This window comes from Yoonia sp. 67-2 (genome assembly GCF_035117555.1).
Classification (GTDB): Bacteria; Pseudomonadota; Alphaproteobacteria; order Rhodobacterales; family Rhodobacteraceae; genus Yoonia.
Map to the genome: position 1 here is coordinate 1 of NZ_JAYKPK010000012.1, position 56723 is coordinate 56723.

General features: G+C 58.9%; 55 protein-coding genes and 3 pseudogenes (1 of these 58 running past the window's edge). 26 read left to right on the top strand and 32 right to left on the bottom strand.

Features of this window, described 5'->3' with window-relative positions; all coding sequences use genetic code 11:
• Positions 1-809 (bottom strand): aldo/keto reductase (locus VOY09_RS16405; RefSeq protein ID WP_323811295.1); only part of this gene is annotated, 809 nt, incomplete at its 3' end.
• Positions 810-1209: 400 nt separating this feature from the next.
• Positions 1210-2727, bottom strand: coding sequence for an ABC-F family ATP-binding cassette domain-containing protein (locus VOY09_RS16410; RefSeq protein WP_322895547.1), 1518 nt, complete (start codon positions 2725-2727; stop codon positions 1210-1212).
• A gap of 357 nt (positions 2728-3084) precedes the next feature.
• Between VOY09_RS16410 and VOY09_RS16415 the strand changes: the two genes are divergently transcribed.
• The gene (locus VOY09_RS16415; protein WP_322895546.1) at positions 3085-3441 is read left to right on the top strand and encodes a hypothetical protein; all 357 of its coding nucleotides are present in this window, start codon (positions 3085-3087) and stop codon (positions 3439-3441) included.
• 25 nt (positions 3442-3466) lie between these two features.
• Here the strand turns inward: VOY09_RS16415 and VOY09_RS16420 are convergent, their stop codons facing one another.
• Positions 3467-3916 carry a cell wall hydrolase gene (locus VOY09_RS16420; protein WP_322895545.1) on the bottom strand — a complete coding sequence of 150 codons (450 nt, stop codon included), beginning with the start codon at positions 3914-3916 and terminating at the stop codon, positions 3467-3469.
• A 466-nt stretch (positions 3917-4382) separates the two neighbouring features.
• Between VOY09_RS16420 and repA the strand changes: the two genes are divergently transcribed.
• The 6 genes from repA (at position 4383) to VOY09_RS16450 (ending at position 9622) form a co-directional block, all read left to right on the top strand.
• Complete coding sequence (gene repA, locus VOY09_RS16425; RefSeq protein WP_322895544.1) at positions 4383-5582, top strand: plasmid partitioning protein RepA; 1200 nt, start codon at positions 4383-4385, stop codon at positions 5580-5582.
• The gene (gene repB / locus VOY09_RS16430; protein ID WP_322895543.1) at positions 5582-6535 is read left to right on the top strand and encodes a plasmid partitioning protein RepB; all 954 of its coding nucleotides are present in this window, start codon (positions 5582-5584) and stop codon (positions 6533-6535) included. The genes repA and repB overlap by 1 nt, the downstream gene beginning before the upstream one ends.
• A gap of 230 nt (positions 6536-6765) precedes the next feature.
• On the top strand, positions 6766-7833 hold the full coding sequence (repC, locus tag VOY09_RS16435) for a plasmid replication protein RepC (protein WP_322895542.1): 1068 nt from the start codon (positions 6766-6768) through the stop codon (positions 7831-7833).
• Between the two features lie 115 nt (positions 7834-7948).
• Positions 7949-8866 (top strand): ParB/RepB/Spo0J family partition protein, encoded by a 918-nt coding sequence (locus VOY09_RS16440; RefSeq protein ID WP_322895541.1) that lies wholly within the window; start codon positions 7949-7951, stop codon positions 8864-8866.
• Positions 8867-8975: 109 nt separating this feature from the next.
• Positions 8976-9218 carry a type II toxin-antitoxin system Phd/YefM family antitoxin gene (locus tag VOY09_RS16445; RefSeq protein ID WP_322895540.1) on the top strand — a complete coding sequence of 81 codons (243 nt, stop codon included), beginning with the start codon at positions 8976-8978 and terminating at the stop codon, positions 9216-9218.
• The gene (locus VOY09_RS16450) at positions 9215-9622 is read left to right on the top strand and encodes a type II toxin-antitoxin system VapC family toxin (protein ID WP_322895539.1); all 408 of its coding nucleotides are present in this window, start codon (positions 9215-9217) and stop codon (positions 9620-9622) included. Before VOY09_RS16445 ends, VOY09_RS16450 begins: the two co-directional genes overlap by 4 nt.
• Before the next feature lie 45 nt (positions 9623-9667).
• Here VOY09_RS16450 and VOY09_RS16455 read toward each other — a convergent pair.
• Positions 9668-9787, bottom strand: a pseudogene (locus VOY09_RS16455) (recombinase family protein); the annotation flags it as partial.
• Positions 9788-9879: 92 nt separating this feature from the next.
• Here VOY09_RS16455 and VOY09_RS16460 point away from each other — a divergent pair.
• Entirely contained in the window at positions 9880-10953 is a 1074-nt protein-coding gene (locus tag VOY09_RS16460) for a Fic family protein (protein WP_322895538.1), read from the top strand.
• A gap of 81 nt (positions 10954-11034) precedes the next feature.
• Here the strand turns inward: VOY09_RS16460 and VOY09_RS16465 are convergent, their stop codons facing one another.
• A complete protein-coding gene (locus VOY09_RS16465) occupies positions 11035-12033 on the bottom strand; it encodes a tyrosine-type recombinase/integrase (RefSeq protein WP_322895624.1) in 999 nt (332 codons plus the stop codon).
• 65 nt (positions 12034-12098) lie between these two features.
• Between VOY09_RS16465 and VOY09_RS16470 the strand changes: the two genes are divergently transcribed.
• The 4 genes from VOY09_RS16470 (at position 12099) to scpB (ending at position 14269) form a co-directional block, all read left to right on the top strand.
• Positions 12099-12320 carry a type II toxin-antitoxin system CcdA family antitoxin gene (locus VOY09_RS16470; protein ID WP_322895537.1) on the top strand — a complete coding sequence of 74 codons (222 nt, stop codon included), beginning with the start codon at positions 12099-12101 and terminating at the stop codon, positions 12318-12320.
• 12 nt (positions 12321-12332) lie between these two features.
• A complete protein-coding gene (locus tag VOY09_RS16475) occupies positions 12333-12626 on the top strand; it encodes a CcdB family protein (protein ID WP_322895536.1) in 294 nt (97 codons plus the stop codon).
• 162 nt (positions 12627-12788) lie between these two features.
• On the top strand, positions 12789-13673 hold the full coding sequence (locus VOY09_RS16480) for a DUF1403 family protein (protein WP_322895535.1): 885 nt from the start codon (positions 12789-12791) through the stop codon (positions 13671-13673).
• 62 nt (positions 13674-13735) lie between these two features.
• Positions 13736-14269: an SMC-Scp complex subunit ScpB gene (gene scpB / locus VOY09_RS16485; RefSeq protein ID WP_322895622.1), complete on the top strand. Its 534-nt coding sequence runs from the start codon at positions 13736-13738 to the stop codon at positions 14267-14269.
• A 42-nt stretch (positions 14270-14311) separates the two neighbouring features.
• On the opposite strand, the gene VOY09_RS16490 is transcribed toward scpB, so the two are convergent.
• The 12 genes from VOY09_RS16490 to VOY09_RS16545 form a co-directional block, all read right to left on the bottom strand.
• The gene (locus VOY09_RS16490; RefSeq protein WP_322895534.1) at positions 14312-15175 is read right to left on the bottom strand and encodes a ribokinase; all 864 of its coding nucleotides are present in this window, start codon (positions 15173-15175) and stop codon (positions 14312-14314) included.
• 19 nt (positions 15176-15194) lie between these two features.
• Positions 15195-16055, bottom strand: a complete 861-nt coding sequence (locus tag VOY09_RS16495) for a MurR/RpiR family transcriptional regulator (RefSeq protein WP_322895533.1) — start codon at positions 16053-16055, stop codon at positions 15195-15197.
• A gap of 27 nt (positions 16056-16082) precedes the next feature.
• On the bottom strand, positions 16083-17048 hold the full coding sequence (locus VOY09_RS16500; RefSeq protein WP_322895532.1) for an ABC transporter permease: 966 nt from the start codon (positions 17046-17048) through the stop codon (positions 16083-16085).
• On the bottom strand, positions 17045-18583 hold the full coding sequence (locus VOY09_RS16505) for a sugar ABC transporter ATP-binding protein (RefSeq protein WP_322895531.1): 1539 nt from the start codon (positions 18581-18583) through the stop codon (positions 17045-17047). The genes VOY09_RS16500 and VOY09_RS16505 overlap by 4 nt, the downstream gene beginning before the upstream one ends.
• Positions 18584-18696: 113 nt before the next feature.
• Entirely contained in the window at positions 18697-19743 is a 1047-nt protein-coding gene (locus VOY09_RS16510) for a substrate-binding domain-containing protein (RefSeq protein ID WP_322895530.1), read from the bottom strand.
• A 43-nt stretch (positions 19744-19786) separates the two neighbouring features.
• Positions 19787-20764 (bottom strand): sugar phosphate isomerase/epimerase family protein, encoded by a 978-nt coding sequence (locus VOY09_RS16515; protein WP_322895529.1) that lies wholly within the window; start codon positions 20762-20764, stop codon positions 19787-19789.
• Positions 20765-21079: 315 nt separating this feature from the next.
• Positions 21080-22921 carry a dipeptide ABC transporter ATP-binding protein gene (locus tag VOY09_RS16520; RefSeq protein ID WP_416236770.1) on the bottom strand — a complete coding sequence of 614 codons (1842 nt, stop codon included), beginning with the start codon at positions 22919-22921 and terminating at the stop codon, positions 21080-21082.
• Positions 22921-23793: a metallophosphoesterase family protein gene (locus tag VOY09_RS16525; protein WP_322895527.1), complete on the bottom strand. Its 873-nt coding sequence runs from the start codon at positions 23791-23793 to the stop codon at positions 22921-22923. Before VOY09_RS16525 ends, VOY09_RS16520 begins: the two co-directional genes overlap by 1 nt.
• A 55-nt stretch (positions 23794-23848) precedes the next feature.
• A complete protein-coding gene (locus VOY09_RS16530) occupies positions 23849-25402 on the bottom strand; it encodes an ABC transporter substrate-binding protein (RefSeq protein ID WP_322895526.1) in 1554 nt (517 codons plus the stop codon).
• Positions 25403-25434: 32 nt separating this feature from the next.
• Positions 25435-26319 carry an ABC transporter permease gene (locus VOY09_RS16535; RefSeq protein ID WP_322895525.1) on the bottom strand — a complete coding sequence of 295 codons (885 nt, stop codon included), beginning with the start codon at positions 26317-26319 and terminating at the stop codon, positions 25435-25437.
• A 3-nt stretch (positions 26320-26322) separates the two neighbouring features.
• On the bottom strand, positions 26323-27246 hold the full coding sequence (locus VOY09_RS16540; RefSeq protein ID WP_322895524.1) for an ABC transporter permease: 924 nt from the start codon (positions 27244-27246) through the stop codon (positions 26323-26325).
• Positions 27243-28010 (bottom strand): HAD-IIA family hydrolase, encoded by a 768-nt coding sequence (locus tag VOY09_RS16545; RefSeq protein WP_322895523.1) that lies wholly within the window; start codon positions 28008-28010, stop codon positions 27243-27245. Before VOY09_RS16545 ends, VOY09_RS16540 begins: the two co-directional genes overlap by 4 nt.
• Positions 28011-28156: 146 nt before the next feature.
• Between VOY09_RS16545 and VOY09_RS16550 the strand changes: the two genes are divergently transcribed.
• From VOY09_RS16550 to VOY09_RS16560, 3 genes are all read left to right on the top strand, one after another.
• On the top strand, positions 28157-29086 hold the full coding sequence (locus tag VOY09_RS16550; protein ID WP_322895522.1) for a LysR family transcriptional regulator: 930 nt from the start codon (positions 28157-28159) through the stop codon (positions 29084-29086).
• A 110-nt stretch (positions 29087-29196) separates the two neighbouring features.
• On the top strand, positions 29197-29445 hold the full coding sequence (locus tag VOY09_RS16555) for a type II toxin-antitoxin system ParD family antitoxin (RefSeq protein WP_322895521.1): 249 nt from the start codon (positions 29197-29199) through the stop codon (positions 29443-29445).
• On the top strand, positions 29442-29663 hold the full coding sequence (locus tag VOY09_RS16560) for a type II toxin-antitoxin system RelE/ParE family toxin (protein WP_322895520.1): 222 nt from the start codon (positions 29442-29444) through the stop codon (positions 29661-29663). Before VOY09_RS16555 ends, VOY09_RS16560 begins: the two co-directional genes overlap by 4 nt.
• 280 nt (positions 29664-29943) lie before the next feature.
• Here the strand turns inward: VOY09_RS16560 and VOY09_RS16565 are convergent, their stop codons facing one another.
• The gene (locus VOY09_RS16565; protein ID WP_322895519.1) at positions 29944-30834 is read right to left on the bottom strand and encodes an alpha/beta hydrolase; all 891 of its coding nucleotides are present in this window, start codon (positions 30832-30834) and stop codon (positions 29944-29946) included.
• 155 nt (positions 30835-30989) lie between these two features.
• The gene (locus VOY09_RS16570) at positions 30990-31655 is read right to left on the bottom strand and encodes a TetR/AcrR family transcriptional regulator (protein ID WP_322895518.1); all 666 of its coding nucleotides are present in this window, start codon (positions 31653-31655) and stop codon (positions 30990-30992) included.
• 104 nt (positions 31656-31759) lie between these two features.
• On the opposite strand from VOY09_RS16570, the gene VOY09_RS16575 reads away from it, so the two are divergent.
• Together VOY09_RS16575 and VOY09_RS18290 are read left to right on the top strand one after the other, a co-directional pair.
• Positions 31760-32653: an NmrA family NAD(P)-binding protein gene (locus VOY09_RS16575; protein WP_322895517.1), complete on the top strand. Its 894-nt coding sequence runs from the start codon at positions 31760-31762 to the stop codon at positions 32651-32653.
• A gap of 23 nt (positions 32654-32676) precedes the next feature.
• Positions 32677-33321 carry an epoxide hydrolase N-terminal domain-containing protein gene (locus tag VOY09_RS18290; RefSeq protein ID WP_416376273.1) on the top strand — a complete coding sequence of 215 codons (645 nt, stop codon included), beginning with the start codon at positions 32677-32679 and terminating at the stop codon, positions 33319-33321.
• On the opposite strand, the pseudogene VOY09_RS16585 reads toward VOY09_RS18290, so the two are convergent.
• The 3 genes and pseudogenes from VOY09_RS16585 to VOY09_RS16595 all read right to left on the bottom strand — a co-directional run.
• Positions 33311-33571: pseudogene (locus VOY09_RS16585) on the bottom strand (IS630 transposase-related protein); the annotation flags it as partial. The gene VOY09_RS18290 and the pseudogene VOY09_RS16585 overlap by 11 nt on opposite strands.
• Before the next feature lie 516 nt (positions 33572-34087).
• Positions 34088-35659 carry a rhodanese-like domain-containing protein gene (locus VOY09_RS16590; RefSeq protein ID WP_322895514.1) on the bottom strand — a complete coding sequence of 524 codons (1572 nt, stop codon included), beginning with the start codon at positions 35657-35659 and terminating at the stop codon, positions 34088-34090.
• On the bottom strand, positions 35656-36582 hold the full coding sequence (locus VOY09_RS16595; protein ID WP_322895513.1) for an alpha/beta hydrolase: 927 nt from the start codon (positions 36580-36582) through the stop codon (positions 35656-35658). Before VOY09_RS16595 ends, VOY09_RS16590 begins: the two co-directional genes overlap by 4 nt.
• 190 nt (positions 36583-36772) lie before the next feature.
• Here VOY09_RS16595 and VOY09_RS16600 point away from each other — a divergent pair, with 190 nt between their 5' ends.
• Both VOY09_RS16600 and VOY09_RS16605 read left to right on the top strand, forming a co-directional pair.
• Entirely contained in the window at positions 36773-37729 is a 957-nt protein-coding gene (locus VOY09_RS16600) for a D-2-hydroxyacid dehydrogenase family protein (protein ID WP_322895512.1), read from the top strand.
• A gap of 59 nt (positions 37730-37788) precedes the next feature.
• A complete protein-coding gene (locus tag VOY09_RS16605) occupies positions 37789-38862 on the top strand; it encodes a tartrate dehydrogenase (protein ID WP_322895511.1) in 1074 nt (357 codons plus the stop codon).
• 45 nt (positions 38863-38907) lie between these two features.
• On the opposite strand, the gene VOY09_RS16610 is transcribed toward VOY09_RS16605, so the two are convergent.
• The 7 genes from VOY09_RS16610 to VOY09_RS16640 form a co-directional block, all read right to left on the bottom strand.
• Positions 38908-39096: a hypothetical protein gene (locus tag VOY09_RS16610; protein WP_322895510.1), complete on the bottom strand. Its 189-nt coding sequence runs from the start codon at positions 39094-39096 to the stop codon at positions 38908-38910.
• Between the two features lie 99 nt (positions 39097-39195).
• Entirely contained in the window at positions 39196-39888 is a 693-nt protein-coding gene (locus tag VOY09_RS16615; protein ID WP_322895509.1) for an FCD domain-containing protein, read from the bottom strand.
• Between the two features lie 83 nt (positions 39889-39971).
• The gene (locus VOY09_RS16620; RefSeq protein ID WP_322895508.1) at positions 39972-41045 is read right to left on the bottom strand and encodes an isocitrate/isopropylmalate dehydrogenase family protein; all 1074 of its coding nucleotides are present in this window, start codon (positions 41043-41045) and stop codon (positions 39972-39974) included.
• A complete protein-coding gene (locus VOY09_RS16625; protein WP_322895507.1) occupies positions 41042-42424 on the bottom strand; it encodes an MmgE/PrpD family protein in 1383 nt (460 codons plus the stop codon). The genes VOY09_RS16620 and VOY09_RS16625 overlap by 4 nt, the downstream gene beginning before the upstream one ends.
• 24 nt (positions 42425-42448) lie before the next feature.
• Positions 42449-43240, bottom strand: a complete 792-nt coding sequence (locus VOY09_RS16630; protein ID WP_322895506.1) for an SDR family NAD(P)-dependent oxidoreductase — start codon at positions 43238-43240, stop codon at positions 42449-42451.
• On the bottom strand, positions 43230-44258 hold the full coding sequence (locus VOY09_RS16635) for an AbrB family transcriptional regulator (RefSeq protein ID WP_322895505.1): 1029 nt from the start codon (positions 44256-44258) through the stop codon (positions 43230-43232). Before VOY09_RS16635 ends, VOY09_RS16630 begins: the two co-directional genes overlap by 11 nt.
• Positions 44259-44309: 51 nt before the next feature.
• Positions 44310-45740 (bottom strand): MmgE/PrpD family protein, encoded by a 1431-nt coding sequence (locus tag VOY09_RS16640; protein ID WP_322895504.1) that lies wholly within the window; start codon positions 45738-45740, stop codon positions 44310-44312.
• A 395-nt stretch (positions 45741-46135) separates the two neighbouring features.
• On the opposite strand from VOY09_RS16640, the gene VOY09_RS16645 reads away from it, so the two are divergent.
• From VOY09_RS16645 to VOY09_RS16675, 7 genes and pseudogenes are all read left to right on the top strand, one after another.
• Positions 46136-47137, top strand: coding sequence for a tripartite tricarboxylate transporter substrate-binding protein (locus VOY09_RS16645; protein ID WP_322895503.1), 1002 nt, complete (start codon positions 46136-46138; stop codon positions 47135-47137).
• Between the two features lie 63 nt (positions 47138-47200).
• Positions 47201-47668, top strand: a complete 468-nt coding sequence (locus VOY09_RS16650; RefSeq protein ID WP_322895502.1) for a tripartite tricarboxylate transporter TctB family protein — start codon at positions 47201-47203, stop codon at positions 47666-47668.
• Between the two features lie 6 nt (positions 47669-47674).
• Positions 47675-49192 carry a tripartite tricarboxylate transporter permease gene (locus VOY09_RS16655; protein WP_322895501.1) on the top strand — a complete coding sequence of 506 codons (1518 nt, stop codon included), beginning with the start codon at positions 47675-47677 and terminating at the stop codon, positions 49190-49192.
• Positions 49193-49235: 43 nt separating this feature from the next.
• Complete coding sequence (locus tag VOY09_RS16660; RefSeq protein ID WP_322895500.1) at positions 49236-50276, top strand: PdxA family dehydrogenase; 1041 nt, start codon at positions 49236-49238, stop codon at positions 50274-50276.
• Positions 50273-51340: a tartrate dehydrogenase gene (locus VOY09_RS16665; RefSeq protein WP_322895499.1), complete on the top strand. Its 1068-nt coding sequence runs from the start codon at positions 50273-50275 to the stop codon at positions 51338-51340. The genes VOY09_RS16660 and VOY09_RS16665 overlap by 4 nt, the downstream gene beginning before the upstream one ends.
• A gap of 119 nt (positions 51341-51459) precedes the next feature.
• Positions 51460-52512 carry an AbrB family transcriptional regulator gene (locus tag VOY09_RS16670; protein ID WP_322895498.1) on the top strand — a complete coding sequence of 351 codons (1053 nt, stop codon included), beginning with the start codon at positions 51460-51462 and terminating at the stop codon, positions 52510-52512.
• A gap of 414 nt (positions 52513-52926) precedes the next feature.
• Positions 52927-53286, top strand: a pseudogene (locus VOY09_RS16675) (hypothetical protein); the annotation flags it as partial.
• Here VOY09_RS16675 and VOY09_RS16680 read toward each other — a convergent pair.
• The 3 genes in view from VOY09_RS16680 to VOY09_RS16690 are tightly spaced (at most 15 nt apart) and all read right to left on the bottom strand, a layout consistent with a single transcriptional unit that may run on beyond the window.
• The gene (locus VOY09_RS16680; RefSeq protein ID WP_322895497.1) at positions 53234-54109 is read right to left on the bottom strand and encodes a 2-oxo acid dehydrogenase subunit E2; all 876 of its coding nucleotides are present in this window, start codon (positions 54107-54109) and stop codon (positions 53234-53236) included. The pseudogene VOY09_RS16675 and the gene VOY09_RS16680 sit on opposite strands and share 53 nt — an antisense overlap.
• An 11-nt stretch (positions 54110-54120) precedes the next feature.
• Positions 54121-55545: an NAD-dependent succinate-semialdehyde dehydrogenase gene (locus VOY09_RS16685; protein ID WP_322895496.1), complete on the bottom strand. Its 1425-nt coding sequence runs from the start codon at positions 55543-55545 to the stop codon at positions 54121-54123.
• Positions 55546-55560: 15 nt separating this feature from the next.
• A protein-coding gene (locus VOY09_RS16690; RefSeq protein WP_322895495.1) for a biotin/lipoyl-containing protein crosses the window boundary here: on the bottom strand, positions 55561-56723 show its 3' portion. It continues 103 nt past the right edge of the window; the window shows 1163 of its 1266 coding nt (coding positions 104-1266); the start codon falls outside the window, past its right edge; the stop codon is at positions 55561-55563.

Consider the following 56723-nt stretch of genomic DNA (forward strand, 5'->3'; position numbering starts at 1 on the left):
ATCTGCGCCATGGTCGCGCCGCCCGGCACCAGCGGACGGATCTCGTCAACAGCATCCAAAGCGACATCATAAGGAACGCCGGCAAAGGTCTCGCCCTTGTCGAAGGCGCTGCCGTCGCGGTTGAAGCTACGGTGATCGTCCTGCGCGAATGCGGTCTCGCGGGTCATCTTGCCGGTCAGCATCCCGCTGGCTAGGGGAACGCGCACGATGACGGCCACGCCGCGGCGCCGGGCTTCGTTCAGAAAGAGTTCGGCCGGACGCTGGCGGAACATATTGTAGATGATCTGGACAGAGGCAACGTTCGGAAATTCAATCGCCTTCAGCCCTTCTTCGACCTTCTCGACAGAGACGCCATAGCGGGCAATCTTTCCCTCATCGACAAGCGCATCCAAAGCGCGGAACACCTCAGGCCGGTAATAGACCGCTGTCGGCGGACAATGAAGCTGCAGAAGATCGAGCGTATCCATGCCCAGATGGTCGCGGCTGCGATCCACGAAGGCCGTCAGATTGTCCTTGGTATATCCTTGCGCCTCGTGCGGGTTCAACCGCCGTCCGGCCTTGGTCGCGACGAAGGGGCGCGGGCCGGACCGGGTGGCCAGCACGTCGCGGATCAGCCGCTCGGACCGCCCGTCGCCGTAAACATCGGCAGTGTCGAGAAAGGTCACCCCAGCGTCGAGAGTCGCGTTCAGCGTTGCCTTGGCGTCCGCGTCCGTCACTTCGCCCCAGGTGCCACCGATGGCCCAGGCCCCGAACCCGATGGCGGTCGTGTGAATGCCGCTCGATCCGAAGGCACGTATTGTCAATGACATAGCTCTCATCCCTGCTTTGGTATGCGACAGACCTTAGGCTGTTGGGGCGGCTCTTCCAAGTCCCCATTGTGGCGGTCGCGTCTCGCTCTTTCCTGAAACTCAAAGCCCACCTGCGACGGATCGAAGCCAGAACATGCGAGGCTCTGTTAGAAGCGCTTGGCAACATCTTTGACCCACAGCAATGCTGGAATACCTCACGGCGGCCGGGTATGTCACAGTTTAAGGCGGGGCCCTTCAAACACAATTCTGAGAGAGGTCATAAGACAAAGGTATCAGGTTTTGAGATTTCCTAGATCCCACCTGATCCAGTTTTCAATCAACCGTCAGCAAACCCGGCACAAGTCGTAGCGCCCGGTTCTGACCTGACGCTGCTTTGCAGTCCTTTACTGTTCCAACGCAGCTATTGCGCGCCCGCTTCTCGGTTCAAGAAAGGCTCAGGGCTTTCCACCTCCTCCAATCTCTTGCCATTGATCCACCAGAACCTATTGCCGACATTCCGCAGAAAGCTGCGATCATGGCTGACGAGAAGGCATGATGCATCCCGCGCAATCAGCTCGTCCTCAAGTGCCTCTTGGCCTTCGATATCAAGGTGGTTTGTCGGCTCATCAAGCAGGTAAAAGTTGGGGTTCTTGAGCCGAAGAACCAGCATCGCCAAACGTGCTTTCTGTCCACCGGACAAGGCGCCAATCTTGGTATCTTGCATCTGGATCGCCATACCCGCCCCAGCCAAGGCGGCGCGCGCGCGTTGATCGCCGATGTCGAATTGCCCCGTCACTGCTGTCATCGGCGTATCATTGTCAGAGAGTTGGCTGAGATGCTGGTCAGAATAAGCCGGAATAACCGTGGGCGCACATTTCACCGCACCACCGGACCCATCCAGCGCATCTTGTATCACCTTGACCAGCCGGGTTTTTCCGGTGCCGTTGGACCCAAGCAACACGATACGGTCACCCGGCAAGATCCATTTTTGTCCCGTCTTGTAGAGCAACTGGCCATCCGGCGTTGCAACGGAGACATCATCCAGCGTTATCAACGCCTTGGCATGGGTGCCGCTGTTTGCCAGCCTGATGTCACCTGCACTGCGGTCCTGATAGGCAGGCTTTGCGGCCTCCTCAATCCGTGCAGCCTTGTCCTTCAGTTGCTTGGTCTTTGTGATCAGCAGATCAGACCCCGAATTGATCCCGATATTCTTCAGCTTCGCAGCCTGTTTACGCAATTGCTGCGCTTTGTTCAGATCATTCGCATAACGCCGCTCGTCGGCAGCGTCTGCTTCATGAAGCGCGTCGCGGGCGGCCGTAAAGGGAAGCTGAAACACCCGTGACGTTTCGACCCGCAGAAACAGCGTCCGGTTGGTCGTGGCATCCAGAAACGCCCTGTCATGCGAGGTCATCACGACCGGCACATCGCGCGGCAAACCAGCAAGCCAGTCTTGCAGCAATCCGATACGCCTCAGGTCCAGATGGTTGGTCGGTTCATCCAACAGCAGAATATCGGGTTCGACAATCCATGCCGCGGCAAGCATCGCCGTCCGTTGCCATCCACCGCTCAGTGCATTCAATGGTTTATGCTGCATGTCATAAGGCACGCTCAGATCGTCCAACACGACATCCACCCGCCAGCTTTCATATTCTGCCTGTTCGCCGGGAAGGGCCGCCAACACCCATTCGTATAACGTTCGGGACAGGGCCTCGTCCGGTATATTCTGGTCCACAAATCCGATGCGCAAACCACGCGCGCGGACAATATCTCCGGTGGTCTGGTCAGACTTGTCAGCCAGGCATTTCAAGAGTGTCGTTTTGCCGCGTCCGTTTGCGGCGACCAGCCCGATGCGATCACCTTTGGAGATCGTCAGGCTCAGGTCTTTGAAAAGAATATCGCCAAGGGTCACGCCCAAAGCATTGATGTTCAGAATTGTCATTGGAAACTCGATCAAAAAAGGTCGCCGCAAAGCGGCATCTGGGCAGACCGAGTGAGATGTCGTGTCTCGGGTCAGCCCTGCAAACGCATTTACAGGGCGAAACGGGGACCATGCTGAAGTCGGCGGATGATACGCATGCTCAGCTTGTGCCCTCCCGTTGTGAAATTGTGATCGATAGGACCAGCTTAAGAAACATGGCCGGAAGTCGCAAGAGGCGCGCAGCACCAGCTCTTGAAGGTGATCGCTGGTACCCTTTAGCATCCGGATCAGCGACGCACAGTTTTTGCTTGCGAAATGCAGCCGATACCCCTTCCGTCAATGACGGCCTGATGGTTGCAAGTTTGTGAGACCGGGACTGTGCTGTTTTCGTTCATTACCGGCGGCATCACCAACCAAGTTTCTGCTGTCACTGCCATGTCGGGCTCCCCTTCCCGCCTTTCCCTCACCGGAGACTATGCGATGGCGATGATCGAAAAGCGTTCAAAAAAGAACCTTGTTGCGCTGACCGTGGTCGCGACTTTCGCGATCGTCTTTGCGGTGTTCTTCTTCTATCGGACGGTAAAGATGATGACGATCCCGGTCGGCATCACCCAAGTGAATGACGCTTTCGGTCTGGCCTATGCCCGGCTCATGGCGGTGGCGATGCTGGCCTATCTGATTTTCCAACGCCGCGTGACCGAAGCGGTGATGATCTCATCCGGGGTCAAGGGGTAACACCCCCATTCGCCAGCCACAGACCTCACCGCCCTGTGATCCCTTCGGTCGGCGGCACGGGCCGGGGGGACGTGACAAGCGCGGGCCTGCGCCTTTCGTAAAAGGCATTGCCGCCTGTCGTCAGGACATAATGCATATTGTTGTAATTCGCCCGATAGGTCGCCGCATGGAAAAATTGCGCATTGCCAACATAGGGATGCCGCTCGCCGCGATAGACCGCCTGCGCGGCGGCCATGGCAAGCGGCGCTGACCTGTCATCCATCTTTCTGGTCATGACACCGGGCGCGAATTGATTCTTCTGGCTGACCACGCCGCAGATCGTATCGGGATAGGCATCGGATTCCACCCGGTTCATCACCACACTGCCAACGGCGATCATCCCGTCCCGGCTTGACCTGATGGATTCGAAATACATCGCCCGCGCCAGACATTCGACTTCGCTCGGGGACCGCGAAAACAGACCGCAGGCCGTCATGCCAAGAAGACAGCAAAAGATCAAAGCGATCTTTGCACCGCCACATCCGTGGCGCGACCCGGCGGGCCTGCAAGAGTTTCGATTGACCGATATCATCGACCCCAATGTTTCCACCAAAACCCCCGGCAGGCAAGCGGCATCGCGTCCTCTTTGTCCTCATCGACCGCGCTCACCAGACCGGCAACGATTCGCCACAACAGGCACCCACAACCCTTTGGGGTAAAGCCACGCGCAGATACCAAGCATTGAGTGCGCTTTGAAGATAGCTGTAAATATCTTTTAACTTCATTAACTTACACCCTATTCCTGAACTTCTGCATCACCTCACCCCACACCCGGCCCGTCAAAAAACTGTTGCCTGACGGCAAGTTGCGTGCAAAAGATTTCATTGACGCAGAAACGCAATATTCGCGTGATCCTGCGACGAAACAAAATTGACCCAGCAAGAGGTCGTAAGGGCAGCATGATGACAGACAAGCAAACCCCGCAGGCAGAGTCCATCGCGGCGACGATTGCGGCCCATGCGACCCGCCTGTCCGAGGCGTTGAATGTGCATATGCGCAACAGCTTTCAGCCCGACAGCCGCAAGGTCCTGCGCAAATTTCAACCCGCCGAAGTGTCCGAATTGACAGGCATCAGCCTGTCCAATCTGCGGACCCGCCATCTCGAAGGTGACTTCCCAGAGGTTGAAACCGACCCACGCGGTCGCAGGCTTTATTCCGCCGAAGAAATTGACCAGATCCGCCATGTCATGGCCCGCACCGGGCGCAATGGGGCCGCCTACCTGCCCGGCAGGCGGGATGGTGATACCTTGCAGGTCATCTCCATCGTCAATTTCAAAGGTGGCTCCAGCAAGACCACCACCGCGATCCATCTGGCGCAGCGCTATGCCCTGCGCGGCTACCGCGTGCTGGCCGTGGATATGGACCCGCAGGCCAGCCTGACCACGATGTTCGGCTATCGCCCGGAAATCGAATTTTCTGAGACCGGCACGATCTATGATGCGCTGAAATATCAGGACCCGGTCCCGCTCAGCGACGTCGTGCGCAAAACCTATTTCCACAATCTCGACCTCGCGCCAGCTGGCCTGCTGCTCTCGGAATATGAAACCGAAACGGCCTATGCGCTGCAACACAAACTCGACCCGCCGTTTACCCAGCGGCTGGCCATCGCGCTGGATGAAATCGAGGCTGATTATGACATCGTCATCATCGATTGCCCGCCACAACTGGGCTTCACCACGATGACAGCCCTGCTCGCTTCGACCGGATTGCTGATCACCGTCGTCCCCAGCATGCTTGACGTGGCCTCAATGGCGCAATTCCTTGAAATGGCAGGAGAAACTGTCCAGACACTCGAAGAGGCGACAGGCCCGATCGACTGGTCCTTCCTGAAATTCCTGATCGCGCGCTACGAACCGACCGATGTGCCGCAATCCCAGATGGCGGGGTTTCTGCGCTCGATCCTGCTTGATCAGGTGCTGACCATCCCGATGCTGAAATCCACCGCCATTTCCGACGCAGGCATGACGCAGCAGACGATCTATGAACTCGACCCCGGTCAGGTGGTCAAGAAAACCCGCGACCGGATTCTGGAAAGCGTCAATGGCGTTGCCGATGAGTTTGAAAAAACCATTCAGGCCGCATGGGGCAGAAAGGCTGAATGATGGCACGCCGTAACCTGTTCCAGCCCCCTGCCCCGCCAGATGCCACCGCCCCGGCGGAACCGCGCAGCCGGTTTCCCAATACGGGTGCGATGTCGGGCATGAAATCCACGCTCAAGGACCTGTCCAGCAATGCCGTGCGCGACATCCCCGTCGATCAGATCATCGAGGGCGGGCCGCAAGACCGGCTCGCCTTCAGCGACGTCGATGTTGCAAGCCTCGCGCAAAGCATCCGCCAGCACGGCCAGCAAGTGCCGATCATGGTGCGCCCTGCCCCCGATCAGCCCGGCCTGTTCCAGATCATCTATGGCCGCCGCCGTCTGCGCGCCTTGCGCGTCCTCGGCCTGCCCGCCAAGGCCCTCGTCCGGTCACTGTCGGATTCAGAGGCTGTTCTGGCGCAAGGTCAGGAAAACGCCGAACGGCTCGACCCCAGTTTCATCGAAAAGGCGCTCTTTGCCGCCGAACTCGCCAATACCGGCTACGATCAGCCGGTGATCCTCGACGCGCTGGCCATCGACAAACCCATGCTGTCGCGCATGACCAAGGTCGCCCGCGCGATCCCCGAACCTGTGATCCAATCCATCGGCTCCGCCCATGGCATCGGTCGGCGCCGCTGGGAAGACCTCGCCGATCTGGTCCGCGATGACGGGATCGACCTGACCGCCTTGGCCGAAGCACTCAACCTGGACGAGATCGCGCAATCTGACGACCGTTTCGCCCGCCTCAGCGCTGCCGCCACGCAGCACCGGAAGGGCGCGCCAACGCAGCGGCCCCCTGCCCTGTCAGTGCTGGCCGATGACGGCACACCCTTAGCCGAGGTCACCGATACCGCCCGCGCCCTGACGCTGAAACTGTCCAAGACCCAGACACCCGAATTTGCCCGGTGGATGCATGAAAATGCGGAAACCACGCTCAAGCGCCTCTATGCGGCGTGGCAAACAGGCGACAAGACCTGATTGAGCAATCGACGCAGTTAACACTAACACAGGAGCACGAAAGCAACCCAAAAAGAAAGAGCCCCCCAAGGTCACCCAAGGAAGGCCCGATCTGTTCTTTGCACCTACAGGTTTACCAGCTTTTCCCCATCAGTCAACAACAACCGATTCGGTTGATGATGTTCTGCGGCCTTTTTCACCGGAAATTGTGAATATCGGGGGTCTTCCCGCCCGGTTGTCGTGAGAAAAACATGGCTTTCATCCCCGCCGCCGCCTCGTTCAGAGAGCGGACCGATCCAGTATTGTCCGCGGACAATACGATTCCCGACCGCCACATCGTCATCGATCTGCTGCGCCGTGCCGCGTCACTGATCGGGCTGACCCCGCCGGTGATCGCAACGCTTGACGCCATGATCTCCTGCCTGCCGCCCAAGCGAAAACACCACACGGTCTTTGCCTCGAACGCGACACTGACCTTCCGGCGCAACGGCATCACCGACCGCACGATCCGGCGGCATGTGGTGATCCTGCAGGATTCTGGCCTGCTCACCCGCCACGACAGCCCCAACCGCAAACGCTTCACCAAGTCCAACAGCCACGCCGGCACGATCCTGCGTTTCGGCTTTGATCTGTCCCCGCTTTATGACGCCCTGCCCCGGATCGCCGCGCTGGCCGCTGAAGCCACCGCCACACAGGACCAGATCGCCTATCTGCGCACCAAGATCCGCGCCACCGCCAATGACCTGCTCACCAGCAACCCACATCATCCGGATGCCACCCAGGCGCTCCGCCTGCTGCGCCGCAAACTGACGCTGGACGATTGCGAAACGCTCCTCAAAAGCCTCACAACCACCCCCTTGCCCGCCGAACAAACAGATGTCGAAACACCACAAATGTCCGCCGCAGACAGCCAGAATGTCCGCCACCATCAGAACTCAAATAAAGAACTTATTGATAAAGAACCGCAGCCGCAAAAAAAACAAACCGCCCTGTCAGTGACCGAACTGCTGGCTGCCTGCCCAGAGGCAAGCCAATATGCTTTGAATAAGGTAGAGTCTTTCGCAGACGTCATCACCCATGCCCGCACCCTCGCCCCAATGATCGGCATCGATAACCACACCTATCAGGCCGCACAGGATCATATCGGGCCTTTGGGCGCAGCCACAACAATCTGGGCCATGATGCAATTCCATGAACGGATCAAACAGGCCGGTGCCTATTTCCGTTCCATCACCATCGGCAGCAAAAGCAGCGGCTTTGATCCTGTACAACTGATCCGACAGCTCGCCGCCCAACAGCATTGTCCGCGGACAATTTGACCAGCCAGAATATTGTCCGCGGACAATCCGCCCAGGCAACGCACGGTGCCATAACCATTTTGAAAGCGATCTACAGGTAAACTGCAAAAAAGCACTTTCACAAAAGGCTCCTTGCATGTCCACTTTCATCCGCCTCACCGGCCCCGCTGCCACAACGCCAAAAGCCACCGAAACACCCGGCCTCACCATCCACATGATCCCGCTGGACTCCATCACCATGCAGGCGCTGATCCGCGACCGGAACACCGGACCCGATTACGAACTCTCAGAACTGGTCACCTCGATCAAAGAGGTCGGCCTGTCCAACCCGATCCAGGTCGTCGAACGCAGTGATGGCCGCTATGATCTCGTGCAGGGCTACCGCCGCCTGTCAGCCTACCGCACGCTTCTTGCCGAAGAAGGCGAGGCTTGGGCAACGATCCCCGCCGGATTCCTTCCCCGCGGGGAAGGTCGCGCCAAAATCTACCGCCGCATGGTCGATGAAAACATCATCCGCAAAGACCTGTCTTTCGCGGAAATGGCCAAGACCGCGCAGATCTATGCCGCCGACCCCACAACCAGCACGACAGATGTCGATTCCGCCGTCGCCGTCTTGTTTCAATCCGGAGGCTATCAACGGCGCAGCTATATCCGCAAATTCGCCCGGCTGATGACCCTTATTGGTCCGATCCTGTCATTCCCGCATGAAGTGCCGCGCAGCCTTGGCCTGGCCCTCTACAAGGAAATCAAAAAGGATGAGACTTTGGTCCGCCGCCTGCGCGCCCATCTGAAAGACTACAACAATCGCAGCGTTATCGAGGAATTGACGATCCTGCGATCCTTTGCCGATGGCACAGGCCCGGACCCCGAAGGCCTGAAACCCGCGCATAACAAGCCTCTCAAGCACAGCCAGCGCACCACCTTCAGCCTCGGCCAGATCCGCTGCATCGCAGGGCAGGGCGGTCTGACAGTCAAAATGAACCTTGATTTCACCGCCATCGACCGCGCCAAGCTCACCCAAGGCATCAAAAGTCTGCTGGCCGCACTTGACTGAAACCTTCCCCGCGGGGAAGGTTTTGGCAAGATCATCCCACCGATCTTGACGCACCCCGTTCCAGCGCTTATCTATCTAGCCAGATAGCTAGCCAATCAGGACCCGTGCAATGTGGACGCTTCAGGACGCCAAGAACAAATTCAGCGCCGTCGTCGATGCGGCCCTTGCCGGCACCCCGCAAGAGGTCACGCGCCGTGGTAAACCCGCCGTGATCGTCCTGTCCGCCGACGATTATCACCGCCTCCTCGCCGGGGCGGTAAAGGCACGTGAAAGCTTTGCCGAGCACCTGCTGGCCTTTCCCGGCGATGACCTGCCCCGCGCCCAGGCCAAACCGCGCGACGTCAGCTTTTGATCTATATCCTCGACACCAATGTCATTTCCGCTGTGCGCCGCCCCGACCGCGCCCCGCAGGTCGCCGCATGGCTGCGCGGCAAAGCGGAACAGGACCTTTTCCTCAGCACGATCACCCTTGGCGAAATCGCACGCGGTATCCGGCAGCAGGAAACCCGCGACCCGGCCTTCGCGCGTGACCTGCAAAACTGGCTCGACCGCACGATGCTTTTGTTCTCGGATCGCCTGCTGCCCTTCCGGGCAGAGGAGGCACGGATCTGGGGGCGTCTGTCTGCCGATATCGGCCATCCCGGCGCGGATCTGATGATCGCCGCGACGGCGCTGCACCACGGCGCTGTGGTGGTCACAGGGAACGTCAATGATTTCACGCCAACGGGTGCCATGATCGAAAACCCCTTCGCATAAATCCATCCAGCAGGGCAGGGGGCGAGGCAGCAGTCGCAATTGATCAGCAGGGTCTTTGACGCGCAGTCCACGGTTGCCGCCCGCGCGGCCGTTTGTGCGTCCCCCGATCAGGGGGCGCTCGAACTCCGCCGCAGCCCCCAGCATTTGCAACATGAACTTGCCTTGCATTCTCGATCTGGTTCAGATGAGGCGAAAAGCCTCCATATTCCCATCATAAAAAGATATAATATGAGGAGAATATCTGATCTATTCCCCTCATGGATATTTGGCAAACACCGGCGTGGCCCAACTTTCGACATGATGCGGCAGCAACCGAAGGCCCGCTCGCGGATTTTTCTGCGCGTCTTGGCTCCATCAAAGGGTTGCAAATGGCTCTGACCGCGGACGAGCGGCGCGAAACATTTCTGCGCGCAGTGACAAACGAAGCTGTCGCCAGCTTCGCAATCGAGGGGGCGGCCCTTCGTTCCGAGGATATCGAAGCATCCGTCGTGGCGTCTCTGGCCCATCGGGGTGCTGAACCGCGACGACGCACTGACGCGATTGCAACCCTGATGCTGGAAGCAAGAGAAGGGCAGGGGGCTTTATCCGAGGATCGTCTGTTTCACTGGCACCGACTTTTGTTTCACGGTGTCGACTTGGAAGATAAAGGGCGGTGGCGCAGCTTCCCGATCATGATCGTGCGTGGTGCGCGTGTCGGCAAGGAAGATGTTCTTTACGCGGCGCCGCCGCAGGACCGTGTGGCTGACATGATGCAAGAGTTTTTGACCAACCTGCAATCTGACACTCGCCCGCTGCCGGTTCGTGCAGCTTTGGCCCACCTTTGGTTCGAGTCGATTCATCCATTCAGTGATGGAAATGGACGGATTGGCCGCGCACTTGTCGAATACATCTTTGCGCAAGATGCTGCCTTACCGTTCTCTTTGTCGCGGCAGATCGAAGCTGATAAACAAGGCTATTACCGCGCACTTCAGGCCGGGCGAAAGGTGGCTGGCGATCATATTGATGCCACACTATTCGTCTTGTGGTTCCTTGAGCGCCTGACGGCTGGGATTATTGAGGCCGAGGCCGAGGCCCGCTTCCTGGTCATGCGTAACGCGTATTTTATGCGCTTTCCCAAACTCCCACAGCGGGGCGAGAAGGTCTTGCGCCGCCTGTTTGCACAAGGACATCGGCGTATATCCGAGGGCATCAGCGCGGGCCCGTATTCAAAGATAGCGGGCGTATCACTTGCGACAGCCACACGTGACTTAGCTGAATTGGAGGCGCTTGGCGCAGTTTTCAGAGGAACTGAAGGCGGAAGATCAACGCGATATCTTTTGAGTGTTTCATAGAAACTGGGTCTCGACAAAGGCGTGTTTCGACCTTTCTGCCCTGGACAGATAAGTTGCACCTGTCCGGACCAAAAGCACAGATCACAACCCCGCCGCCTTGGTCAGGTTCACCCGGAACCTGTCGCGCCTGCGCTGATAACGACGGGTCATCTCAGCGCTGGCATGGCCGAGCTGTTTCTGAACATAGCGTTCATCCACCTCGGCACTGCTGGCGAGGCCCGCGCGCAAAGAATGGCCGGAAAAGAGCTTCACCCGCTCCGCATCGGGCAGGTCGGGCCGCAGCCCCGCCTTCAGCACGCAGGCCTTGATCAGCCGGGCGATGTGTTTGTCGTTCAACCGCGTCTCCTGCGCACGTTTGCCATCGCGCGTGACGCCGGTGAAGATCGGGCCGAAGTCGATCTTTGCGAAATGCAGCCATTGTTCCAGCGCATGCACCGGGCAGGTCTGTTCGGACGATCCGCGTCCGATTTCCACCTCGCGCCAGCCGGTCTTGCCGCGCAGGGTGATCAGCACGCCACCGTCCAGCAGATCAACCCAGCCGCCACTGTCCAGCGTATCGTCCTTGTGCCGGTCAAGGCTGACGATCTCTGACCGCCGTAACCCCCCCGCAAAGCCGATCAACAGGATCGCACGATCCCGCAAACCGCGTAGGTCATGCGGCAGGGTGGTCACCATCGCGCGGATATCCTCTGCCATGATCGCCTCTTTCTGCACTGGCGGTCGGGCATGTTTGCGCCGGATCCCGGCCAGCACGGTCGCGATGTGGCGATCCTTGCGGTCCAGCGCAAAGCCACGCTGCTGATAGCCCCAGCCCAGCCCCGACAGGCGCCGCGCGATGGAGGCTGCGGACAGGGTCGCGGCCAGATCGGCGATATAGAGGCCAACGAGTTCCGGCGACGGGGGCAGGGGGTCCGCGCCCCGCATCCGGCACCAGCGAGTGAAATGTTCCCAGTCCTTTGTATAGGCTGTGAGCGTATTATCGGATGTTGCAGCCCTTGCATAATCCCGCGCGGTATCGACCAGCCGGTCAAGCGTGCCGGACCCCGCCACATGCGCGGGCAGGGCGATAGTGTCGGGCATGTCTTGATCTGGGGCGTGCTTCAAGATATCCTCCTTTTTCATACGCATAATACAAGAGGGCGATCATGGCACGGGTCAAGGTCAATCTGACGCTGGACGCCAATGTCGCGGAAACCGCGCGCGCGTTGGGTCTGAATATGTCCCGCTTGGCCGAGGCGGCGATTATCGACGCGTCTAAGGCGGAAAGAAACCGCCGCTGGCGGGAAGAAAACAGCAAGGCGATTGCCGCCTATGAGGAAGAGATCGCGCAGGATGGCCTCGCATTGTCGCAGTTCAGAAGCTTCTAGGCACCGATCCGGATGGCCCAGTTCGATCTGTACCGTCTTGCCTCTGGGCAGCTTGTCGTGGACCTGCAGACCGATCTGATCGGCATCGATGCCTCGCGCATCGTGGCCCCGCTGCGCGACGCCGGGCGCTATGTTGCCTTCCCCGGCCTGACGCCACGGGTCGAGGTAGAGGGGGCCATCTGGATCGTCCGGGTGCAGGAGCTCGCGGCAGTGCCGGGGGCAGAGCTGCGACAGCCCGTAGGATCGCTGGCAGAGCACCGCGACGCGCTGAAGCGTGCTTTGGACATCCTGATTGATGGAATTTAACGGCATGTCTGGCTGAGAACCCATGCGATTTGCGGTTAATCTGTAGCATCTCGCAATATGTCCGATAATGCAAGATTATTGGACATACTTATGAAATACAAGCTGAGGCGGTTTGTACGTAATCTACTGGCGTAAAGCGCTGCGTCGGGTTAGGCTTTGCCTATGAATTTTGCCCCTGCGCCCCACATCAGCGAGTTTGACAGCCTGCCACGGATGCCACCCTGGGTCACATCTGGTCGCGGTGAATCCCTGGAAAATATGGCGTTTGTGGCAGGTGCCGCGCTGAGCCATCTGCACCTTATCCTGTCAAATGACGCGGTCCCTAAGCCGTTGCTTTGCAATCGTCTCGCCCTGCGCGCGGCAGAGGCTTGTGTGGCCTTTTCGGGTCGTCCCGAACGCTCCGCAGAACTGCGCGATGCGGTGCATCTGCTGCGCCCCGGCGATTTGCCTGGACCTGCGGGGGACACCTGTCTTGCGTGGCAGCGCGCTGTAGAGCGACCGCCGTCAGTTAAAGCGCTGCACCGGGCCACGCAGGGAGTCGCGGCGGATCAGATCGCGTATTGGCTGGATGCGGGGCAGAGCGCGCCGGTGACCCGCGCCGCGCTGGTGCTGGAGGTCATTCTGACGGACCTGCCGCGTGGCGAAGTGCCTGCCCTGATTTTGGCGGATGCGGCCTTGGCGCAGGCGCTCGGGTGGGATCATCTGGTGCCGTTATTGGCGGCGGGTCTTAGGCGGGCTGACTTGCGCAAGCGCGGCGATGATTTGCGTCTGGCCTGTTATCGTGCGGTGACGGCTTCAGCGATTGAAGCTGTGCGAACGGCCAGCGATCTGGCGCGGCGGGCGGCGCATTTGCGGGCTGTTGCGCCAAAACTGCGCGCAAAAGGGGCGGGTGACGCGGTGGCGATGTTTCTGACGCAGGATGCTGTCGCGCCAGCGGCTTTGCCCTTGCCGGATCGCGCGGCGCGGCGGTTGTGTGACCGGCTCGTCGCACTGGGGGCTGTGCGTGAATTGACCGGGCGGGATACGTTCCGGCTGTACGGAGTGTAAGGGTGGCAGATCTGGACCGTGAATTGGCCGACCTGCCGCCAGCATTGCGCTGGCGCGAATGGATGCGGCGGATCGAAGCGGTGCTGTTCGCCAGCGCCTCGCCGGTGCCGCGTGAAGACTTGGCGCGCGTGGTGGGGCAGGGGGTGTCTGTAGATTTGCTGATTGCGGATCTGTCCGCTGATCTGGAGGGGCGGGCGTTTGAGATCGCCGCGGTCGCGGGGGGCTGGATGTTCCGGACGCGGGGTGCCTATGCACCTGCGATCCGCGCGGCAGCGGATGTGGGAAATCAGGGGCTGGACCTGAGCGCATTCGATACCGCAGTGCTGGCGGCCATTGCCTATCACCAGCCGATCACGCGCGACGGGCTGAAGGAGATTTTCGGCAAGGAGATCAGCCGCGACCTGATCGGGCGGTTGCATGCGTGGGGGCTGATCGGGACCGGGCCAAGGTCGCCCCAGCGCGGGGCGCCTTATACGTTTGTGACGACGGAGAGGTTTCTGGTGGTGTTTGGGCTGGAGAGTTTGCAGGATTTGCCGGACAGCGAGCAGTTGGCGGATGCGGGCATGGTTTTATTGCCGGATCGTGGTGACCGCTGATCGCGCTGCGCTGCCCCCCAGCGCTGCAGCGGCGGTGGCTTTTCAACGTTTTGCTGAGACGTGTCGTGCAGCGGCAAGGTTCGCTTGCCCGACCGCTTGCGCCATGGTCGCGCCTCTGGCCAGCCCGGCAACCATCGCGCCGATAAAGCAATCGCCGGCGCCATGTGTGCTAATCAGGTCCACCTGATGGCCGGATTCCGAATAGGTAAGGTCGGTGCCACAAACCGCGACCCCGTCGCCGCCTGCGGTGACGACCGCGATTGCAAATTTTTGAGCCAGCATCCGGGCTGCGTTTTCTGCGGCGCTGAGTGAGTTCACATCGACACCGCAGAGCGCCTGCGCTTCACCGGCGTTGACGACCAAAATGTCGATCAGACCGGCAAAGCCGTCAGAGATATCGCGTGCGGGCGCGGCATTCAGCACAACACTGATCCCGCGGGCGCGTGCAACCCGAGCGGCGGCAATGTTCATGGTCTCGGGGATTTCACTTTGCAGGACAAGATGGCTGGCGTTCAGCCACAGCGGATCATCATCCAGTGCGCCCGGATCGATTGCCAGATTGGCACCCGACACGATCACCGCGCCATAATCGCCGCTGGCATCCATGATGGCAACGCTCATCCCTGATCCGGTGTCAGGCAAAGTGGCGACATAGCTGTCGTCAACACCGGCCTTGCGCAGGCCGTCGCGCAGGAACAGCCCGAAATCGTCGTTGCCGACGGCGGATACCATCCGGCACGGCATGCCTGTTGCCGCGATAGCCGCCGCCTGGTTGCCGCCTTTACCGCCGAACACCGGCCGCCATGCGGAGCCAGTCACCGTTTCACCCGCTGCAGGGCGATGTGGGGCGGAGACAACGATATCGTAATGCAGGCTGCCGACAACGACACAATGTGCTTGGGTCATGGTATTCCTTTGGATGTTTTCAGCGGCGGCGTTTGGTTTCGACCGCCTGTTGGGTGCGGGCCAGCTGTCTTTCGGCTTGCTTGAGATCCCGCTGCGCGACGGCGACGAAAACCGCGTCCATGATGTTGAGTTGTGCCACCCGCGCCGCCGCATTTTCGCCCAGCAAAGGTGACCCCTGTGCGGTGGAACATAATGCGATATCGGCCAGTTCCGACAAAGGCGCATTGGCGTAATTGGTGATCGCGATGACGCGCGCGCCTTGTTGGCGGGCCAGCCGCGCCGCCTCGATCACGTTCGATGTGGTACCAGAGTGGCTGAAGGCGACGACCACATCCTCTGGCCCCAGCAAGGTGGCGGACATCAGCATCATATGCGGATCATCCTGCACCCCCGCGCGCAGGCCGATCCGCAGGAATTTATGCGCCACATCCCGCGCAATCTGCGCCGATCCACCGACGCCATAGAAATCGCGCTGCCGGGCTTTGAACAACAGGTCCGCCGCGCGGTCAAAGGCGTCAACATCAAGGATCGACATGGTTTCCTCGATCGCCTGCATTGCGGTCTGGAACACTTTGCGGATGATATCGGCAGAGCTGTCATCGGGTGATATTTCATTGTGCAGAGATGCGACATCGGTTTGCAGATAGACCACCAGCGCTTCGCGAAAGTCACGATAGCCGTTGAAGCCCAGTTTCTTTGCGATCTTGACGACCATCGCGTCAGAGACCCCGGCATCCTCTGACACTTGCCGCAGCGCGGTGGTCAGGTTCAGATCACTGCGCCCGGTGATATTGTCCACGACCCGCGCTTCGAGCGGTGTGAGAAACGGCATCTGCATCCGTATCTGTGCGCCGATCGTGCGCGGATCGTTCCGTTCCATGATGTGCTGCCCTATGATTTCAAGCCTTTATGCTTTGCCGCGGGTTGCACGGTCAATCAGCATTGCCACGATGATGATAATACCTGTCGCCAGAAGCTGGTAGAACGCTTGCACATTCATCAGGGTCAGTCCGTTGCGCAGACCGCCCAGAATGACAGCCCCCATGATCGTGCCGACAACAGAGCCTTTGCCACCCATCAGCGAGGCCCCACCAATCGCAGCGGCTGCGATGGCATCCAGTTCCCACAGATTGCCCATCGTCGGGTCCGCGGCACCCAGACGACCCGTCAGGATCAGCGCGGCCACAGCCGCAAGGCCACCAGATAGCACATAGACGGTGATCTTGGTGCGCACGACGGGAACACCGGCGATCCGTGCTGCTTCGGGGTTGCCGCCGACGGCGAGGATATATTCGCCCAAAGGTGTCCGGTTCAGCACGACCCACAGGGTGACCGCGATAATGGTCACGATGATCACCGGCACCGGGACGCCAAACACCAGCCCGTTGATCGCCTGCCGGAATTCCGGCGGAATGCCGAATATTGGGTTGCCGCCGGTGAAGATCAGCGACAATGCCCGGTATAGCGACAGGCCACCCAAGGTCACGATGAACGGTTGCAACCCGGCCACCGCGATCAGCGTGCCGCTGAACAACCCGCAGGCCATGCCGGTCATGATCGCACCGATCACAGCCAGCGGGATCGGCACACCGGCGACCATCAGGGTCGCGCCGACGACCGCAGATATCGCAGCCGCAGGACCGACCGACAGGTCAATACCGCCCGAAATGATCACAAAGGTCATCCCCAGCGCGATACAAGCATTGATCGACGATTGCTGCAGGATATTGATCAGATTAGGCGAGGTGAGGAATACCGGATTCAACACAGCAAAAACCGCAAAAATCAGGATGAGGCCGAAGAATGTCCCCGCGTCGCGCAGATTGATACGCGCGATAAAACGGGGCAGGGCGGCTGTGGGTGTCTGGGTCATTGCTGGGCCTCCATAGACGGGGTCAGTTGGTCTGTCGCTGCAGACTTGGGGATGGCATAGGCCGCGATGGCGGTTTCCGAAATGTCAGCACCGTCAAGCACGGCGGCAATGCGGCCTTCGCGCATCACCATGACCCGGTCGGACAGGCGCATGATCTCTGGCATTTCGGAACTGACGACGATGATCGACTTGCCCGCCTCGGCCAGTTGCGCGATCAGGTCGTAGATTTCGGATTTCGCCCCGATATCAATGCCGCGCGTCGGTTCGTCAAACAACAGGATATCTACATCAGCGGCCAGCCAGCGACCGATGATCGCCTTTTGCTGGTTACCGCCTGAAAACGTACCGATGGCGCGGGTGACATCGGGCGGGCGCATGCCCATCCGCTGCATCAGCGCGGTGGATTCCGCATGCAGTTTCCGGCGGCGCAACAGGCCGAACCGGGTGAAACGGGACATGCAGGGCAAGGCGATATTGGATGAGACGGGGCGGTCGCGCACGATGCCGTCTTTCTTGCGCTCTTCCGGCACCAGACCGATACCCGCGCGGATCGCATGGCGGGGGCTGCGCAGATTGACGGCTGTGCCGTGCAGCGTGACACGGCCACTGCTGACAGGGTCGATGCCCGCAATCAGACGCAGCAATTCGGTGCGGCCGGAACCGACCAGCCCGGCCAGACCCAGAACCTCGCCCTGATGCAGGGTGAAACTGGCGTCGCGGATAAAGCCGCCGTCGGACAGCGCCTCGACCTGCATCACTGGTTTCGGGCGGGCATGGCTGACATGGGTTTCCTGCAGGATATCGCGGCCGACCATGCGGGCGACGACCTGATCTTCGGTTGTTTGCGCCAGATCAACGGTATCGATGAATTTCCCGTCGCGGAGGATCGTGGCACGGTCGCAGACGCGGAACACCTCGTCCATCTTGTGCGAGACGTAAATCACCGACACGCCCCGCCCGGCAAGCCGCGCGATCAAGGCGGCAAGGCTTTCAAATTCGGACGGGGTCAGGGAGGATGTCGGTTCATCCATTGCGATGATCCGTGCATCATCCAGCAAGGCGCGGGCAATCTCGACGATCTGCTGCTGGGCGACCTTGAGCGTGTGGATCGGCGCGCGCGGATCAATGCGGGGGTCCAGATCGGCGAGCAAATCGCGCGCCCGGCGTTCCTGTGCGCGGCGGTCGACAAGCAGGCCCCCTGCCTTTGTCAGCGGGCGACCCAGAAACAGGTTCTGCGCGACGCTCAGCTGTGGGATATGCTGCAATTCCTGATGGATCATCGCGATGCCTGCGGCGCGCGCATCGGCCGGGCGGTTCAGGGTCACCGGCTGGCCGTCAATGATGATCTGCCCTGCGGTCGCCTGAAACACGGCGGACAGGATATTCAGCATTGTCGATTTACCGGCACCGTTTTCACCCAGCAGGCCATGCACCTCGCCCGGGCGGACATCGAAACTGACGTCGTCCAGGGCGCGGATACCCGGAAATTCTTTGGTGACGCCGACCAGCGACAACCGGCTTGCAGAATTTGTCATGTGGTTACTTTCGCGTTGCCCCTGGCAGCAAACGGGCGGCGGTGCCGCAGGGCCGTCAGGATAGCGGTTCAAAGGGTGGCGCGCGACATATCACGCGCCACCGGGTGGCCGGATTATTCGGCCAGCAGCATTTCACGCAGGGTGCCGGTATCCTCGACCGAATATTCCGCCACATTGTCTGCCGTGATCAGCGCCTGCGGCGTTGCAACCACACGCGGCAGGTCCTGACCTGCGATCAGGCGCAGCACGACTTCCATCGCGACTTCGCCGGTCAGGACCGGAAAGCTGTCGACAGTGCCGGTCAGATCGCCCGCACGGATCGAATTATAGGCATCGGAAATCCCGTCCGTGCCGAAAACCGCTACCTGATCCTGCAGACCTGCGGCCTTGACCGCCTCGACCACGCCCAGGGCCATACCATCGTTATTGGCGTAGAACCCGATCAGGTCGGGATGCTGTTGCAGAATGTTCGATGCGGAATCATAGGCGGTCTCCCGGCTCCAGTTCGCGGGGACGCTGGCCACCACGTCAAAGCCTTCGGCAGCAGTGATCGTCGCGGTGAAGCCATCGGTGCGCTGACCTGCGGCGAAAACGCCGGGCTGGCCTTCGATCACGGCGACCTTTCCACCTTCGGGCGCATTGTCGATGAACCATTGCGCGACGCGAACACCATTATCACGCTGCACATTGCCGACGTAATGAGTCGCTGACGGGATCACGGCATCGTTGACATTGACAACGGTGATGCCGTCGCGCGCCGCGGATTCCATGGCAGGTTGCAGGTTATTGTCGGTCTGCGGCGACACCAGCAGGCCCTGATAACCTTGCAGGATCATGTTTTCCGCAATCGACAGCTGGCCCAGCTGGTCACCCTCGGACGGGGCGGCCTGATAGGCAAAGCCGACACCCAGCGCATCCGCTACATTCTGATAGCCCTGACCAAGGGAACGCCAGTATTCGTTGGTCAATGTCTTGGACACGCCGCCGACGCTTGTGCCTTCGGCAATGGCGGGCATGTCGCCAAAGCGTTCGGTCAGTTCCGACCAATCCATGCGGTCAGGTTCTTCGTCAGAGTTCAGCGGTGCCAGATCCTGCGCCGCTGCGATTCCGGCAAGCGCAGTCATGGCGCTGGCCATCAAAAAGGTCTTGATCGTCTTCATCTTAGGTTTCCTCCCTTTACGATGTGTAGATAGCTTGTAAAGTTTATGCGCCGCTCATAATCCGTGCGACCGCACGTTGGCTGAGTGGCGAATTCTGTGTGGCAATCGCATCCTGCAGGCTGTTGTCCCCGGCAATGCGGCCAGCCATCACCATGAAGCGTTCAACAGCTTCGATATTGGTGCGGCATTCCTCGACCGGATCAATGCCGGATGCATCGGGGAATGTATCGAAATAGATCACCCCGTCATAACCGTCGCGGGTGATCTGCCATAGCAGTTCCAGCGTCGCTTGCGGATGCACGCTGCCGACCATCAGACCATCGTCGCGTTTGGCGTAGCCATCGTTCAGATGCACGCCCAGCAGGCGCGATTTCCGCGCGATCAGCGTGGCGGCAAAGGCGGGCATTTCATCGGCATAAAGCACATGCGCGAAATCCAGCGTCACCCCGGTATTGGCGCAACCGGTTTCCGCAATCGCCAAAAGCGTGGTCGCCGCATCGGGCAGCAATGCATAGGATCGAGGTTCGTTCGCCTTATATTCAATGGAAATCATACAATCCGGGGCATGTTCGGCGACTTCACGGATGCCGGATACTTCGTCATCCCACATCCGCCCGTAATCACCCTGAAAGCTGTAGTCAAAACCATCCTGCCCCAGCCAGAGCGTCATCAGCGGCGCGCCCATTTCCAATGCTGCATCGATGCCGCGCTTGGTCAGGTCGATGGCTTCCTGCCGGACAGCACGGTCGGGATTGGTAAAGGCACCCAGTTTGAAGGCTGGATTGGTGTAGTAGCGCATGGCAAGGCCGTTCACCTGCAAGCCGAGGTCGTTGATCTGCGCAAGCACATCTTTGGGCGCACCGCTCACATGGTCAGGAAAGTTCAGGTCCACATGCGTCAGCCCCGTCACGCTGGCAGCGCGGCGAGCCATCATTTCAAGCGTGGGCTTTCCTTTGTGGTCAGGCCATGCCTTCTCGGCTTGCGCGGCAAAAGAATTCAAGCGTGTTGCGAATCTGGTCATGTATGATCCTCCATACTTCACAACAAATATATAATTTGTGAAGCTGTCAAGACATGAGATTGAAAGTACCTGAATGAAGCCTCCAAACATCCGGCACCGGATGTGGGTGGAGGGTAGGGAAAAGCTGGCTCTTCACGGGTGTCGATACCTGTGCGGAAACCCCTGCGCGGCGCAATACTCCCCGCAGGGAGGCGTGCTTCAAGATCACCATCGGTGAAAAGTGACTCGCGCGTGTCATCAACCCCCGCCGTTGTGGTGCGGAGGGTGAATCATGCCCTCAACTCGCTGTCGAACAAGGGCTTATTCAGCCGCTTGTTAGTCCACGTGCGCGGTGGGCTGGGCCTTTGTCTGCAATTTTGACGTCGAGCCTTTCCCCGCGGTTCCATGATGATGTGCCCCGGGCCAGACAGGCAAGGTTTTTTCTTCCGCGACCCAATGGTCGGGTGCGACCATGGTCAAGGCGGATCGGCTGGGCATCGCACCCGGCACGAAGAGCAGATCGGGCATTTTTGCCATCCGGGGCAATTGCAAGCGTCGGCCGCGCATAGCAGGATCGGGCTTTGGAACAGCCGACAGCAGCCGCCTTGTGTAGCTGTGCATCGGGTTGGACAGCACATGGTTGGTGCGCCCTGTTTCGACGATCTGACCTGCATACATAACCGCAACGCGGTGGCTGACACGTTCCACCACCGCGATATCATGCGAAATGAACAAAAAGGAAATCCCGTCCTCTGCCTGCAATTGTGCCATCAGGTCGGTGACTTGCCGCGCAACTGATACGTCAAGAGCAGAGACTGCCTCATCCGCCACGATCAGGGCGGGTTTCACCGATAAGGCCCGCGCGATGCAAAGCCGTTGCCGCTGTCCGCCGGAAAACTGATGTGGATAGCGGTCAGCCGCCTGCGGTTCCAGACCGACCTTTGCCAGCAGATCGATAGCCATGGCTTTCGCTGCCTTGCGGCCAAGGTGGCCCGCGATCTGGGCTGGTTCGGTGATCAGGTCCCAGACCGGTAGTCTTGGGTTGAGGCTGGCGAAAGGGTCCTGAAACACCATCTGCGCCTTGGACCGAAGCGGTTGCATTTGTTTCGATGACAGGCCAGTGATATCCTGCCCGTCAAGGCGGATCGTACCTGCCGCAGGGTCCACCAGCCTGAGCACAGCGCGCGCCAGAGTGGATTTACCGCAGCCGGATTCCCCGACCAGCCCGAGCGTTTCGCCGCGTCCAATTGTCAGCGACACATTGTTCACGGCGCAGTAATCAAGGTGATTTCCCGGCAACAGGCCGCGCCGGACCGGAAACCTGACCGAAAGATTGCCCACATCCAGAATGGCATCTGATTTCGGGGGCGGTTTGGGGGACCCGGACCCCAGCCTTGGCGTGGCGGCCATCAGCTTGCGGGTATAATCGGCCCGCGGACGCGCAAAGATGTCCCCGGCATTACCGGTTTCGACCATTTCGCCCTGCTGGAGCACCACCACCCGGTCCGCGATTTCCGCCACCACGCCCATATCATGGGTGATGAACAGCATAGCCATACCGATTTCGGTTTGAAGGTTGCGGATCAAATCCAGAATTTCGGCCTGTGTTGTGACATCAAGTGCGGTTGTCGGTTCATCCGCGATCAGCAGATCAGGACGGCAGGCCAGCGCCATGGCGATCATCACGCGCTGGCGCAGCCCGCCCGAAAGCTCGTGCGGGTACTGGGTCATCCGGCGTCCCGGTTCCGGGATTCGGACCTGATCCAGCGCCTCCTTCGCGGCCCGCTGCGCCGCCTGCCTACTAATTCCCTGATGCAGTGACAGGACTTCGGTTACCTGATCGCCAAGGGTCATGACTGGGTTCAGGGCCGTCATCGGTTCCTGAAAGATCATCGAAACCCGCTTCCCCCGGACCTGCCGCATCTGCACGTCGCTCAGCGCAGCGAGATCCAGTGGCGGCGTGCCGTCCAGCAGAATACGCCCACCGTCCAACTGCCCGCCTTCACGCTCGATCAGGCGCAATATCGCCAACGCGGTGGCAGATTTTCCTGACCCGGATTCCCCCACCAGCGCGACGGTTTCCCCCTGGTTGACAGTAAAGGACAGCCCTTTGACGGCCACATGCGACCCAAAGCGCAAGGCGAGATTTTCGACATCGAGAACGGGGGGCATTTGCATTACTCCGTCACGGCTGCATGACGCGCGCGCAATTGGGGGTGCTCGCGAAAATTCGGCAGCGGCGGCGTCCAGCGCTGTGCTGTCGGCTTGAAGCTGGCGGTGAACGGGTCGTCACCGCTCACTTGCCAACGGACAGTATCGCCAAGCTCGATCACGCCCATCGCGCCTGCAGGTTCACCGCCGGTCGTGAAACTTTCGGTCAGTGATTGCTGGGTCAGGTGAGTGATGCCATCCACCGTCGTGAGCGTGTTCCAATGCACATGCCCGGCAAGGCAGACGACCGGGACGCGTGCCAACGACAGCGCGGCGCGTGCGCGGTCCGCCATGGGATAGGTGGCGCTGCCGGGGTTGTTCTGGAAATAGTAATTGCCGATCTGGGAATGCCCCGACACCGGCACATGGCTGGCCATCAGCACCGGACGGTCCGCCGCCTGCATGACTTTCGCGAGCCAGACCAGATCTTCTTCGGCAAGCACAAAGCCGCTGTGGTCGGGGCTGCGGCGGATCTTGCTGTCGGCGCGCCACAGGACGATCCGCCAACCGGCGATGTCATGCACTTCATGGCCCAGCGATCGGCCAAGGATATTTTCGTTTTCAGCGACGCTGAGGTGGTCGCGGTCATGATTGCCGTTCAGATGCCAGATCGGTGCTGTCACCGCGCGGAAGGCGTCAGCGACCTCGGCCTCCAGTCGCAGGTCGGTTTCGTGGTTTTCATCAGAGATCCGGTCACCAAGGTCAAGAACATGGGATGCGCCAGCATCCTCGGCAAAGCGGGCAAATTCAGCCATAAGGCCCAGGGCCGCATCACCGCGCTTGGCCGTTGATGGTTTGCCGTGGTGGATATCTGTGATGATCGCAATGCGCAGATTCATTGGTTTGTCCTTTCAGGGAGGGCCCAGACCCCGCAGGGCTTGGGCCGGAAACAGATCAGTTAGAGGCGAAGGAGATAGACCCGGCGCGGAAGTCGAGCACATAGGGGATATGGCCGGGCTTGGGTGCCCAAACGATATCGCTGCGCATGGCCCAGCTTTCGTAGGGGCGATACAGCGGCAGGACGGGCGGGTTGGCTGCGATCCGTTCCATCAGGTCGGCATAAGCGGCGCGGCGTTCCGCGACATCATGCGAATAGCGGAATTTGTCCCAGGATGCGGCGTAATCTGCATCGGTATTGAAACGCCCTTCGGATTCCGACGGGCCGTTTGGCGCCCACATCACGCCGAAGCTGCCGAAAGGATCCGCGAAATACATCGGGTTCGACCAGTTCCGTGTCATCATCTCGGGGCTGTTGCCGGTCCAGCTGGGCATGTCACGAATGCTGGCATTGATGCCGATTTCGCCCCACATTTCGGTAATCGCCTGCGCCGCGAGATAGCCATTCGTATAGTAGGACCCCTGCGTGTCAAAAGTGATCTCGAACCCGTCATAGCCCGCTTCTTCAAGAAGCTCTTTGGCGCGGTCGGGATTGTAGGTGAAGGTTTCGAGTTCCGGCATGTAAAGATCGCCGAATTCTTCCATCGTATGGCTGGAGGGTACATGCGCTTTGCCGAGCCAAAGAGCCTCGTTCAGCAGGTCGCGGTCAATTGCCATCGACAGGGCCTGCCGGATCCGCGGGTCTGCGAGTCGGGGATGGTTCATGTTCATGATCATGACATGAAACAGCGCCGTCTGGCCGCCGACCGCCGTCAGGTCGGGGTCGTTCTCGATCTGGGACAGCTGATCTGGTGCGATATTGGTGGCGATATCCGCCTCACCCGTGCGCAACGCTGTGATCCGTGATGCGGTTTCAGGGACATGGATGACGTTCACGCGGTCCAAAGGTGCCTGATCGCCCCAGAATTCGTCATGTCGTTCCCAGGTGATTTTCTGACCCGGTACGAATTCGGCAACAGCATAAGGGCCAGTGCCGACCGGGGCGAGCGAAAATGCCTCGAAATCATCGTGTTCCAGAGCTTCGGGATCACCGGCAAGGCCCATTACATAGGCCTGCGGGATGATGAAGGTCTGCTGCAGGTTCAGCAAAGTTTCGAACAATGGTTCAGGGCGTTTGACATGCACACGGACGGTCAGGTCATCGACCTTTTCGACATGATCGAAATTGGCCAGACGGTCACGCATCCGAACCTGATAGGGTGGAAAATCGGCCTGGAACATGCGGTTCAGCGAAAATACGACATCATCTGCGGTCATCGTGCTGCCGTCGTGAAAGACCACGCCGTCGCGCAGCGTCAGCTCCATCACGGTGGGTTCCACAAGGTCCCATGCGGTGGCAAGGCCCGGCACGAAAACTTCTGAGGCAGCCGTATAGTCTTTGTGGATCAGCGGATCAAAGCTGTTGAAGTAGAACTGCGATCCGACATTGGAATGGTCGCGGCCCGGGTCAAGATAGTCTGACACGTTGGCCGCAGCGACTGTCAGATCGCGTGCCTGGGCCATGCCTGTCAGGGCGCAGGCAAGCAATGTGGTTGTCAGAAGGTATTTCATGATGAGGTCTCCGTTTTGGTGGGGTGAAAGGTTCAGCGGCTGCGCAGCCGCACGTCCGCGCGGTCCCGCAGCCAGTCGCCAAGGATCTGGACAGCAAAGGTAACCGTGAGGATGAGAAAGGCCGGGACCAGCACGATCCATGGTGCGGTCGGCATGTAATCGCGACCCACACCGACCATTGCGCCAAGCGTGGCGGTGGGTGGCTGCACGCCAAGCCCGAGAAAGGACAAAGTGCTTTCCAGCAAGATGATGCTGGACAGCGACAGCGTGAACTGCACCACCAGCGGCGAGACGATATTGGGCAACAGGTGCCGGATGGCGATCCGCATGGGGGCGGCACCGGCGCAGCGCGCGGCCTCGATGAAGGGCAGGCGCATGAGCCGCGACACGTCGGCCCGGATGATGCGGGCATATTGTTCCCAGCCGGACAGGCCGAGCACGATCACCATCACTTCCAGAGAATTGCCGAAGATGGTCAGCAGGAACAATGCGACCAAAGTGAACGGGATGGCGATCTGTGTATCGACCGCGCCCATGATCGCGGCCTCTGTCCGGCCGCCGCGCAATCCGGCCAGCATGCCCAGCGTGCCGCCGATCAGCAGGCCAAGACTTGCCCCCAGAAAGGCCAGCGATAGCGTCAGCCGCAGGCCGTAAAGCGCGCGCGAAGCGACGTCGCGGCCCAGCTCATCCGTGCCCAGCAGGTTGCCGGGTCTTGCGCCTTCAAACCCTGCCGGCGGTTTCAGCCGCCCCAACAGGCTTTGCGAGGTTGGTGAAAATGGCGCGATCAGCGGCGCCAGAATTGCCATCGCGATCAAGGCAAGCCCGATCACAAGGGCAAGCCGCTGCACCATATTCCCGTCGCGCCAGAGCGCGGGCAGGAAAGCCTGTGTCTTGGGGGGCATTGGCAGACTTGTCATGGGTCAGGCTCCTTTGCGCAAGCGTGGATCGGCCCAGCTATAGGCAAGGTCGATCACGGCATTGATGGTGATGACGGCAAAGGCGACGGTGATGACACCAAACTGCAGCACCGGGTAATCCCGCCGGATCGCCGCATTCACCAGCAGCTCGCCGATGCCGGGCCAGGCAAAGATGGATTCGACCACGACCGAACCGGCGGCGGCCAGCCCCGCGATCTGCAGTCCGATCACCGACAGGATGGTGATACTGGCGTTGCGCAGACCATGACGCAGGATCACAGTGGTTTCGGCCAGTCCTTTTGCGCGGGCGGTGCGCATATAATCCTGGCCCAGAACATCCAGCATCGCGTTGCGGGTGAAACGGGTCAATGCGGCGATCAGCACGCCGGACAACACGATGGTCGGCATTATGAAATGGGCTGCCGTGGCATTTCCGACGACCGGCAGCCAGTTCAACCAGTAGGAAAAGATCAGCACCAGCAGCAGCGCCAGCACGAAATTCGGCACGGCATAGCCTAGGAAAACAAAGGTCATGACGGCGCTGCCAATCCAATGTTTGCGCCCCAATGCTGCGATCACCCCAAGCGGGATCGCCAGCACCAGCGTCAGCGCCATGGCCGACAGCAAAAGCTGCGCCGATGGCCAGAGCCTTTCGTAAACGATGTCAGCCACCGGGCGGCGTTCGAGGAATGACAGACCAAACTGCCCGTCGGTAAACCCGCGCAGAAAGGCGAAATACTGCGTCAGCAAAGGCCGGTCGAGTTCATAATACCGGATCAGGATGTCACGGTCTTCCTGCGTCAGCCCATCTGCGAGCACAAAATCGACAGGATTGCCGGACAGGCGTGTGGCGAAGAAAACCAGCGTCACGATCGCGAAAAAGGTCAGACCCATCCGCAGTATTGTCTTGAGAACGCGCATGATCATTCTGCGGCCTCGCAGTCCAGTCGTCCGATGGTGAACTTGCCGGGACGTTGCAATAGCACGAAGTCGACGCCTGCGGCTGCCGCTGCGGCACCGTCGGTTTCGGGTGTGTCGCCGATGAAAACGGCGGCTGACGGCATAACATCAGCGCGCCTCAGGCTGCGTTGAACCAGATCGGCGGCGGGCTTGCCCAGGCAGGAGTATCTCAGATCAGGGATGATACTGGTCACCGCAGCCAGAAGCGCGCCGGTTTCCGGCACCGGGCTGCCGTCCAGCGCAGGATGGCTGTGATCGGGGTTGGTCACGATCAGCGGCACGCCACGATGCACCAGTCCGACCAATTCTGTCAGGGCTTCCACGTCAAAGCCGGTGTCACGTGCCAGCACCACAACCTCTGGCCACTGCTTGTCCAGTTTCAGTCCAAGCGCGGTGGCAAGGCTTTGTAGGCCGGGTGTGGCGTAAAGTGCCACTCGCGCGCCGGGCTGTGCAGTTGCAAGGTCGCGCAGGGTTTCTTCTCCGGCCAGCAGGATACGATCCGCGCGGATCTCCAGCCCAAGGCAGCCAAGCCGCCCGGCGAGCTGTGCCGCGGTATCGGTGGAGTTATTCGAGACGATCCAGATCCTGTCGCCGCACAGCGCGAAAAGATCACGCACACCCGGCAGCACGGTGTCGCCAGCAACCAGACAACCGTCCAGATCGGCAAGCACGGCAGCTTTCCGTGGCCCCGGGCCATGCAGAAATTGCTCCAGTCGTATCGGCTGTCTCATGCGCTGTCCTTTCCGGTCTGCAAACGCCGACCAGCCTCAGAGGGGAGCTGCGGGTCACGGGGGTTGTGGTGCATTTTTGCGTTGAGCGCAGTCATGCGAGGGGCGTGTAACCGGCGCGTTACAAACGAAGGTGAAACTTGCGGACGATGAAAGATGAACCTGCAACAGCCGGAAAACGACTGACCCGATCGCGTTTGCGCGCTCTTGATGCTGTTGCCGAACAAGGGTCCTTTGCAAGCGCGGCGCGCCTGCTGAATCTGTCGCATTCCGCGATATCCCAGCAGGTCCGGGAACTCGAGATCGCCTATGGAATCAAGCTGTTTGAACGTGTGCGCGGGGTCTTGCAGCCGACGCCGATCTGTCTGGAACTGACCGACGTCGGCACCCGGATCCGTGAGGCTGAACAGGATGCCGCCCGCATTCTTGAACGCCGGGACGAGAGTGGCAAACATCGGCTGCGGGTGGGTTTGGGCAATTCCATGCCCGGAATCGCGATCGCAGCGCGGATGATTACCCGCCATCCCAGCGTGTCGATCACCGTGGAAAGCGGGTCACATCAAGAGATTCTCGCCGCCGTTCTGCGCCGCGAGGTTGATGTCGGGGTGCTGCCTGATATCCCACCCGATGCAAGGTTCCGCAGGTTGGTCGTCCTGTCGCAAGAAGTTGTCGCGATTGCGCGTGCGGGCAGCGCGCTCGCGCAACGCGGCGTGGTCAGCCTTGAGACACTGGCTGCGAGTCCTTTGATCTTTCGATCCAAAGGGTCTTCGACGCAAAAGGTGGTGGATCGCGCGTTCCGGCTGGCCAGATGTCATCCCGAGCCGCGCCTGACCGCCGATACCAGAGACGCGGTTTACGAAGCGGTCGCCATGGGCATCGGCATCGGTTTCATGTGGCGGCATGGCACTTATCGGGCCGATGCAGTGGCGCGTCTGACAATCAGCGACATCGGGCCAATGGTCGAAGAAGCTGTTTTCAGTCTTGCCGAAGAGCGCAACGCTCTGACGGATCTGTTTTTCAATGCGGCCACTGATTACAGCAGATCAGTCCACCCCGGCACAGGCGACAGCTGCGTGTGATAGACCTGCGCTGCTTCAGCATTTACCTACAAGCGGCGCAGCAGCTGGCATTGCTATAAGCATTGGCAATGATACCAATAATTGGTGTAATTGCTTGAAGGAGACACGCCATGCCGCGCAACACTTCGGTTTCACTGGGCGACCATTTCGCCAGCTTCATCGACGCTCAGGTCGGCGAAGGCCGTTATGGATCGGCAAGTGATGTTGTCCGGGCAGGTCTGCGCCTTCTCGAAGAACACGAGGCAAAGGTGAAAGCCTTGCAAAATGCGCTGATCGCTGGTGAGCGCTCTGGCACACCAAGACCATTTGATTTTGACGGCTTTGTTGCGCGCAAAACAGAGGAAGCCCAGTCAAATTGAAGGGATATCTTCTATCCCCGGCCGCCGAAACCGACATCAATAATATCTGGGATTACACTGACGAAAGATGGGGGCTGCGCCAAGCGCCAAGCTACATCACCGACATCAAAGATGCTTGTAACGCTCTAGTTCAAGGCCAACAGCAGCACAGATCGGTGTCTGTGCGTGACGGCTATTTCAAGTCGATGGTGGGGTTGCACATGATCTATTTTCCGTGAGGCTGATGATGGTTTGATCGTTGTCATCCGCATCTTGCATCAAAGTATGGATGTTGGCCGGCACTTGTCTGAATGACAAGTCGAGGCGAACTGGGCAGAGCTCACACGTAGTCGCACCGCCAAAAACCTGCCAAAAGGGCTGAGGTTTTTGTCTGAGCTAAGTGATTGATCTATCAAAAAGCACGGCGGTGCGGACAAATCAACTGTTTCTGTCCATAACGTTTTCTCTGGGCGTTTACGCCCGAACTGCGGAAAAGCGGCCACTGACGTTCGGTTCCCCCTATGGAGTTTCGGTCAGTGCCAACATCGCGGCAACAAAAGCGTCCGGGGCCTCTTGTGGCAGATTGTGACCGGTTCCGTCGATTATGCGGCGCTCATAGAACCCGGCGAAATGCGGTCGGTCGGAATCCTCCTCCATAGGTGGGTCGACGCCATCGTCCCGCCCTTGAAGAACGATGCTAGGCACGACGATCTCAGGTTGCTCGGCAAGTCGTGCCTCGATGCCATCATAGGCGGGATCGCCAGGAATGCCGCCAAAACGGTGTCGGTAGGAATGCAGAACGATCTCCACGAAGTCAGGATTATCGAAAGAGCGGGCAGTCGCAGCCCAAGTCTCATCGTCAAATTGCCAACTCGGCGACCAAAGCGACCAGATATGGCGGCAGATATCCTGCCTGTTTTGCATCAAACCGGCCCGCCCCCGCTCTGTGTGGAAATAATACATATACCAGTAGCGTGCCTCCTCCGCTGCAGGTGCGGGTGCTCCCGCACCTGCGATATCCTGAATGTTGTAGCCCTGACCGCAGCTCAAGAGGCCACGCACACGTTCCGGCCAGAGCGCGGCAACGATGCAGGCGGCACGACCTCCCCAATCGTAGCCACCAAGGAAGGCGGTCTTGATGGATAGTGCGTCCATGAATGCCAAAAGGTCAGCGCCGAGCGCGGCTTGTTGGCCGGAACGCATTGTCTCGGATGAGAGGAAGCGGGTCGGTCCATAGCCACGCAGATAGGGGACGAGGCAGCGAAATCCCTGCCCGCCAACGTTGGCGGACACGGCGTCATAGGCATGAGCGTCATAGGGAAAGCCATGAAGCAGGATGACTGGATCACCGGCTTTCGGTCCGATCTCGTGATAGTGAACCTCAAGACAGCCTGCTCTTACAGTCTTCATTCGACCCTCCCTCACGGTTCCTGCCATACTCTAGGCATAGGGCACGACGCTCAACACCGGCAATGGCTCTTTGTGCGGGCAGCCTTAGCTGCTGGGTCTAAGACCAAAGGCGGTGGCTGGACTCGGAGCGGGTAACAATGCCTGTTGACTTGATGTCAGCGCAATTTTTGCAGCAGCCCGTTTCGGTCCAAAGTGTCGAGGGCAAATGCGATACGGCTGTCAATGGCTGGACCCGAAATCGCGTGACCGTGTCCCGTCAAAGCCGCTAGCATGAGCGGCGCGAATGTCAGATTGAGAAAGCATTCGGCGATCGCTAACGCCCTGTCCGACGGCCCGGCTTCTGTCTGATCCGCTGATACGGCTCGTGCGACAATGTCAGTCACCCGTGATCGCGCCATACCGTCTACATCGGCAATCAGGTCAGGAAAACGCCGCGCCTCGGTCAGAAAGAGCCGCATCAGGGCCAGCGGGACCGGAGAGATCGCCTGCATCAGCACTGCTTTGCCCGCAATGGCCAGCCGGTCACGGGGTGAGCCGCCCGACGGAACAGGCGCATCCATGTTGAACGCGCCGCTGTCGACCACATGCTGAACGACAGCTTTGAACAGCGCATCCTTGCCTGCATAGCGCGCATAAAGGCTGGCTTTGCCGACACGTGCCTTTGCGACCACCGCTTCACAGCTTGTCGCCGCCACGCCGTCTTTCAAGAACAGGTCGGTCGCCGCCTTTAGGATGCGTAATGTCACATCGCCTTCATCCGCGCGGCGCGGGCGGCCGGGACGTGGTGTGGTCTTGGGTGTCTGCTCTGTTGTCATGATCATTGCGATAGCAGATCGCCACAGAGAATAAAACTGAACGATACCGTTTCGTTTTAGAAATTACGGTGTATGTCTGCTGACAACATCAGGCCGACAAAGGAACGGATATGAAAAGCAACACAATCATCTTGGCAGGCGCGACAGGCGATCTGGGCGAGCGCATCGGCCGGGCCTTGCTGCGCAAAGGCGCAGAGGTCCGCGCAATCCTGCGCCCCGGAACATCGCCGGCCAAGCGGCGGCATCTGGAATCGCTGGGATTTACACTGGCAGAAAGTGCCTATGATCTGCCGTCGCTCACCGCGCTCTGCGCGGGCGCAGCTTGTGTCGTCTCTGCATTGAACGGTTTGGAGGAGGTCATCATCGACCAGCAAAGTGCGCTGCTGGATGCGGCGGTCGCGGCAGGCGTGCCGCGCTTCATCCCGTCGGACTTCTCGCTCGACTATACCCGGACCCGCCCCGGCGAGAATCGCAACATGGATCTGCGCCGCAGGTTCCGTGCGCGGCTGGATGCGACCCCGATCCGGGCGACCTCGGTGCTGAATGGGGCGTTCTCGACGGTCTTGATCCATGATGCACCGATCCTTTTGCCACGGGTGAAACGCGTGTTGCACTGGGGCGATGCCGACCAGAAGATGGATTTCACGACCAAGGATGACGTGGCTGATTTTACCGCCGATGTCGCGCGCGACGATGGCGCACCGCGCGACCTGCGCATCGCCGGTGGCAGTGTCTCTGCACATGAACTGGCACAGATTGCGACTGCCCTGTCCGGCCAGCGCTATCGCACGATCCGTGCAGGTAGCATCGATCGCCTCGGGTTGGTTATCCGCATCGCTCAGAAGGCCGCGCCATCGCAAGGCGAGGTTTTTCCGGCGTGGCAAGGCATGCAATATCTGCGCGACATGATGAGCGGGCGCGGACAGCTGCAGCAACACGACAACGCACGCTACGGCAAGGTTGATTGGGCGGACATCCGCAGCATGATCACTGGCCGGGTCTGAACCTTTCAACAGCAGAAACGAACATGACACAGAACATCACTCCATTCATCCTCGACATCCCACAGGCGGATCTCGACGACCTTGCCAAACGTCTGGACCGGATCCGATGGCCGGATACTTCCCCCGTTGAAGACGGACGTCAGGGGCCGCCGCTGGACAAGATCCGGGCGCTGGTCGATCATTGGCGCACAGCCTACGACTGGCGACGTTGTGAAACACTTTTGAACGGGCTGGGCCAAAGCCGTACCAAGATCGACGGGGTGGGTATAGGTGTCAAACGCCGCCGCGTTCATTGCGCCCGTGATGACCCAAGGCGCGATCAGTGCATTCTGCGTCAGCCCGGCGATGAATGTCTGCGTGCCCCATTTGCCGAAAGGGGCTGTGCCGTAGAGCCGCTCACCCACCGGCGCACGCCCCCGAAGGCGGGTGAGGTTGGTTTTGACAGCAGTTTCATCAATAAAGACAAGCCTGTGCGGTGCCAGGCGCATCCGCGGCTGACGGCGGGTGATCCAGTCCCGCCGCGCCTGACGCAGCACGGGTCGGTCACGTTCGGCCGCGATCAACCCTTTTTTTATATGACAACCCGGCGTGCGACAAAGCGCGGTGCAGCGAGGATAATTGCACGCTCACACCTTCGGTTTCGGACAGGGCAGCGGCCAGTTCCTTGAGCGTGATATCGGGTTCGGCACGCACGATCTCAACAAGAAAGTCGAGATGCGGGGCCAGTTTCCCAAACCGCCCCGGCGGCCTGCCTTGCCGCTTCGCGACCAACGTGCCTTGCGTGCGATACTCTGACGCAAACCGCACAGCCGTCGCGGCACTGACACCAAACACGCGCCCAGCAGCACGCGCCGAGTGCCCTGCAGCCACATACGCACATATCCGCTGCCGACGATCCAAAGAGTATGGCTTGCCCATCACGCACCTCCCAAAGGAAGTGAATCAGACAAAAGCCCCCTTGGGAATCCCCGTTCGATTCAGATCAAACGCAAAGTGCTTTAGTGCGACTCTGATGTGAAGGGGCCGTGAAGCTTTTGCGAAACGCCGGATTAAGGTGGTCTGCACTGGTCCACTCCAGCGTCTTGTGGATCGGTTTTTGCGTGAAACCAGACTGCATCTCCTTCGCCACTGGGTCGCTAAGTGAATACCAGTCCGGGAGGACGTAGATGCGCGACATCATCTCCATTGGCATCGGTTGCCGACTGCCTTTCGACCCCACTTTTGGCGATTGTCGCTCGATGACCGCAACAGCCGTGCCTGTCGCAAAACCGCATCTATCCGGGCGAGGAACCTCTGCCACCGTGTCTGCATTTCTTCATCGAGTGGCTAAGTCCAGGAAAGGCGCGCTACTAGGGCGTGGGAAGCGTTTCGTCGTTACGACTGGCCGACCCTAACCCAATCAACTTGTGAGGTTTTTCAGACGTCACTTACGCATCAGCATTCGCATTTCATCAACTGGAACTCAGCGCGTTCTACAGCATCAAGCTGTGCAACGAGACCAGTCTCCCATTCAAGGTAGCGACGGCAGGCATCAAGGTTGCCGTCATGCCGGTCATGAACGAAGAACAGATGGTCGATTGCATCGCGGTCAACTGGCCGGGGATGAAAATGTTTTTTGCGTGCCCCTGCTGCGGCAAGCGCCTTGTGTCCATCTTCGACCCAATCAATGCGTCGCGCGCCCAGAGCGGCAATCTCGATCGCGGCGATGTCTGCAATATCCCGCGTGTCGGAAATGACGACAACACTACGGTCGTTCAGCTGCCCCAATGTTGCGAGCCGGGGACGGATTGACCAGATGGCCCCTTCGATATGTTCGCGCCGATAAGCCATTGAGCCGCGTAGATCGATCAGCAACGCACCAGCTTTCATTGCCGAAAGTGCTGAGCGGGCGTTCATGAGGCCTGTTCGTCTTCGAACTGGTTCCGCTGCTTGTATTTCAGCGATCGAACGCAAAGCGGCATCGACCGTCACAACAAACGGATGATATCCGAGTTGTTTCAGCCAGAAGGCGGCGAGAGCTGATCGCAAACCGCCATCACAGGCCAACACGATAGATGACCGCCGGACCCCGACCCATTGATCGGTCGCTTGGACAAGCTGGCCGCCCAGAACATTTGTCGCCGCTGGCACTGGGTCTCTGTCGCTTTCTGCCTGACTTCGCAGATCGAAAAGATAGGTCGTCCGCCCTGTATCGGAGAGCAGTTCTGCAGCGGTTTTCCCATCAATCTGTTCAATGCTGTAGCTTTCAAGCAGGCGCGTGGCGCGTTCCCGGCTTAGCGCTGTCCCAGCCACGTCAATTTCCGGCAGGGAATCAACGGCATTTCCGCGTTCGAGCGGCAGGCCTGCGAGGGTCCATCCTTGTGTGCCATTCTCCAGTGCGAAGATCGGCCCGCCATGCCCGGAGAGCTGCAATCCAATGGCACCGATGATACCGCGCGTTCGTCCAGCGCAGGTGACCACAACAGGTTCGTCATGGTTGACTACGGCAAGCCGGTGGGCAAGTTCACCATTGGGAACGCAGCGTGTGCCCGGCACCCGCATTTTTTTGTATTCGTCAGCCGGTCGGGTGTCGAAAAATGCAAAGTTGTCACCGCGCTTTTGCCATTCGGCAAGCTCTGTGGGCTGCAACATCTTGGGGTGCCAAAGCGCCTCAGCAAGTTCACCGAGCGTTTTGGAAGGAACGTTGACACCTTTATACAGTGGAAAACCCGCTGACCCCCAAGCAGGAATTCCGCCGTCAACTATACTAACATTATCGTAGCCAAGCGTTTCAAGCCGCAAGGCAGCGCGTTGTGCAATGCCATCGCCGCCGTCGATCAAGATCACGGGGGTCTTTTTTCGTGGCACCAGACTGCCGATGCGAAGCTCCAACCGGCTATACGGCAGAGGAACAGCGAAAAGCGGATGTGCTTCGCCGAATTCGCCAGCTTCACGAACATCAAGAAAGGCGATTTCATCCTCTCCATGCACCAAGCCCCGGGCAGCCGTCGCTGTGATCTGCTTCATGCTGACGGTGCCTTCGGTTCCTGCCCTGCGAAAAATTCTGCGAAAGCAGCGCCGATGAGGTCGGGGCGCTGTTCAGCGGGATAATGGCCTGTCGGGACGGAAAACCCGCGCAAGTCGTCAGCCCATTCGGCCCAAGCTTTGACTGGCTCGAAATGCCGCCCGCAATGGCTGTTTGATCCCCATATGACGAGGACGGGGCAGGCTATCTTCCGTTTGCCATAATCAGCGGTGTCCATGGCAAGATCAATCGACACTGTTGCGCGATAATCTTCGCAAATGGCGTGTATCTGCTCTGGCGTTGTGCAGCGGACATATTCTGCCATTGCCTCTGGCGCAAAAATCGACAAGCCGACGCCTTTTTTATTCAGTTTATACTGGATGTAGTAATTGAGATCCGCACAGAGCAGGGTTTCCGGGAACGGTGCCTTTTGCGCCATGAAAAACCAGTGGTAGCTTTCAAGTCCCCAGCCCATCGTGACATTTGTCAGCACATTGTAGGTCGGCACGATATCAAGGGCCGCGAGACGTAGGATCCGGTCAGGCTGGTCAAGCGCCATGCGAAAGCCCACGCGCGCGCCGCGATCATGACCGGCAAGCGAAAACTGCTCAAAGCCAAGCTTGGTCATCATGGTAAAATTGTCTTCGCCCATCGCCCTGAAGCTATAGGCGGAATGGTCGTCGCCACCATCCGGCTTGCTGCTGTCACCATAGCCACGCAGATCGGGGCAGATGACGGTCCATTTTCTGGCAAGCTCTGGTGCGATTTTATGCCAGCTGACATGCGTAAGTGGGTTGCCATGCAGCAGCAACAGCGGTGGACCTTCGCCACCGATTGCCACATTGATCTCCGCACCGTCTGTCTTGATCCGTTCGTAACGAAACCCGGTCATAAGATCGTAATTTGGATTGTGGCAATCAGTCATGCTTTCTCCTGTTTGTAGACAAAATGTAGATCAAACGCAGATTTTTAGATAATAAACACCTTTGTGTCGCCAAGTATAGTTAATATTGTTGACAATCGTCAATGCTCAGGCCACGTTTAGTGACGTGAAAATCTTTCTCGCACAGCCATCAACCGCGCCCTAACATCCCGCCAGAACAGGAGTAACGCCGATGCGCATCGCCATCCTTGACGATTGGGCCGATAGTGCCCTTGCCATGGCGGATTGGGATAGCCTGCCGGGTGAGGTCACTTTCTTCCGGGATACACTTCACGACGAAGATGCGCTTGCCGCGCGGCTGGCACCGTTCGATGTCATCTGTCTGATGCGCGAGCGCAGCAAAATGCCCGCGTCGGTCATTGCGCGGCTGCCAAACCTGCGCCTGATCGTGACCACCGGGATGCGCAATCTGGCCTTGGATCTCGATGCGGCGAAATCGCAGGGTATCGTTGTTTGTGGCACCGACACCCGCAAAACGACAGCCTCTGAACTCGCGATGACACTCATTCTTGCGATGGCCCGTAATCTGATCCCCCAAGCCCAGTCGATTGCCGCGGGCGGCTGGCAGCGGGGTTTGGGGCGCGATCTTGACGGCATGACGCTGGGGCTGATTGGAGCGGGTGCGATTGGCGCGCAAATGGTGGAACGTGCGCGACCATTCGGGATGCAGATTGTGGCATGGTCACAGAACCTGACAAAGGAACGCTGTGCGGAACTCGATATCCAGCGTGCCAGCTCTCTGGCGGACCTGATGGCAAGGGCAGATGCGATTTCGATTCATGTCGTGCTGTCAGAACGAACCCGGCATCTTGTCGACAAAGCGGCCTTGGCCGCGATGAAACCGGATGGGATGCTGGTGAATACGTCGCGCGCCGCCATCGTCGACAATCAGGCCCTGCTGGAGGCGTTGCGCGCGGCACCGGGACGGCGGGCGGCGCTGGATGTTTTTGACGTTGAGCCGCTGCCGAATTCCGATCCAGTGCGCGATACGGCACTGATCGAAACCGGACAATTGCTGCTGACGCCGCATATCGGTTACGTTACCGAAGCCACATGGCGGCTGTTTTACCAACAAACGGTCGAGGCGATCCACGCCTTCCAAAATGGAAACCCTGTGCGACAACTTTAGTCTGATCCATCCACGACAAGACGACCACACGCACATATTTCAATCCAAAGGCAAAAGACATGAAAACCTATAAAATCGCAGCAATCCCTGCGGATGGTATCGGCCCCGAAGTCATCGCTGCCGGGCTGCAAGTGCTGGATGTGCTGGCTGCGCGCGATGGCGGCTTTGAGATGGGCGTCACCACTTACGATTGGGGATCTGACTTCTACCGCCGCACGGGCGAGATGATGCCTGCGGACGGGATCAGTCAGCTCAAGGACTTTGATGCGATATTTTTCGGTGCGGTGGGGGCGCCGGATGTGCCGGATCACATCACGCTGTGGGGGTTGCGCCTCCCGATCTGCCAAGGCTTTGACCAATATGCCAATGTACGACCGACACGTATCCTGCCCGGCATTCAGACTCCATTAAAGGATGTCGGGCCGGGTGACCTTGATTGGGTGATCGTGCGCGAAAATTCCGAAGGCGAATATTCTGGTCATGGCGGACGTGCGCACCGGGGTTTGCCCGAAGAAGTCGGCACTGAGGTGGCGATCTTCACACGGGTGGGTGTCACACGCATCATGCGCTATGCATTCAAACTGGCGCAATCGCGGCCCCGCAAATTTCTGACCGTGGTCACGAAATCAAACGCGCAACGGTTCGGCATGGTCATGTGGGATGAGATTGCCGCCGAGGTCGCGACAGAATTTCCTGATGTCGTCTGGGACAAGATGCTGGTCGATGCGATGACCGTGCGAATGGTGAAAGACCCCAAAAGTCTGGACACCATTGTTGCGACGAACCTGCATGCGGATATCTTGTCGGATCTGGCAGGGGCTTTAGCGGGTAGTCTTGGTGTGGCACCTACCGCGAATATTGATCCCGAACGGCGCTATCCCTCGATGTTCGAGCCGATCCACGGATCGGCCTTTGACATCACTGGTAAAGGGATCGCCAATCCGGTTGCGACTTTCTGGACAGCGGCGCAGATGTTGGAACATCTTGGCGAGGATGCAGCGGCCAAACGTTTGATGCGGGCGGTGGAAGCAGTTTGTGCGCAGGGCATGATGACACCTGACGTTGGTGGCACAGCCAATACACACCAGGTCACTGATGCTGTCTGCGAAGCGATCCGCAGCGCCAATATGTGATAAACTGACAAGGCACCAGACGACCCTGATGGGATGCAGGTTGCTTTACTGGTCGCGCAACCCAAGCGTTTGCATATCGGCCGGACGCGGAGTTGTACCTGACTTGTGGGCATGGGCCACGCCGATCGCGGCTTCAAGACGATCCAAAGTCGCCATGATAGCGGTGACGAATGATCGCAGCCGATTGGCAGCCGGAGTAGCGGTAAAAGTCAGTCTGTTGATAAGGTATTCCATAACATCGCCTATTGTTTACAATGTCAGTTCATACACCTTTCAAATTTTGCCGCAACGCAGCATCTGGAAAGCCTGATATGCAATCTTCGCATGGCTGGCTTAATCCTCATCGTCGACTGTCGACATGAACCGTATCTTTGCCCGTTCAACATGACGAATGAATGCTTCTTGCGCACGCAGCTTGTCACCGCTGGCTACGGCATCCACCATTTCAGCATGTTCCCGGTTCGACACAGAAAGCCCACCAGCCTGCACCAGCGTCCGTGCGCGGCAGAGGTGCAGTTTTTTGACAAAACTGCGGTATTCATTGGCAAGGATCTTGTTCCCTGATGAGGAAATCAGAAAATCATGGAATGCCAAATTCTGCCGATAATACTCATCGAAAGATTGCTCTTTCGCAAATTTTTCCATTTCGGTTACGGAATTATACATGGTTTCAAGCATGTGGTCATTCAGCCTGTCGGTCAACAACCTGCCGGCCAGCCCGAACAAGGCCGCACGGACATCGTAGACCTCCATCGCTTCGCGCGTAGAGATCGACCTGACAATCATCCCACGATTGCGGACGGATTCCACCATGCCGCGCGCGGCAAGGGTTTGCATGGCTTCGCGTAAAGGCCCGCGGCTGGTGCCAAACCGTTGCGCCAGTTCGATTTCGATCAGCCGCTCCCCCGGTCGTAGTTCACCGGCAAGGATCATACGCTCGAGCGCTTGCTCGATCTGCACTGTGCGGGACACCGACCGATCGTCGATTTCTTCGGCGCCGATGACGCTTTGTGCTGCTGAGCTCATCTGGACTCCGTCGTTGGCTGACATAATACCATAAAACATTCTAGTTTTGTGCTCCATGCCCCGTTTTTTTGTCCCGGTCCAGTCTAAATGGCGTTCAGTATGGCCCGCTCCATCGTAGCGGGGCTGCCGGTGCCGTTAATATCGGGGGTGCGTGTGTCGCTTTGCGACAAGGCTGTTTGCATCGCTTTCAGCAAAATATCTGACATCCGCACAGCGCCAACAAGTCCGTGAGCATGGCCCAGCCAATCAAACAACATACGCGTAGATTCCATCATGGCATAAGGGTTGGCGATGCCTTTGCCCGCTATATCGGGGGCGGAGCCATGGGTTGCCTGGGCCATCGCGATAGAACCGCGACCAATACATAATCCTGGGGCCATTCCCAGGCCGCCGACCAGCCCCGCAGCGACATCGGTCAGGATATCACCAAACATGTTGGTCGTCACGATCACGTCAAAGTTGTGCGGGTCGCGGACCAGTCGCATCCCCATAGTATCGACCATGACTTCGTCGACAATCACGTCAGGAAATTCCTTGGCCACTTCGTAGCAGCCATCGACGAACATGCCGCAGCCCAGCTTGAACACGGTGTTCTTGTGTACCAGTGTCAGCCGCTTTTTCCGCGTCTGCGCGATCTGAAACGCCGCCCGCGCCACCTTGCGCGAGCCTTCGAGTGAGATGACGCGCACCGAGATTGTCATGTCATGGCTGGGACGAAATTCGCCCGCACCCATGACGACGTTGCGATCCGGCTGGAAGCCCTCGTTGTTTTCACGCACGATCACCAAGTCTACATTGTCATGCAGGCAGCCGATGTCGGGGAATGACCTTGTGGGCCGCACATTGGCGAACAGGTCGAAATGTTTGCGCAGGATTGGATGTGGGTTCACAGCCTCTGGCGCTTTGGGGTAATCGCGGTGGCCGATTGGTCCCAGGATCCAACCGTCGAGCTCTGACAGAGTTTCCAGCGTTCCGGGTGGCATGGTATGGCCATGCGTATCGAAAGCCCGCCTCCCGATGGGCAGGTCGGTCCAGTCGATCTGCTGTCCGGCACGTTCCGCTGCGGCGCGGGCAATCCTGACGGAGGCGGGGACAATCTCGTGCCCGATGTCATCTCCTTCGAGCACGCCGATCTGCAAGGCGCGGTCGGTGCTCATGCTGTCACCGCCTGTTCGCTGGCGCAACGGGCGACATCGGCGATATCGTCCAGTTCTGGACTGCGCCACGCCAGTTGAAGCAGCTTTTCGGTCGCGGCTTCCCCGATCACCAAGGCGGATTGCACTTTGAACTTTTGATCAATCTGCGCATCGGTCAGCGGCACCTCGCTGCTGCCGATGGTCCGTTCGATATGTTTGTCCATCGTGCTGCCGTCCTTGAAGGTGACGCGGATCGTGACTGATGCTTCGTGGCAGGTCGCATCTGCCGTCGCATCGATCCGGTCGCGCAGATTGACGACGGTGGCATCGTTGACCAGTTCATCGGTGAAAGCGGTCGGCGCGCCATCGCCGTGCAACAAAGCGGCAGCAGCGGCGTGAAACACGCTGAACTTGCCTTCCAGCCCGGTGCGGGGTGTACGTTTGCCCGTCAGTTCCAGCACCAGCGGATGCGTCGTAAGGTGAACCGATGCGATATCGTTCACTCGATCACCGATTTCTGATCTGATCTGCTGGCAGCCGTCGATGGCCGGATGGATCACGATCCCGCAGGCAAAGGGTTTGTAGCTATTTAGTGCGGATTCCCACCGGGTGCCCAGATCGCCCAGAATCTCATCCCAATCCTGCTTGTCGGACATCACGGTGGCAAAGCCGCGCGGTGCCTCAATCGCGCGTTCAGAGCTGTCAAAACCCGCCTCGGCCAGTAGGGCCGACATCATGCCGTTCTGTGCGGCGCGGCCGGGGTGAAAACTTTTCGTCATGGTGCCGAACATTTCGCGCAATCCCGATGATTGTGTCGCGGCAAGGCCAAAGGCCCATTGCATTTTCTGCTGGTCCAGCCCGATGACCTTGCCGACAGCGGCAGCCGCGCCAAAAACGCCAGCGGTGCCAGTGATGTGCCAGCCCCGGTCGTAATGGTGCGGGTAGACGGAATTGCCAATCCGGCATTCGACCTCAACACCGACGATAAGGGCCGTCAGAAAATCCTCACCCGACAGGGGCCGGATTTCTGAGAGCGCGAGCAAAGCAGAGGCGACAGGCCCAGCGGGGTGGATGATCGTCTTGAGGTGGGTATCGTCGTAGTCCAGCACATGCGATGTAATGCCATTGAGCAGCGCTGCATGGGCGGCATCCAATCGCTCAGGGCGACCCAGAACGGTGGCATCGGCTTTGCCGCTGAACGGTGTGACGGCGCGCAAGGCGGCGTCCACAGTTTCGTGCCGGGCACCGCCGACAGCACAACCGACCCAGTTAACGAAGGTGCGCAAGCCTTCACGCCGGACCTCTGCCGGAATGTCCTCACGCTTCAGGTTCACAACCCATTCGGCCAACAGGCGGGTAACTTCGGGTGTTCCTGCGGGGGTTTCTTGATGTCCACTCATGGTATTTCCTTCATAGTTAAAAGTTTAAAGCAAACCGCGGGCAATGCCGCCGTCGACATTCAGGGCCTGTCCGGTGACGTAGCTGGCGCCAGGGCTGGCAAGCCACAGCACGTTGCGCGCGATCTCCTCGGGTGTGCCAAAGCGCTGCATCGGGATTTCAAGGGCAAATTCAGCCAGAACGGCGTCGCGGCTGCGGTTTTGTTCTGCCGCCATTTTATCGGCGCGGTTCAGCCACAGCGGCGTAAGGGTGCGCCCCGGCGCGATCAGGTTCACGCGGACACCGTCAACGGCCAGCTCAAGCGCCAAGGTTTTGTTCAGCCCCAACAACCCCGCTTTATGCACATTCGACATGATCTGATGCGCATAGGGCATCTTGGATGCCGCAGCCCCCAGCATCACGACAGCCGGGCGATCCCCCTTGCGCAGCAGCGGCACCAGCGCACGGATCGTGCGGACGGTGGACAGGATGTTGAACTGGTAATTCTGCAGCCAGTCTTCATCCGACAGGTCGGCAAAAGCGCTGCGCACCGACCCGCCCACGGCGCAAACCAGCACATCAAGGCCGGACCAGTGTTGCGCAACCTGTGCGGCCAGCGCATCACCCGCGCCATCCTTGGTCACGTCGCAGACAATCTGCAGCGGCGCACGATCCGGGGTGGTGGCGATATCGGCGCAGGCTTTGGCAAGGTTGTCGGCACTGCGGGACGCTACAGCGACCTGCGCGCCGTCTTGCGCTGCCAGCTTTGCCGTGGCCTGCCCGATGCCATAGCTGCCACCCACCACCAGAATGCGGCGATTGTTCAGTTCAAGATCCATTTTCGGCACCTCTGAATGCGTTATAAATGCGGAAAATCAACAGGATCGAGGATGACACGATCAAGATCCGCATGACGTGAAAGGCCGCGACGGTTTCGGCATCAAGGTTCATCACCTTGGCAATCAGTACCATTTCGGTCACGGCTGCAGGCGCCAACGCAAGAAATGCGGTGGTGAATGGCAGGTCTGACCAGCCGGACATGATCCAAGCACCAAAGACCGCTGCGAGCACCAGTATGCTGGCAATGACGAGTGCCGCCGCAGTGACCCGCGGCAACGCCGTCAACAGGTTGCGCCGGAACTGACAGCCCAACCAGACACCTAGCAGCACCTGCGCCACCGTGATCAGCCAGCTTGGCACGACGAAATTGCCCAAACCCGCAACACCGACGATCATCCCGGCGATGATCGGTCCAACCAGCCAGGGGTTGGGAATGGGTGTCGGGCGCAGCAGCATGGCCACCAAGGTGGCAAAGGCGAGTGCGATCAGAACCGGCAAAACCGGGCTGAGGCCAACCTCAGCCTGACCGGTGCCGATCCTGCCGGATGCCGCAAGCACGACAAAAGGTGTCACGGCCACGACCATTGATACCCGCATCGCATGCACCACTGCGACCGAGGATGAGACCCCACCGAATTTTTGCGCGATGATCGCCATATCGGCGACGCCGCCCGCAGCGGTAGCGAAGAACGCCGTGACCGGATCAACTGCCGCCAAGCGGCGGAACAGGAAGGCGGCCAAGGTGGTCACGCAGATCAGATAAAGCGTTGCCGCGATCATTTCAGGTAAAAGCGTGCTGAGCGCGACAAGGCTGGCGGCCGTGAACCTGAGCCCGATCGCCAGCCCGACCGTGATCTGCGCCATTTCGCGCCCGTAAGGCATCAGGGCAAAGGACAGCCCCGACGCCGACATAAGGGCAAAGACAAAGAACGGCCCTAGCATCCATGGCAGGGGTATGCCAATTCGCGCAGCAACAGCACCCGCGACGCCGCCCGCGGCGTAAACCGGTAGCCGCATAGCAACTGCATTTGCGAAATTACGCGTACCCCCGGTTTCCATCACACTGCCTTACGACAGCCGCAGCAAGGCCATCAGGCCATGGATGTCTTTCAGCTTTTCAAGCTCAGCCACCATGGCGACGACTTCGTTGGCCTTGCTGTGATCCCAGTTTGCGAATTCTGCACATTCCAGGAATTTGCCAGCGACCTCATCATAGCTCATCGGATTGGCCGGGCTGCCCTTGCCAAAATCAGCCATGCCGCTGATGGTGCGGCTATCGGTCAATTCAATGTCGATATAGGTGGTCATCAGGTGATAGCCCGCTGCCTCTGCACGGTCATCGACGACAAAATCCACCTTTGCGATCATCTCTTTGACGTCCGGACGCAAGACGACCTCGTCGGTGAACTCTGTCAGACCGGCGCGACCTTCCAGCAGCAAGATTGCCATGCAGAATTCCATCGAGAATTTCGCCTGCAGTTCGTTCTGTGGCTGGTGGTGGATCAGGGCATTGGGCATGTTGGAATTGGTGCCGACCCGCACACGGCGCACGTCCTTGGCAAAGATGTTGTTCTCAGAGATCAGCTGTTTCATCTTGGTCATGCCGGGATGGGTCAGCGACCCCGATGGATGCGGCTTGATCGACACGCCGGGTTCGGCGAAAGTCCACGGCGCGCCTAGCTTGCCGTCAATTGCGGAGGCGTCATAACCGCCGCCCGCCGCCTTGAAGAACCCGCGTGGCGCTTCCAGAATGTCGCCTGCTGCGGACCAGCCGTAGCTTGCGAATTGTGCGGCGACCACACCGCTTTCGGAAGACCGGCCCGCATGGAACGGCTTGGTCATGGTGCCAAAGTTTTCACGCAAGCCCGCAGACTGGCTGCCTGCAATTGACAAAGCCCGCTTCATCGTGGGCAAGTCCAATCCCATCAGGCGGCCAGCCGCGGATGCGGCTGCAAATGTCCCGCAGGTCGCTGTAGCATGGAAACCTTCCTGATAATGGCGGGGGTTGATCGCTTCGGCGATCTTGCATTCAACCTCTACCCCCAGATGGTAGGCCAACATGATGTCGGCACCCGATGCATTCAGCGTTTCGCCCATGGCGAGTGCAGCCGGTAACGCGGGTGCGGTCGGATGTGTCAGCAGACCGTAAACACGGTCTTTCGCGACAGCCAGTTGTGTATCGTCATAATCGTCCGCGTGAATACCGACGCCGTTGCAAAAAGCGGCGAATCGCGCGGGGACCTTCAGGTTTGACCCGATGATTGTCGCGGCGCCTGCCGGCGTTGATAGATCCGAGACATGGCGTCTGACCAGTTCCCCTGATTTGGCGACCGAACCTGACAAAGCCAAGCCAAACCCATCAAGGATGGATTTTTTGCCGTTTGCGACAACAATCTCAGGCAGGTCAGTCGACTTAGTCGCCAGAACGAACTGCGCAATTTCCTCGCTCAGACCCGCCGCTTCGCTGGCGCCTGCCGCGCCTCTGTCTTCAATCGTCATCCATGTCTCCTTTGTCATTCTGCGTGTTCTATCTACAATCACAGGTCTGATTGTCTTTTTATATCGTACTACAATAAAGACTTTATGTGCGAGTACTGTCAACACAAGACATGCGGCACGCTGGGTCCGCCGCGAGTCTGTTGTTGACGGCAATAACTATAAATACTCTGTATTTTGACAATTTTAGCTGAAAATGAGAGGTATGAAGTCATAATTTTCGCCCTGCAAGCCTAGGTGTGAGCATATACTTTAGGATAGGAATATTGATAAAGTAGCAAATATTGTTGACAAAGTGTCACTGGTGCATGACCGTGGGTTTGCGATGATCTGGAACGCATCTGTTACGCAGACGCGCTCCGGCATGTCCGACAAACCAGTTTGAGGAGGAAACTGACATGAAATCCAATTTTTCACGGCGACGTCTGTTGCAGGTCGCCTCGGGTGGCGTTGCAGCGGCAGCGCTCACTTCGCCGGCGATCCTGCGCGCGCAAGGTGCGTTCCCAAACCGTCCGATCAATGTGGTGGTACCGTTTGACACCGGCGGCTATAACGACCGCCTGGCCCGTGCGTTCGCACCGTTCTTGCAAGCTGAGCTTGGTCAGCCGTTGACGATCATCAACCGTGGTGGTGCTGGCGCGCTGCTGGGGCATTTGTTCTTCATGCAGCAGCCTGTCGATGGCTACACGATCCTGTGTACCTCTGCTGCGCCATATCTGCCTCTCAACATCCTGACGCAGGATGCCGACTTTGCGGTTGATGACTTCCATATGGTGAACCTGCCGTCGCAGGACTACACCTTGCTTGCGACAGCTGCGGATTCTGATCTTGAAACGATCGATGATGTGATCGCGCGCTTGCAGGAAAGTCCAGCTGACGTGTCGATCGGTATTCAGGCGGCATCAGCCGATCTCGTGAACCTGAGCATTCTGTGCGATACCAACGACATCGCCTTCGATGAACTGCGCCTTGTCACATATGATGGTGGCGGGCCTGCGCGGAACGCTGTTGCAGGCGGGGTCGTCGATATCGGTCTGGTCGGCGGGGAAGGCTTCTTGCCGTTGCGTGAACAGGTGCGCCCATTGCTGACATTTGACACCCGTCAGCGTGATGATTGGGAGGGTGCGATTGTCACCGACGTCATGGGAGATGATCCCGCTTTCGTCGTCGGGTCACAGCGCGGTTGGGGTATGCACGCAGCCCTGCAAGAGGCGGATCCAGAAGCCTTCCAGATCCTGTCCGATGCGATCGAAGCCGCTTCAAAGAACCCCGAAGCGATCGAGGCGTTGACGACGCAGCAGCTTGCGACTGATTGGTATGGGCCTGAAGAATCCAACCGGATGCTCGCATCCACATCCGAGGTGATGGAACAATATCTGCACCTGTTGCAAGGGTCTTAAACCCGACACGCTTCACGCTCGCCCATGGTCTTGGGCGAGCCACCATATCGGGGAAAATAAGTCATGTCGATTTTACCAAACCGTAGAGTGGTCTGGGGTCATCTTGCGCTTGTGACGGTCATTGTAGGGATCACGATCGCTTACATTTTTGATGCGCGTGGTGTGTCCACCCGGGCCACGAACCTATTGCTGATCCAGCCTTTGGCTGTCTTGATTGTCATTCTGGCAGCTTTTGTTTTGCCGGGCATTTTCCCACCCGTGACAAGCGACGAAGCAAAAATGCATGACGGTGAAACCCGCATGGATCTGGCAAGGGCTTTGGGAATAATCGTAGCCTTGGGCGTGCTCGCTTTCACTCTTGAACGTATCGGTTTTGATATCGCCACCTTCGGGTTCATGGTGGTGACATTGGCGATCTGCGGCGAACGCCGCTGGTGGGTCAATCTGGGGTTCAGCGCGATTTTCACCGTGGCGCTGATCTATGGCTATGGCGCCATCACCCCGTTCCCCTTTCCTCTAACCGTTTTGTGAGGCCAGATGATCGAGCTTGACGCCGTCGCCGGCGCTTTTGAACTTTTGACGTCGGATGCCAGTGCTTGGCTTCTGCTGATACCTGGTCTTTTGGTGGGGCTTGTCTTTGGCGCAATGCCGGGCATTTCGATCACCATGGCGATGGCCTTTGCGCTGCCGGCCACGCTTTACATGGATTTCCTGCCAGCGATCATTTTTCTGACCGCGATCTACACAGGCGCCGGTTTCGGCGGATCGGTGCCTGCGGTCTTGATGAATATTCCAGGCACGTCATCAGCTTTGGCCACAACCTTTGACGGCTATCCGATGGCGCGCGCCGGGCGTCATAATGAGGCACTTGGCGTGGCGCTGGCCTCCTCTGTCTTGGGGTGTCTTGGGTCCTATCTTGTATTATTTGTCGTTATCGGACCCGTTGCCGGCCTGGTGTTAAAATTGGGCCCGCTGGAGATGTTCGCCGTCGCGGTCTGGGGCATGCTGCTGCTTGGCTCACTCGCCGGGACATATATGGCGCGGGGACTGCTGGCTGGGGCCTTTGGGGTGCTGCTGGGCACAATCGGGTTCAACTCTGCCGGGTTTGTCCGTGGCACGATGGGGGTGCCGTGGCTGTTGGACGGTGTACCGCAGATCCCTGCGATGATGGGTTTGCTGGCCGCAAGCCAATTGATCGCCTTGGTCAATACAACATATATCATTTCGGATGAGAGCGCGCGAAAGATCAGCTTTAGCAAAACGCTAGCTGGCCTCAGACTGGCACTGCAATATCCCAAAATCATTCTGCGCGGCTCTGCAATCGGTGTCATCATCGGGTCAATCCCCGGTGTGGGTTCGTCGATCTCGAACCTTCTGTCCTATTCGGAAACACGGCGCAATTCAGATGACCCGGACTCGTTCGGGCAAGGAAATCCGCAAGGGGTTATCGCAGCAGAAGCTGCCAATTCATCCTCTGAAGGGGGGGCTATGGGCACGATGCTGGCGCTGGGTATTCCCGGCGGCGGCGCAACCGCCATCCTGCTGGCAGCTTTTGCGATGCACAACATCGTCGGCGGCCCCAGTTTCATCGCCAACAACAAAGACATCGTATATGCGCTGATCTTTTCGAACTTTGCGCAAGCTATCCTGCTGTTGTTTGTTGGTCTCGGCTTTGTCTATTTTGCCAGCTACATCGTACGGGTGCCGTTGCGGTTCCTGATCCCCAGCGTGCTTGTCGTTTCAAACTTCGGGGCCTATGCGATCGAGGGCAGCGCCGCTGGCCCGATCACGCTGTGGATCTTTGCGATCCTTGGCTGGGCGATGGCGCGCTATGGTTATCCGGTCGCTGCTGCTGTCGTGGGCTTGTTGCTGGGCAGCTTGCTGGAAAGCAACCTATTGCGCACCTACCAGATCAGCGGTGGTGATTACCTGACCTATGCCGCCGAACGCCCCGCAGCATTGGTCGTGTTCGGCTTGATGATCCTGTCTATCGCCCTGCAATCCATCTCAAAACGGCGCCGTGCCCGAAAGCTGGCCGAGGCTGTGCGGAAATAATCCTGCGGCGTCCGGCGCTGCGAAAACAGAAGAAAGAAATGCCATGCTGTCACAAACTGACAATCGCCCGGTGATTGCCTTGATCCCCGGTGATCCGACCGGCATCGGGCCAGAACAAACGGCACGTATTCTGTCCCATGCAAAGACCCGACAAATCGCGCGGATTATTTTGGTCGGCGATCTGCGGGTGATAAAGCTGGGAATGCAACAGGCCGGTGTCGATCTGGCGATCAAGGTGATCACTGACCCGACACAGGCGGATTTCGATGCAGAGGCCATCCCGATGCTGGATTTAGGCAATATAGACCCTAGCATGCTGACACTGGGTGCACCTGACCCCGCAATTGGCCGCTGCGTCGGGCAGACCCTGTCGGCAGCAGTCGATCTGGCAAAGCAAGGCCATGTGCAAGGCATCTGCTTTGCGCCACTACACAAAAAGGCGATGTATGACGGCGGCTGGAAGTTCGCGGATGAACACCAGCTTTTTGCCAATCTAATGGATCATAAAGGGCCGTTCCGTGAAATGAATGTTCTCGAAGGTCAATGGATGAGCAGGGTCACATCGCATGTATCGCTGCGCGGAGCTTTGGAAGAGATTACCTACAACAATATCTGCTCGACGCTGCAACTGACTGATCGTGTCCTGCGCAACGCCGGTATCGAAAACCCCCGCATCGCGGTGGCCGCGCTGAACCCACATGGCGGGGAAGGCGGCTTGTTCGGGGACGAAGAAATCAAGATCATTGCACCGGCAGTGCGTGATATGGCCGCCCAAGGCATCAATTGCAAAGGGCCGTTTCCGTCCGATACGGTCTATCTGAAGGCCTTTGCCGGGGAATATGACAGCGTGCTGGCGATGTACCACGATCAGGGACAGATCGCGACCAAATTGCGTGGCTTTAATAAAGGCGTCACTGTGACGACGGGCCTTGCCGCCGTTTTCACGACCCCCGCGCATGGCACCGCCTATGACATCGTGGGCCAAGGAATCGCTGACACCGGTGCATTTGAAAATGCACTGGCGCTTGCCGTAAAACTTGCCAAAACACAAAGTGCGCAAGAGACGAGAGGACCAGTGGCATGAGCAACAAATATCGTATCGCAGTGATCGCCGGTGACGGCATCGGCACCGAAGTGATGCCGGAGGGTATTCGCGTGCTGGAAGCAGCGGCGAAACGCTACAAACTCGACCTGCATTTCGATCACTTCGATTTTTCGTCCTGCGATTATTACGAAAAACATGGCAAAATGCTGCCTGACGATTGGAAAACTCAGATCGGCGGGCATGACGCGATCTTTTTCGGTGCCGTGGGCATGCCCGATCAGGTGCCTGACCATATCTCGCTTTGGGGGTCGCTGCTGCAATTTCGACGCGAGTTTGATCAATATGTCAGCCTGCGACCCGCAAGGCTGATGCCGGGGGTAAAGTCCCCATTGGCCGGGCGGGGACCGGGCGATATTGATATGATGATCGTGCGCGAAAATACCGAAGGCGAATATTCGTCGATTGGTGGCAAGATGTTTCCCGGCACCGACCGCGAAATCGTGATGCAGGAAACCGTCATGACGCGTGTCGGCGTTGACCGCATTCTGCGTTACGCTTTCGAGCTGGCGCAAAAGCGAAGTGGCAAGCTGACATCCGCAACCAAGTCGAACGGCATTTCCATCACTATGCCATATTGGGACGAACGTGTGGTCGAGATCGCCAAGGATTATGCCGATGTCAGCGTCGACAAATATCACATCGATATTCTGACGGCTTTGTTCGTGCTGCGACCCAATACGTTTGACGTCGTCGTCGCCTCGAATCTTTTTGGCGATATCCTGTCCGACCTTGGCCCAGCCTGTACTGGTACTATCGGGATCGCCCCCTCGGGGAACATCAATCCTGAACGGCTTTTCCCATCGCTTTTCGAACCTGTGCATGGCTCGGCACCGGACATTGCGGGTCAGGGGATCGCAAATCCCATCGGACAGATATGGGCAGCATCGATGATGCTGGATCATTTAGGACAGCCAGAGGCTGCGGCAGGCATTGTGTCAGCGATCGAGAAGGTACTTTCGGAACCCGATCTTCGGACACGCGACCTTGGTGGTACGGCTAATACGAAAACCTGCGGTACGGCCGTGGCAGATGCGCTCGTATAAAACCTATCGTCGGATCTGCGTAACTACTCCTGAGCCAATCTGATAGAGTCTTTAGAGACAGGTGAGGCTATCGATCACAGACAAAATAGAGGTCTGTCGCGACCAAAGGGGTCTTCACCGTGGGCCAAACCATTCGAGGCGTAGAGTGGCGCAGCTTTGCGATAACTGCGGCTATCGCAGTAACGTTTGGCGCGGTGGCCTGGGTTAGCGGGTTGCCGGTCCCTTGGTTATTGGGCGCACTTTTTGGCACAGCGACCTTTACACTGGGTGGGGTAAGGTTGGCCGTCCCGCCGTCGTTGAAAACGTCTGCACATGCCTGCATCGGCCTGATACTTGGTGCATCGATCGAGCCAGAAACCTTTGCAAGAGCGTCGCAATGGCCGCTGACTTTGCTCGTTTTATCTGTTGGCATGATTTTGGTCACGACTGCGACCGCGTTTTACTACATCCGCGTGGCGGGATTTGACAGGCTGACCGCCACAGCTGCATCACTGACGGGTGGGTTGACCAACATTGTTGCAATAGCAATCCAACTCGGTGCAAACCCGCCCGGCACGGTCATTGGCCAGTTGTTCCGACTGACGTCAGTGGTCGTCCTTTTGCCGCTGATCTATACAGGCTGGCTTGGTACGTCTGCAAACGTGCCTGTGGTCGAAGCAACACGCGCAGTTGCGGCGTATAATTTATGGATTCTGCCGTTGGCTTGGCCGGCCTATGTGCTGGCGCAAAAGTTGCGTTTGCCGGTTCCCGACATGATGGGTCCATTGCTGGTCTCAACAGGATTCGCCGTGATGGGTTACGGTCTCGTGTTGCCAGAATGCCTGTTTGCTATGGTTTTTATCGTCGTCGGCGCATCAATCGGCACGCGATTTTATGGGCTGGAGTCGCTGACACTGATCAGGATCGGGGGGCATAGTGCCGTTGCCACACTTATCCTTTTGCTAAGCTCGGCAGCGCTGGCTTATCCCTTCAGTCTTGTTGCTGGGGTGCCGTTTCATGTTGCCTTACTGGCTGTAGCACCCGGTGGCGTGGCTGAGATCGCCATCCTCGCGACCATCCTTGGTGTTGATCCAGTCTTTGTTACTTTTCATCAAGTTTTTCGGAACATTGTTCTGAATGCAATGGCACCTTTTGTGCTGACCCGGTTGAAGGGAAAAAAACAGTTTGGTTGAAAAGTTGGCACAGCGTTGATGACTGTCACCAGACAAACGGCGCAGCACAGGTTGAGTAAGGATTCTGTCTATGAAATGGACATTTAATATATTCAAATTAATGGGTAAAATTTGTTATACCGCCGACAACACGTCAGACTCAAAGATCACCGTTTGGTAATCTGGGCCTGCAACTGCGCGCCGGTATGGCACCCGCCTTTGGAAATTGGCTTGAAGATCGCCAGCGAATACCCGCGCGGTCTTCCCAAGTCCCTGCCAGCTACCGCAGATCCGGCTCAAGTCGTGATCGAAGAGGGCCGGTCCATCGCTTCATAATCAGCGCCTGAGGCTGATCAGCCAGGTCGGCGATCAGCCCTGCAAATTCACGGATAAGTCCGTGGCTTTCAGCTGTGTAATGCGAAGGCTGCCCAACGACATTCTCGTGGTCATCGCCGCGATGGCACGAAACAACGCGTCTGGCGCAAAATCCACCTGGGGGTTGGCGAAGAAACACTGAAGTTCCGCGCTGTCGAGATCACCGGGAGCCACGACTCCATCTGTGGCCGCGGGGCGAGTGCCATCATCACAACTCGCAAAAATGCACGGCTGTAGAAGACCGTCCAAGATGCACTGGTTAAACTCCTGGGCCAGTACCTCATGCCGCGTGACTTCGACCGATAGGCCGCGGAAGTTCAGCTTCGCATCGCCGTCATGGACGGCTACACCGCCCTTTGCATCCCGGTCACATCAGCATCCGGCGTGGATCACCGATCAATTCGGTGTAATGTGCCATGAACCGTGCCGCATCCGCACCGTTGATGACGCGGTGGTCATAAGACAGGTCCAACGGCGCCATCGGCACCGGCTGCGGCGTGTCGCCATCCCAAATGGTAATCGTTTCGGTGCGTGTGATCCCGAGGATCGCGACCTCAGGCGGATTTACAATGGGCGTGAAAGCACTGCCGCCGATGCCGCCGAGATTGGTGATCGTCATCGAGGCACCACCCATCTGGTCCGGACCGATCTTGCGCGCCTGCGCCTTGCTGGCCAAATCAGCGATTTCGCTGGCGATCTGCCACAGACCTTTCTGGTCGACATCTCGGATCACTGGCACCATCAAGCCATGCGGCGTATCCACCGCAATGCCGATATGAACGTAATCTTTCAGTGTCAGCACCTGCCCGTCCGCCGACAGGGAGGCGTTGAAGCGCGGGAATTTACGCAAGGCTCGCGCAAGGGCCGCGACATGAAACGCCAGTGCGGTGAGCTTTACTCCGCGCGCTTGCGCCTGAGTTTTCAGACTAGCCCGCAGGCCTTCGATTGCGCGGATATCGGCGCGGTCGTGGTGGGTGACGGCAGGGATCCTGGCTTGCGCTGCTGCCATGTTGCGTGCAGCAACTTGCGCAAAGCGCGACATCGGTGCGGTCGTGACCGGCCCATATTGGCTGTGATCCACCTCCCAATAGCTTGTGTCACCAGCGGTCGTCATGCTGGGTCGTGCGCCGATATCCTCTGGCCCGATCGTGGTGCGGCCCAGCTTTTTGGCAAGCGCGTCGATGTCGACATTCTGGTCGCGCGCCATGCGGCGGGTGGACGGGCTGGCGATAATCTCTGTCATGTCCGTCCCCCTTACCAACTGGCCGAAATATATTGCGTTTCCATGAATTCGAGCATGCCTTCATGCCCGCCTTCACGGCCCAGACCCGATTGCTTGGTCCCGCCAAAGGGGGCTGCCGGGTCGCTGACCAGACCACGGTTCAGCCCGACCATGCCGTAATCGAGCTTTTCGCAGACCTGCAGGGCGCGTTTGAAATCGCCAGAAAAGACATACGCGACAAGGCCGTATTCGGTGGCATTGGCGCGCCGGATGACATCATCCTGCTCGGTGAAGGTCTGGATTGCGGCGACGGGGCCGAAGATCTCGTCATGCACGCAATCGGCGGTTTCAGGGACGTTTGAAAGGACAGTGGGCGGATAGAAATAGCCGGTTCCAGAGGGTGTCACGCCACCACATTCGATCTTGGCCCCTTTGGCGACAGCATCGGCCACGAAAGCCGCCACCTTGTCGCGCGTATCGGCATTGACCAAGGGGCCGACATCGACCGATGGGTCGGTGCCATCGCCGAGTTTGAGTGCCGCCATGCGCGCGGTCAGGCGTTTGGTGAATTCTGCCGCGATGTTTTCATGCACATAGATCCGGTTGGCGGCTGTGCAAGCTTCGCCGAGATTTCGCATCTTGGCCTGCATCGTGCCGTCGATGGCTGTATCCATATCGGCATCGTCGAAGACGATCACAGGGGCATTGCCGCCCAGTTCCATCGCCGGTTTCAAAACCTGATCGGCGGCGGATTTCAACAGCTTGCGGCCAACGCCGGTGGAGCCGGTAAAGCTGACTACCCGCACGCGCGGATCATGCAGCATATGATCGACCAATGCACCGGTCTTGCGCGAGGGCAGGACATTCACCAGACCGGGGGGCACGCCGGCCTGTTCCAGCAGGGGCATTAGCGCGAGCATCGTCAGCGGTGTTTCGGACGCGGGTTTGATGATCACAGCACAACCTGCCGCCAATGCAGGTGCAATCTTGCGGGTGCCCATGGCGGCGGGGTAATTCCACGGCGTGATCAGCACGGCGAGGCCTGCGGGTTTATGCTGCACCATGATCCGCGCGCCGGAGGCGGGGGCATGGGTGATCATCCCATCGGCACGCACCGCCTCTTCCGCGAACCAGCGGAAGAATTCGGCGGCATAGGCGGCCTCGCCCCGCGCATCCGCGCTGGCCTTGCCGTTTTCCAGCGTGATCAGATGGGCGAATTCATCCAGCCGGGCTGTCATCAATTCCCACGCTTTGCGCAGCACTTCCGACCGCGCACGCGGCGTGCGGGCGGCCCAATCGGCCATTGCAGCCTCGGCGGCATCAAGGGCGGCATCGGCATCGGCGATATCGGCGCTGGCAACCGAAGCGATCACCTGTTCTGTCGCGGGGTTGATGACGTCGAAACGGTCAGCGGTCTTGTGCCATGTGCCGTTGATGTAAAGATCGGTATATTCCATGTAGTCCCCCAAGGGTCAGAGCAGGTGGTGCAGCGGGTGTTCCATCCGGTCTGCGAAAGTGGTCAAAAGCTGGATCGCAGCGGGCGCGTCCAGTTGCGCGGGCGTGCATTCCAATGTGATCGTCAGCCCCTGCGCGGCGGACATCAGTGTCAGCACCGGCACGTCCGCAGCACCAAGTGTCACGCTGCGCAAGGCGGTGCCGCGCAGGTCGCGCAGGATCAGGTCAGCGGCGCTATCTGTCTGTGTGATCGCCGAAAGCGACCGGTCGGCGGGCACGGCATAGCTGTGCTGTTGGCCAAAGCGGGCGATGGCGACAACACAGGGCGCGGTCAAGCTGGCACCGGCCAGACCGGCGAGCAGGGCATCTGCATCGGTCAGGCCGTTTGCCGCGGCCCAAGGCGCGAAATCGGCGAAACCGTCGCTGGCAATCCCGGCTGTCAGACTCATGGCCGCTGCTGTGGCCGTTGGCATTTGCGTTTTTTCGGAGATCGCGCGCAGCGCGTCCAGATCCGCCACATGGAACGGTTGCGGATGGCCGGCCTTGACCAGCAGTGCCAGATCAAGCCCCTGTTCGCGCGCCAGCCTGCGCGCCTTGGGTGAGGTGAGGATGCGTCCTCCGGTTGGCACGGGGACCGGTGTTGCCGGTTTCGGGGGTGCCTTTGTTGGTGCTGCGGCAGGTGTTTCGGCAGCAGGTTTGGACGGCGGCGGCGATGCCACCGATCTGGTGACTGGATTGTCAGGCTTTTCTGCGCTGATGATCGCAACGTGTGCGCCGACCGGCACCTCTTGTCCGGCCTCGGCCAAGGTGGCGGCAAGGTAACCGTCAAAACCGGCAGAGACTTCCATCGTGGATTTGTCGGTTTCGACCTCGAACAGCAGATCATCGGCGGTCACCGCATCGCCGGGGGATTTCAGCCAGTTCACCAGAAGACCGGTGTCCTGCGCCATGCCCAGTTGCGGCATGGTGACAGAGTTGCCAATTGGCAATTCGTCTTTTTCATCTTTAATTACAGTGAGTTGTTGTATTTTCGCGTTATCATCGGCGCTATCGGAAATCTGCGCGATCACGGCACCGACCGGCACATCCTCGCCTTCGCCCGCTGTCACGCCGGTCAGATAGCCGCTGGCCTGCGCCTCGACCTCCATCGTGGCCTTGTCGGTTTCGACCTCGAACAAAG

Coding starts and splice junctions, on each gene's coding strand:
- VOY09_RS16410 (WP_322895547.1), bottom strand. CDS start 2,727: ATGACAATTCTGAACATCAATGCTTTGGGCGTGACCCTTGGCGATATT.
- VOY09_RS16420 (WP_322895545.1), bottom strand. CDS start 3,916: ATGACGGCCTGCGGTCTGTTTTCGCGGTCCCCGAGCGAAGTCGAATGT.
- repA (WP_322895544.1), top strand. CDS start 4,383: ATGACAGACAAGCAAACCCCGCAGGCAGAGTCCATCGCGGCGACGATT.
- repB (WP_322895543.1), top strand. CDS start 5,582: ATGGCACGCCGTAACCTGTTCCAGCCCCCTGCCCCGCCAGATGCCACC.
- repC (WP_322895542.1), top strand. CDS start 6,766: ATGGCTTTCATCCCCGCCGCCGCCTCGTTCAGAGAGCGGACCGATCCA.
- VOY09_RS16440 (WP_322895541.1), top strand. CDS start 7,949: ATGTCCACTTTCATCCGCCTCACCGGCCCCGCTGCCACAACGCCAAAA.
- VOY09_RS16445 (WP_322895540.1), top strand. CDS start 8,976: ATGTGGACGCTTCAGGACGCCAAGAACAAATTCAGCGCCGTCGTCGAT.
- VOY09_RS16460 (WP_322895538.1), top strand. CDS start 9,880: ATGGATATTTGGCAAACACCGGCGTGGCCCAACTTTCGACATGATGCG.
- VOY09_RS16465 (WP_322895624.1), bottom strand. CDS start 12,033: ATGCCCGACACTATCGCCCTGCCCGCGCATGTGGCGGGGTCCGGCACG.
- VOY09_RS16470 (WP_322895537.1), top strand. CDS start 12,099: ATGGCACGGGTCAAGGTCAATCTGACGCTGGACGCCAATGTCGCGGAA.
- VOY09_RS16475 (WP_322895536.1), top strand. CDS start 12,333: ATGGCCCAGTTCGATCTGTACCGTCTTGCCTCTGGGCAGCTTGTCGTG.
- VOY09_RS16480 (WP_322895535.1), top strand. CDS start 12,789: ATGAATTTTGCCCCTGCGCCCCACATCAGCGAGTTTGACAGCCTGCCA.
- scpB (WP_322895622.1), top strand. CDS start 13,736: ATGCGGCGGATCGAAGCGGTGCTGTTCGCCAGCGCCTCGCCGGTGCCG.
- VOY09_RS16490 (WP_322895534.1), bottom strand. CDS start 15,175: ATGACCCAAGCACATTGTGTCGTTGTCGGCAGCCTGCATTACGATATC.
- VOY09_RS16495 (WP_322895533.1), bottom strand. CDS start 16,055: ATGGAACGGAACGATCCGCGCACGATCGGCGCACAGATACGGATGCAG.
- VOY09_RS16500 (WP_322895532.1), bottom strand. CDS start 17,048: ATGACCCAGACACCCACAGCCGCCCTGCCCCGTTTTATCGCGCGTATC.
- VOY09_RS16505 (WP_322895531.1), bottom strand. CDS start 18,583: ATGACAAATTCTGCAAGCCGGTTGTCGCTGGTCGGCGTCACCAAAGAA.
- VOY09_RS16510 (WP_322895530.1), bottom strand. CDS start 19,743: ATGAAGACGATCAAGACCTTTTTGATGGCCAGCGCCATGACTGCGCTT.
- VOY09_RS16515 (WP_322895529.1), bottom strand. CDS start 20,764: ATGACCAGATTCGCAACACGCTTGAATTCTTTTGCCGCGCAAGCCGAG.
- VOY09_RS16520 (WP_416236770.1), bottom strand. CDS start 22,921: ATGCAAATGCCCCCCGTTCTCGATGTCGAAAATCTCGCCTTGCGCTTT.
- VOY09_RS16525 (WP_322895527.1), bottom strand. CDS start 23,793: ATGAATCTGCGCATTGCGATCATCACAGATATCCACCACGGCAAACCA.
- VOY09_RS16530 (WP_322895526.1), bottom strand. CDS start 25,402: ATGAAATACCTTCTGACAACCACATTGCTTGCCTGCGCCCTGACAGGC.
- VOY09_RS16535 (WP_322895525.1), bottom strand. CDS start 26,319: ATGACAAGTCTGCCAATGCCCCCCAAGACACAGGCTTTCCTGCCCGCG.
- VOY09_RS16540 (WP_322895524.1), bottom strand. CDS start 27,246: ATGATCATGCGCGTTCTCAAGACAATACTGCGGATGGGTCTGACCTTT.
- VOY09_RS16545 (WP_322895523.1), bottom strand. CDS start 28,010: ATGAGACAGCCGATACGACTGGAGCAATTTCTGCATGGCCCGGGGCCA.
- VOY09_RS16550 (WP_322895522.1), top strand. CDS start 28,157: ATGAAAGATGAACCTGCAACAGCCGGAAAACGACTGACCCGATCGCGT.
- VOY09_RS16555 (WP_322895521.1), top strand. CDS start 29,197: ATGCCGCGCAACACTTCGGTTTCACTGGGCGACCATTTCGCCAGCTTC.
- VOY09_RS16565 (WP_322895519.1), bottom strand. CDS start 30,834: ATGAAGACTGTAAGAGCAGGCTGTCTTGAGGTTCACTATCACGAGATC.
- VOY09_RS16570 (WP_322895518.1), bottom strand. CDS start 31,655: ATGATCATGACAACAGAGCAGACACCCAAGACCACACCACGTCCCGGC.
- VOY09_RS16575 (WP_322895517.1), top strand. CDS start 31,760: ATGAAAAGCAACACAATCATCTTGGCAGGCGCGACAGGCGATCTGGGC.
- VOY09_RS18290 (WP_416376273.1), top strand. CDS start 32,677: ATGACACAGAACATCACTCCATTCATCCTCGACATCCCACAGGCGGAT.
- VOY09_RS16590 (WP_322895514.1), bottom strand. CDS start 35,659: ATGAAGCAGATCACAGCGACGGCTGCCCGGGGCTTGGTGCATGGAGAG.
- VOY09_RS16595 (WP_322895513.1), bottom strand. CDS start 36,582: ATGACTGATTGCCACAATCCAAATTACGATCTTATGACCGGGTTTCGT.
- VOY09_RS16600 (WP_322895512.1), top strand. CDS start 36,773: ATGCGCATCGCCATCCTTGACGATTGGGCCGATAGTGCCCTTGCCATG.
- VOY09_RS16605 (WP_322895511.1), top strand. CDS start 37,789: ATGAAAACCTATAAAATCGCAGCAATCCCTGCGGATGGTATCGGCCCC.
- VOY09_RS16610 (WP_322895510.1), bottom strand. CDS start 39,096: ATGGAATACCTTATCAACAGACTGACTTTTACCGCTACTCCGGCTGCC.
- VOY09_RS16615 (WP_322895509.1), bottom strand. CDS start 39,888: ATGAGCTCAGCAGCACAAAGCGTCATCGGCGCCGAAGAAATCGACGAT.
- VOY09_RS16620 (WP_322895508.1), bottom strand. CDS start 41,045: ATGAGCACCGACCGCGCCTTGCAGATCGGCGTGCTCGAAGGAGATGAC.
- VOY09_RS16625 (WP_322895507.1), bottom strand. CDS start 42,424: ATGAGTGGACATCAAGAAACCCCCGCAGGAACACCCGAAGTTACCCGC.
- VOY09_RS16630 (WP_322895506.1), bottom strand. CDS start 43,240: ATGGATCTTGAACTGAACAATCGCCGCATTCTGGTGGTGGGTGGCAGC.
- VOY09_RS16635 (WP_322895505.1), bottom strand. CDS start 44,258: ATGCGGCTACCGGTTTACGCCGCGGGCGGCGTCGCGGGTGCTGTTGCT.
- VOY09_RS16640 (WP_322895504.1), bottom strand. CDS start 45,740: ATGACGATTGAAGACAGAGGCGCGGCAGGCGCCAGCGAAGCGGCGGGT.
- VOY09_RS16645 (WP_322895503.1), top strand. CDS start 46,136: ATGAAATCCAATTTTTCACGGCGACGTCTGTTGCAGGTCGCCTCGGGT.
- VOY09_RS16650 (WP_322895502.1), top strand. CDS start 47,201: ATGTCGATTTTACCAAACCGTAGAGTGGTCTGGGGTCATCTTGCGCTT.
- VOY09_RS16655 (WP_322895501.1), top strand. CDS start 47,675: ATGATCGAGCTTGACGCCGTCGCCGGCGCTTTTGAACTTTTGACGTCG.
- VOY09_RS16660 (WP_322895500.1), top strand. CDS start 49,236: ATGCTGTCACAAACTGACAATCGCCCGGTGATTGCCTTGATCCCCGGT.
- VOY09_RS16665 (WP_322895499.1), top strand. CDS start 50,273: ATGAGCAACAAATATCGTATCGCAGTGATCGCCGGTGACGGCATCGGC.
- VOY09_RS16680 (WP_322895497.1), bottom strand. CDS start 54,109: ATGACAGAGATTATCGCCAGCCCGTCCACCCGCCGCATGGCGCGCGAC.
- VOY09_RS16685 (WP_322895496.1), bottom strand. CDS start 55,545: ATGGAATATACCGATCTTTACATCAACGGCACATGGCACAAGACCGCT.